At 63.8% G+C, this 57,671-nt stretch carries 38 protein-coding genes and 1 pseudogene (1 of these 39 running past the window's edge); 13 read left to right on the top strand and 26 right to left on the bottom strand.

Translation table 11 applies throughout. The annotated features are described in order from the left end of the window. The 4 genes in view from MF270_RS24690 to ltnD are tightly spaced (each overlapping or abutting the next) and all read right to left on the bottom strand, a layout consistent with a single transcriptional unit that may run on beyond the window. Window positions 1-596 carry the 5' portion of a hydroxypyruvate isomerase family protein gene (locus tag MF270_RS24690; protein ID WP_238368379.1) on the bottom strand. It extends 157 nt beyond the left edge of the window, so only the first 596 of its 753 coding nucleotides appear in the window; the start codon lies at window positions 594-596; its stop codon lies beyond the left edge, outside the window. Beyond that, window positions 593-1,240: a 3-oxo-tetronate 4-phosphate decarboxylase gene (gene otnC, locus MF270_RS24685; protein WP_238368378.1), complete on the bottom strand. Its 648-nt coding sequence runs from the start codon at window positions 1,238-1,240 to the stop codon at window positions 593-595. The genes MF270_RS24690 and otnC overlap by 4 nt, the downstream gene beginning before the upstream one ends. After that, a complete protein-coding gene (otnK, locus tag MF270_RS24680) occupies window positions 1,237-2,499 on the bottom strand; it encodes a 3-oxo-tetronate kinase (protein WP_238368377.1) in 1,263 nt (420 codons plus the stop codon). Before otnK ends, otnC begins: the two co-directional genes overlap by 4 nt. Then, window positions 2,496-3,383: an L-threonate dehydrogenase gene (gene ltnD / locus MF270_RS24675; RefSeq protein ID WP_238368376.1), complete on the bottom strand. Its 888-nt coding sequence runs from the start codon at window positions 3,381-3,383 to the stop codon at window positions 2,496-2,498. Before ltnD ends, otnK begins: the two co-directional genes overlap by 4 nt. A gap of 104 nt (window positions 3,384-3,487) precedes the next feature. Between ltnD and MF270_RS24670 the strand changes: the two genes are divergently transcribed. Next, the gene (locus MF270_RS24670; protein WP_238368375.1) at window positions 3,488-4,492 is read left to right on the top strand and encodes a LacI family DNA-binding transcriptional regulator; all 1,005 of its coding nucleotides are present in this window, start codon (window positions 3,488-3,490) and stop codon (window positions 4,490-4,492) included. A 112-nt stretch (window positions 4,493-4,604) separates the two neighbouring features. On the opposite strand, the gene MF270_RS24665 is transcribed toward MF270_RS24670, so the two are convergent. The 4 genes from MF270_RS24665 to MF270_RS24650 all read right to left on the bottom strand — a co-directional run bounded on the left by MF270_RS24665 (window position 4,605) and on the right by MF270_RS24650 (window position 9,491). Further along, the gene (locus MF270_RS24665; RefSeq protein ID WP_238368374.1) at window positions 4,605-5,198 is read right to left on the bottom strand and encodes a hypothetical protein; all 594 of its coding nucleotides are present in this window, start codon (window positions 5,196-5,198) and stop codon (window positions 4,605-4,607) included. Next, window positions 5,195-7,204 (bottom strand): glycosyltransferase, encoded by a 2,010-nt coding sequence (locus MF270_RS24660; protein WP_238368373.1) that lies wholly within the window; start codon window positions 7,202-7,204, stop codon window positions 5,195-5,197. Before MF270_RS24660 ends, MF270_RS24665 begins: the two co-directional genes overlap by 4 nt. 1 nt (window position 7,205) lies before the next feature. Beyond that, complete coding sequence (locus MF270_RS24655) at window positions 7,206-8,366, bottom strand: HlyD family secretion protein (RefSeq protein ID WP_238368372.1); 1,161 nt, start codon at window positions 8,364-8,366, stop codon at window positions 7,206-7,208. 99 nt (window positions 8,367-8,465) lie between these two features. Then, complete coding sequence (locus tag MF270_RS24650) at window positions 8,466-9,491, bottom strand: family 8 glycosyl hydrolase (RefSeq protein ID WP_238368371.1); 1,026 nt, start codon at window positions 9,489-9,491, stop codon at window positions 8,466-8,468. Window positions 9,492-9,659: 168 nt separating this feature from the next. Between MF270_RS24650 and MF270_RS24645 the strand changes: the two genes are divergently transcribed. Continuing rightward, complete coding sequence (locus MF270_RS24645) at window positions 9,660-10,721, top strand: cache domain-containing protein (RefSeq protein WP_238368370.1); 1,062 nt, start codon at window positions 9,660-9,662, stop codon at window positions 10,719-10,721. A gap of 1,615 nt (window positions 10,722-12,336) precedes the next feature. Here the strand turns inward: MF270_RS24645 and MF270_RS24640 are convergent. Together MF270_RS24640 and MF270_RS24635 are read right to left on the bottom strand one after the other, a co-directional pair. Beyond that, a complete protein-coding gene (locus MF270_RS24640; protein ID WP_238368369.1) occupies window positions 12,337-16,338 on the bottom strand; it encodes an ExeM/NucH family extracellular endonuclease in 4,002 nt (1,333 codons plus the stop codon). A 382-nt stretch (window positions 16,339-16,720) separates the two neighbouring features. Further along, the gene (locus MF270_RS24635; RefSeq protein ID WP_238368368.1) at window positions 16,721-17,776 is read right to left on the bottom strand and encodes a hypothetical protein; all 1,056 of its coding nucleotides are present in this window, start codon (window positions 17,774-17,776) and stop codon (window positions 16,721-16,723) included. A 614-nt stretch (window positions 17,777-18,390) separates the two neighbouring features. Between MF270_RS24635 and MF270_RS24630 the strand changes: the two are divergent. The 8 genes and pseudogenes from MF270_RS24630 to MF270_RS24595 all read left to right on the top strand — a co-directional run bounded on the left by MF270_RS24630 (window position 18,391) and on the right by MF270_RS24595 (window position 27,384). After that, window positions 18,391-19,587: pseudogene (locus MF270_RS24630) on the top strand (IS256 family transposase). 316 nt (window positions 19,588-19,903) lie between these two features. Next, on the top strand, window positions 19,904-22,153 hold the full coding sequence (locus MF270_RS24625) for a tetratricopeptide repeat protein (RefSeq protein WP_238368367.1): 2,250 nt from the start codon (window positions 19,904-19,906) through the stop codon (window positions 22,151-22,153). 304 nt (window positions 22,154-22,457) lie between these two features. After that, complete coding sequence (gene rfbC / locus MF270_RS24620; protein ID WP_238368366.1) at window positions 22,458-23,021, top strand: dTDP-4-dehydrorhamnose 3,5-epimerase; 564 nt, start codon at window positions 22,458-22,460, stop codon at window positions 23,019-23,021. Next, complete coding sequence (gene rfbB, locus MF270_RS24615; RefSeq protein ID WP_238368365.1) at window positions 23,018-24,058, top strand: dTDP-glucose 4,6-dehydratase; 1,041 nt, start codon at window positions 23,018-23,020, stop codon at window positions 24,056-24,058. Before rfbC ends, rfbB begins: the two co-directional genes overlap by 4 nt. Then, window positions 24,055-24,909 carry a dTDP-4-dehydrorhamnose reductase gene (rfbD, locus tag MF270_RS24610; RefSeq protein ID WP_238368364.1) on the top strand — a complete coding sequence of 285 codons (855 nt, stop codon included), beginning with the start codon at window positions 24,055-24,057 and terminating at the stop codon, window positions 24,907-24,909. The genes rfbB and rfbD overlap by 4 nt, the downstream gene beginning before the upstream one ends. Window positions 24,910-24,912: 3 nt before the next feature. Then, the gene (locus tag MF270_RS24605) at window positions 24,913-25,740 is read left to right on the top strand and encodes a sulfotransferase family 2 domain-containing protein (protein ID WP_238368363.1); all 828 of its coding nucleotides are present in this window, start codon (window positions 24,913-24,915) and stop codon (window positions 25,738-25,740) included. Next, window positions 25,737-26,615, top strand: coding sequence for a glucose-1-phosphate thymidylyltransferase RfbA (gene rfbA, locus MF270_RS24600; RefSeq protein WP_238368362.1), 879 nt, complete (start codon window positions 25,737-25,739; stop codon window positions 26,613-26,615). The genes MF270_RS24605 and rfbA overlap by 4 nt, the downstream gene beginning before the upstream one ends. 67 nt (window positions 26,616-26,682) lie before the next feature. Then, window positions 26,683-27,384, top strand: a complete 702-nt coding sequence (locus tag MF270_RS24595) for a sulfotransferase family protein (protein WP_238368361.1) — start codon at window positions 26,683-26,685, stop codon at window positions 27,382-27,384. Window positions 27,385-27,570: 186 nt separating this feature from the next. Here the strand turns inward: MF270_RS24595 and MF270_RS24590 are convergent, their stop codons facing one another. Both MF270_RS24590 and MF270_RS24585 read right to left on the bottom strand, forming a co-directional pair. Beyond that, window positions 27,571-28,584 (bottom strand): hypothetical protein, encoded by a 1,014-nt coding sequence (locus MF270_RS24590; RefSeq protein ID WP_238368360.1) that lies wholly within the window; start codon window positions 28,582-28,584, stop codon window positions 27,571-27,573. A 45-nt stretch (window positions 28,585-28,629) separates the two neighbouring features. Next, window positions 28,630-29,340 (bottom strand): sulfotransferase family protein, encoded by a 711-nt coding sequence (locus MF270_RS24585; RefSeq protein WP_238368359.1) that lies wholly within the window; start codon window positions 29,338-29,340, stop codon window positions 28,630-28,632. A 399-nt stretch (window positions 29,341-29,739) separates the two neighbouring features. Between MF270_RS24585 and MF270_RS24580 the strand changes: the two genes are divergently transcribed. Beyond that, window positions 29,740-33,708: a glycosyltransferase gene (locus tag MF270_RS24580; protein WP_238368358.1), complete on the top strand. Its 3,969-nt coding sequence runs from the start codon at window positions 29,740-29,742 to the stop codon at window positions 33,706-33,708. A 92-nt stretch (window positions 33,709-33,800) separates the two neighbouring features. Here the strand turns inward: MF270_RS24580 and MF270_RS24575 are convergent, their stop codons facing one another. From MF270_RS24575 to MF270_RS24525, 11 genes are all read right to left on the bottom strand, one after another. Next, the gene (locus tag MF270_RS24575) at window positions 33,801-36,884 is read right to left on the bottom strand and encodes a glycosyltransferase (RefSeq protein ID WP_238368357.1); all 3,084 of its coding nucleotides are present in this window, start codon (window positions 36,882-36,884) and stop codon (window positions 33,801-33,803) included. A gap of 118 nt (window positions 36,885-37,002) precedes the next feature. Continuing rightward, window positions 37,003-38,016: a glycosyltransferase family 2 protein gene (locus tag MF270_RS24570; RefSeq protein ID WP_238368356.1), complete on the bottom strand. Its 1,014-nt coding sequence runs from the start codon at window positions 38,014-38,016 to the stop codon at window positions 37,003-37,005. After that, window positions 38,016-39,758: a glycosyltransferase gene (locus tag MF270_RS24565; protein ID WP_238368355.1), complete on the bottom strand. Its 1,743-nt coding sequence runs from the start codon at window positions 39,756-39,758 to the stop codon at window positions 38,016-38,018. The genes MF270_RS24570 and MF270_RS24565 overlap by 1 nt, the downstream gene beginning before the upstream one ends. 685 nt (window positions 39,759-40,443) lie before the next feature. Then, entirely contained in the window at window positions 40,444-41,706 is a 1,263-nt protein-coding gene (locus tag MF270_RS24560; protein ID WP_238368354.1) for a glycosyltransferase, read from the bottom strand. Window positions 41,707-41,715: 9 nt separating this feature from the next. Beyond that, entirely contained in the window at window positions 41,716-43,203 is a 1,488-nt protein-coding gene (locus tag MF270_RS24555; RefSeq protein ID WP_238368353.1) for a glycosyltransferase family 2 protein, read from the bottom strand. Then, entirely contained in the window at window positions 43,200-43,634 is a 435-nt protein-coding gene (locus tag MF270_RS24550) for a hypothetical protein (RefSeq protein WP_238368352.1), read from the bottom strand. The genes MF270_RS24555 and MF270_RS24550 overlap by 4 nt, the downstream gene beginning before the upstream one ends. Before the next feature lie 226 nt (window positions 43,635-43,860). Continuing rightward, a complete protein-coding gene (locus MF270_RS24545) occupies window positions 43,861-45,051 on the bottom strand; it encodes a hypothetical protein (protein ID WP_238368351.1) in 1,191 nt (396 codons plus the stop codon). Window positions 45,052-45,515: 464 nt separating this feature from the next. Beyond that, complete coding sequence (locus MF270_RS24540) at window positions 45,516-46,736, bottom strand: threonine ammonia-lyase (RefSeq protein ID WP_238368350.1); 1,221 nt, start codon at window positions 46,734-46,736, stop codon at window positions 45,516-45,518. A 65-nt stretch (window positions 46,737-46,801) separates the two neighbouring features. Further along, complete coding sequence (locus MF270_RS24535) at window positions 46,802-47,149, bottom strand: type II toxin-antitoxin system RelE/ParE family toxin (protein ID WP_238368349.1); 348 nt, start codon at window positions 47,147-47,149, stop codon at window positions 46,802-46,804. After that, window positions 47,139-47,408 carry a ribbon-helix-helix domain-containing protein gene (locus tag MF270_RS24530; RefSeq protein ID WP_238368348.1) on the bottom strand — a complete coding sequence of 90 codons (270 nt, stop codon included), beginning with the start codon at window positions 47,406-47,408 and terminating at the stop codon, window positions 47,139-47,141. Before MF270_RS24530 ends, MF270_RS24535 begins: the two co-directional genes overlap by 11 nt. A gap of 74 nt (window positions 47,409-47,482) precedes the next feature. Further along, window positions 47,483-48,658 carry a replication initiation protein gene (locus MF270_RS24525; RefSeq protein WP_418887896.1) on the bottom strand — a complete coding sequence of 392 codons (1,176 nt, stop codon included), beginning with the start codon at window positions 48,656-48,658 and terminating at the stop codon, window positions 47,483-47,485. Window positions 48,659-49,209: 551 nt separating this feature from the next. On the opposite strand from MF270_RS24525, the gene MF270_RS24520 reads away from it, so the two are divergent. Continuing rightward, window positions 49,210-50,595 (top strand): AAA family ATPase, encoded by a 1,386-nt coding sequence (locus MF270_RS24520; RefSeq protein WP_238368346.1) that lies wholly within the window; start codon window positions 49,210-49,212, stop codon window positions 50,593-50,595. A 3-nt stretch (window positions 50,596-50,598) separates the two neighbouring features. Further along, window positions 50,599-51,681, top strand: coding sequence for a ParB/RepB/Spo0J family partition protein (locus tag MF270_RS24515; RefSeq protein WP_238368345.1), 1,083 nt, complete (start codon window positions 50,599-50,601; stop codon window positions 51,679-51,681). A 95-nt stretch (window positions 51,682-51,776) separates the two neighbouring features. Here the strand turns inward: MF270_RS24515 and MF270_RS24510 are convergent, their stop codons facing one another. The 3 genes from MF270_RS24510 to MF270_RS24500 all read right to left on the bottom strand — a co-directional run bounded on the left by MF270_RS24510 (window position 51,777) and on the right by MF270_RS24500 (window position 57,498). Next, on the bottom strand, window positions 51,777-54,716 hold the full coding sequence (locus tag MF270_RS24510; protein ID WP_238368344.1) for a Hint domain-containing protein: 2,940 nt from the start codon (window positions 54,714-54,716) through the stop codon (window positions 51,777-51,779). Window positions 54,717-54,848: 132 nt separating this feature from the next. Next, a complete protein-coding gene (locus tag MF270_RS24505; RefSeq protein WP_238368343.1) occupies window positions 54,849-57,035 on the bottom strand; it encodes a xanthine dehydrogenase family protein molybdopterin-binding subunit in 2,187 nt (728 codons plus the stop codon). 1 nt (window position 57,036) lies between these two features. Further along, a complete protein-coding gene (locus tag MF270_RS24500) occupies window positions 57,037-57,498 on the bottom strand; it encodes a (2Fe-2S)-binding protein (protein WP_238368342.1) in 462 nt (153 codons plus the stop codon). Window positions 57,499-57,671 lie beyond the last annotated feature (173 nt).

Raw genomic sequence — 57,671 nt, 5'->3', positions numbered from 1 at the left:
GAGGCGAATTGGACGTGACCGATGATCGGCAGCAGCGCCTTGAGGCGGGTGGTCACGTCGCCCTCGGTCCGGCCGACGTGGTAGCAGTCGAACATCAGCTTGACGCGGGGCAGGGCGAGCGTGTCGATGATCTCGGCCGCCTGGTCGGTGGTTCGGAGGAAGTAGCCCGGCGCGTCGTGGCGATTGAGGGGCTCGATCACGAGGGTGATGCTGTCCGGCGTCTGCGCATGGGCGTAGCGGAGGTTGTCGAGGAAGGTCTCATGCGCCTCTGGCCCCGAGGCGAAGCCGGCCATGACGTGGATCGCCGAAGTCTCCGTCGCGACGGCATAGGCGATGGCCTCGTCGATGATGGCCCGCGCCTCGGCCTCGCGGCCGGGCAGGGCGGCCAGGCCGTTTTCGCCTGGGTTGCCGCGCCGCGTGTTGAGGCCCAGCATGGGCAGGCCGGTCTCGGCCAGCGCGGCCTTGGTGTCGGCGGCGGGAATGTCATAGGGCCAGTGGCATTCGACCGCGTCAAAGCCAGCGGCCTTGGCGGCACGGATGGTGTCGGGCAGGGGGCGGTCGGTCCAGAGGAACCCGAGATTGGCGGAAAATTTCATACGTCCCACTCCACGTCGAACTTGGTGATGACGGCCTGCACCTGCGCCTCGGTCAGGGCGCGGGCGCCCATGCCGCGGGTCATCATGGCCAGGCGGGCGGTGTCCTCGAGCTCTTCGATGGCGTTGCAGGCGGCTTCGACGTCCGCGCCCGCCACCACCGGCCCGTGGTTCGCCAGCATCACGGCCGAGCGCTTGCCGGCAAGGCCGCGCACGGCGTCGCCCATGGCCGGATCGCCGGGCAGGAAGAAGGGCAGCAGCTTGACCCGGCCCAGTTTTATCAGCCCGTAAGGCGTGAGCGGCGGCAGGAAATCGTCGGGGTCGGCATCGGGCATCATCGACAGCGCGACCGCATGGCAGGAATGCAGGTGCACGACCGCCCCGGCCGTGCTGCGCGTGTCGTAAAAGGCGGAATGCAGGGGCATTTCCTTGGTCGGCTTGTCGCCTGCGACGTGGCGGCCTGTCGCGTCGAAGAGGCTGAGCCGTCCCGGATCGAGCCGCCCGAAACTGGTGCCCGTGGGCGAGACCAGCAGCCCGCCATCACCCGTCCGGGCCGAGATGTTGCCGGTGCTGCCATGGGTCAGCCCACGGTCGAACAGGGACTTGGCCAGCAGGCAGATCTGCTCGCGCAGGGCGGTGTCGGTCATAGGGCCTCCAGCGCGTCGGTGAAGAAGCCGGGGGCGCCGAAATTGCCCGATTTCAGCGTGAGCGCCAGGTCGTGGCCGGCGCTGGTGCAATAGGTCCAGGGCACGCCGGGCGCGATCTCGCGCCCGATGTCGAGCCGCGTGACGCCAAGCGCCTGGGTCACGGCGCCGGATGTCTCGCCCCCCGCCACGACGATGCGGCGGGCGCCGAGGTCGCGGGCGCGGGTGGCGCAGGCGGCGAGAGTCTCTTCGACGATCTCGCCGGCGCGGGCGCGGCCCAGCTTGTCCTGCGCGGCGCGGACGGCGTCGGGTTCGGCCGTGGCGTAGATCAGCGGGGCGCGCGCGAGGTCCTGCTGCGCCAGCCAGTCGAGCGCGGGCTGCCCGCCGCGGTCAGCCAGGTCCAGCGGGTCGAGGCGCAGGCCCGGCGCGCCGGTGGCGAGGTATGCGGCGACCTGCCGATTGGTCATGGCCGAGCAGCTGCCCGACAGGATCACGGCGGTCTCGGGCAGGGCGGGCGGGGTAAAGGAGGGGGCGTCGCCGCCAAGGCCCCCCGAGGCACGGTAGAGCGCGGGCAGGGGCATCGCCACCGCACTGCCGCCGGTCATCAGGGGCATGTCGCGGCAGGCCTCGGCGATGGTCGTAAGGTCGGCATTGGCGACCGCATCGACGACCACGTGGGCCACGCCCTCGTTTGCCAGCGCCTTCAGGGCGGCGCGGGTCGCCTCGGCGCCTTCGGCCACGGTCAGCCGGTCGACAAGGCCCACGGGGCGCGTCACCTGCGGTTCCAGCAGCCGCATCAGGTTGCTGTCGCGCATGGGGGTCAGCGGGTGATCTTTCATCGGGCTCTCGGCCAACGGCTGCCGCCCGACAAAGAGGTTGCCCATGAAGATCGCGCGCCCGTTCTCGGGGAAGGCGGGGCAATAGATCGTCTGGTCGGTGCCAAGCGTCTGCATCAGCGCCTCGGCCACGGGGCCGATATTGCCCTCGGGCGTCGAATCGAAGGTCGAGCAGTATTTCCAGAAGAACCGTTCCGCGCCGGCGGCTTGCAGCCAGCGCAGGGCGGCTTGCGTCTCGGCCACCGCCTCGGCCACCGGGGCGGTGCGGCACTTGAGGGCGATGACCTCGAACGGGGCGGTGTCCGCGGGCGGCTTTGTCGGCACGCCCATGCGCAGCGACACCTGGATGCCCGACCGCGCCAGCAGCCCGGCCAGGTCCGTCGCACCGGTGAAATCGTCGGCGATGCAGCCAAGGTAGGTGGTCATTCCGCGTCTCCCGGCAGGGTCAGGCCGACGTTGCGGGCATAGACCTTGGCGATGGCGGCGTCATCCTCGGCCCCCAGCCCCATGCCCACGGCGACCATGTATTGTTGCAGGGCGGTGGCGGTGATCGGGGCGGAAAAGCCGGCCGACTTCGCCACGTCGAGCACGATGCCAAGATCCTTGGGCCAGATGTTGACCTGGCTGCGGGGGGTGTAATCTCCGTCCACGATATGCGGTGCGCGGTTCTCGAGCATCCAGGAGGTGCCGGCGCATTTGCTGATCACCTCGACGAATTGCGCGGGGCTGACCCCTTGCGTCATGCCGAAGGTCAGCGCCTCGGCCATGGCGGCGATATGGACGCCTGCGAGCAACTGGTTGACCGCCTTCATGGCCGATCCGGGGCCGGCTTCGTCGCCCAGTTCGAACACCGTCTCGGCGCAGGCGTCAAGCGCGGGGCGTGCGGCGGCGAAAGCCGCTGTGCTGCCCGAGGCCATGACCGACAACTGGCCCGAAGCCGCCTTGGCCGCCCCGCCCGAGATCGGCGCGTCGAGGTAATGCACCCCGGCCTCGGCACAGCGCGCCGCCATCGCGCGGGCGAAGTCGGGCGCGACGGTGGCGCAAGAGATGACGACCGCGCCGGGCCGCAGCTGCCGGGCTACGCCGCCGTCGCCGAATAGCACGGTTTCGGTCTGCGCGGCGTTCAGCACAACGATCATCGCGGCATCGAGGTCACCGGGCAGGGGGCCGTCCTGCCCACCCTCGACCTTGAGGCGCTGCACGGCGTCCTCGTTGATGTCCTGCCCCCAGACCTCGTGCCCCGCGCGCAGGCAGGATTGCGCCATGCCATAGCCCATGGAGCCCAGCCCGATCACCGCGATCCTGCTCATCCTGTCCCTTTCCGCGCCTTGTTATCGATAACATTCGACAGGGATATGCATGTTTACGTAAACATGAGTCAAGGCATTTGCCGGTCACGGGACAGGACGAGAGCATGCGCGACAGGTCGGATCACCGCCCCACCATGGGCGATATCGCCGAGGCCGCCGGGGTCAGCCAGATGACGGTAAGCCGGGTGCTGCGCGGGTCGGGCTCTGCCTCGGCCGAGGCGCGGGCCCGGGTCGAGCAGGCGGCGCACCAGCTGGGCTATGTGCCCAACCGCCTGGCTACGGCGCTGCGCGACGAGAGCACGCCACTGGTCGCGGTGATCCTGCCGACGCTGGGCAACCGCGTCTTTTCCGAGGTGCTCGCGGGCGTGACCGAGACGCTGGCCGGGCAGGGGATGCAGCCGGTGTTCGGCGTGACCGAATACGACCCGCTGCGCGAAGCGGCGCTGGTGCGCGACCTGCTGTCCTGGCGCCCGCGCGGGATCATCCTGCCGGGGCTCGAACATGCCAAGGGCACGCGCGCCGCGATCCGCGCCTCGGGCGTCCGCGTGGCCGAGGTGATGGACCTTGACGGCGACCCGATCTCGGTCGCCTTCGGGCTGTCGCAGGTCGAGGCGGGCCGGGCCACCGCCCGCCACATGCTGGCCCGCGGCTACCGGCGGTTCGGCTGGATCGGCGCCCAGGGCGGGCGCGACCTGCGGGCGTCCAAGCGGCTGGCGGGTTTCCGCGAGACGGTGCGCGCGGCCGGGGCGCAGATGGTGGCCGAACGGGTGTTCGACGGCCCCTCGGCGATGGTGCAGGGCCGGCGCGGCACGGCCATGCTGCTGGACGGGCTGGCCCGGCCCGATGCGATCTACTTTGCCAATGACGACCTGGCGGCGGGCGGGCTGATGCATTGCCTGGCCGAGGGGCTGACGGTCCCGCGCGACGTGGCGCTGGCGGGGTTCAACGGGCTCGGGTTCCTCGAGGCGCTGCCGGTGCGGCTGACCACCGTGGAAACCCCGCGCCGCGAGATGGGCATCAGCGCCGCGCGGCACGTGATGGGCGACGGGCCGGTGGCCGAAGCCAAGGTCGACCTGGGGTTCCGGCTGGTGGCGGGGGAGACGAGTTGAGCGCTGTGGCGGCGCTGGACACGGGGGGCCCGGCAGATATCGCGGGCGATGCGACGCGTGATGCGGCGGTTATTGCCGCGACTTGTCCTGCCTTCCGCGATGCCGCCCCGGCTCAGAACGTGTTGTAGGACCAGCCCACAAAGGCGACCCCTTCGCGCAGCTTGTAGCCGAGGCGCAGGCTGGCCTTGCTGCCCGCCAGGGGGCGGGTCACGGCGATGGCGCTTTCCTCGAACCCGTCATCGTCGCCCTGATGCGTCAGCTCGACCGAGACGCTGGCGTCGGAGAGGCCGACCTGCACCAGGCCGAAATAGCCCCGGTCGATCGTCGTGACCTCACCCAGCAAAAAAAGGTGCCCGAAGCCGGTCGGCCGGTAGTGCTCGGCCACCAGGCGCAGGCCGTACTTCCAGTCTTCCAGCCGTTCGCGTTGCAGCGCGGGGCCGATCCGCAGGGTGATCGGCAACTCGGGCCCGCCGACCGACAGCTTGTAGCTGGCCGACAGGTTCAGGTCCGCCCCCCCGGCATAGCCGCTGTAGCCGAGCCCATAGGCCATGCGCCCGCGCTCGATGGTCGCGACACCGCCTTCGGTCGTGGGCGACACGTCGACCTGGTAGAATTCCCCATCGGCCCACGCCATGCCGCCGGCAGCGGCGCAGAAAAAGGCCGCCAAGGCCAGTGCCGCGTGTTTGGGCAGAAGGGAATGAGTCACGTCGGATCCTTTCGCTTGTGCGCTTGAGGTCCGGCATGAAACGACAGGCGCCGCGCGAGATCTCGCAACATGCCCGACATGTTGGTTGCGCCAACGCCGGGCTGGTCCCCCTCGAAATAGAACCGCAGCAAGAGCTTGTCACGGGTCGCCGCATCCGGCCTGAGCGCCAGGCGCGCGCCGTCGCCGGTGGTGGTGACGACCTCGGCCGGCACGTCGCCGATGTCGTCGATCGTCAGGATGCCGTGCACATGCGCGTCGAAATGCTTGCCCCGCAGCCGGGCATGGTCGGCGGTGAGGCCGGTCATCCACAGCCGCGTCGCGGTCCCGTCGACGGTGAAGGTTACCCGCTCGGGCTTGTCGGCGACATGCGCCTCGCGGCGTGGCAGCTCGAAACAGGCGATGACCGTGATCGACAACACGATGAGGTTGTAGATCGTCCAGAAAAGGATCACCCACTTGCCGTCCGCCGCGTCCGAAAAGGCGAACCGGTCGGTGAAGATGCCCAGCAGCAGCCCGGTCAGCGTCAGGATCAGCAGGATCGCGAAGGGCGCCATGATCCGCCACTGGATCACGATCCGGCTGCGGTCCCCTCCCTTGGCGGTGACGCTGAACGGGTGGCCATGCGGCTTGATCAGCCCGGTCCAGGCCGAGCGGGTGATCTGGATCGATCCGATCAGCTGGCTGACATCGTTGAGCAGCGGAATGACCGTGCCCGGCGCCATCAGGTTCAGCACCATGATCGTCCAGAGGAAGTAGCAGCCGAAATAGCTGATCACGTCGGGCAGCGCGGCATCCACCACCGTCACGTTGAAGAACCAGTAGAGCAGCGGAAAGATCACCGAGGCAAAGCGGAACGCGAAGGTCGTCAGCCAGTAGAAGACCGAGTCCGCCACGCTCCAGCGATCGCGCAGGCGCAGGTCGTTCTTGGCCAGCGGTCCCATGCTGCCGCGCGCGATCTGCATCAGGCCGAGGCACCAGCGCGCCCGCTGGGTGATGTATTCCTTGAGGCCCTCGGGCGCGAGGCCCTCGGTCAGCGGCTCGTTGAGGTAGACCGTGCGCCAGCCCTTGTTCTGCAGCACCAGCGTGAGCATGAAGTCTTCGGTCACGCTCTCGGTCGGAAAGCCGCCGATGTCCATCAGCGCCGAGAACCGGATCATCGACGAGGTGCCGCAGCAAAAGGCGATGCCCCAGCCGTCGCGCGAGGGCTGCATGTGATCGAAGAAGAACCGCTGCTCGTCGGGGTAGGAGCGCGAGATGCCGAGGTTGTGCTGGATCGGATCGGCGTTGAAGAAATGCTGCGGCGTCTGCACCAGGCCCACGTCGGCGTCGTGGAACAGCGCCAGCGTGCGCGAGATGAACCCGCGATGCGGCACGAAGTCGGCATCCAGCACCGCGACGTAGTCCGGCGGCGTCTCGCGGGCGGCCAGCACGCCCAAAGCGTGGTTGATGTTACCCGCCTTCGAGCCCTTGTTGTCGGGCCGCCGCAGGTACCCGACCCCCTGCTCGGCGCAATAGTCCCGCAGCCAGTCGCGCCGCCCGTCGTCGAGAACCAGCACCTCCTTGGCCTTGTGGGTCAGGGCCTTGGCGCCAAGGATCGTCCGCTCGAGCACCTCGACTTCTTCGTTGTAGGTCGCGATCAGCAGCGACACGCGGGGGGTCTCGCCGCCATGCCACCAGCTAAGGTTGTCGGCCACCTCCTGGCCGCGGTCGCGGTACCGCATCAGGAGGACGAAGGCGCTGAACGAGCCGATCATCGTCGCCATCTCGAGGACCATCAGCGACCAGCTGGCCACGAAATCCACCGTGAAGCCAATGGGCGCGATGGTGTCCGTGATCCGCCACCACGCGTAGCGCAGCGACAGCAGGATCGCGATCCCGAACAGGATGTGGCGATGCACGTTGCTGGTCTTGTCGATGATCGACGGCAGCAGCAGGGCCGCGCCGGCGATCGGCACGAGATGCAGGAGGCTGGATCCCAGAAGACCCAGGTTCAGCAGGTCGAGCATGTCAGTTCCAGAACCTGCGCAGGACGTTCAGAGGCCGGTCATCGAAAAAGACCCGGCCGGTGCGGCCGATGTTGCAGCCCAGGTCGTCCTGTTCCAGCAGGTCCGGCACGACAAGGGTCACGTCGTAGCGCTCGAGGTGCTTGAGGCTGGGGGCCACCGCCATCTCGCGGTAGACCGTGCCCGCCCCGGCCCCGGCAAGGCGCGTGACGCGGCCCTGCATGACCTCGCTGCGGCCCGAGAAGCGGAAGCTGGCCGGATCGCCGACCTTGAGGCCGTTGTAGACCGTTTCGGCCACCGACAGCGACACCACGAGCCCTTCGCAATCGGCGATCCTCAGCACCGGATCGCCGCGCTGCACGTTGATGCCGTCGGTGGCCATCTTTTCCCAGATGAGGCCGGTCACGGGCGAGGTCAGATCGCCGCCATCCAGTGCCACGACGCGCTGCCGTTCGCGCACGATCCGCGCCCGAACGGCGCTCAGCCGCGCCTCGGTCGCGGCCAGGTCGGATTTGCTGGCGGCCAGGGCCAGCTGGGCGTCACGCTTGCGCAGCGCATGGTTCCAGACCGGATTGGCGGTGTCGTCGAGAAAGATGTTGCGGTCAGCCCAGCCGAGCTGAAGGTCGGGCAAAGCGCGGCGCGAAGGCGCAACCTGGAAGGACTCCTCCGCGTCGTCGCGCGCGGTGTCATCCTCGTCCGGGGCGCGCGCCACGATGTCGACCGCCGTGTCCTCTGCATCGTCCGAGAGCTTGTCGGGCTCGACCAGGTTGGGAAGCTGCGCGCGGGTCTGCAATTCCTGAATGCGCCCGGCCCGGTACGACCGCAGGCGCACGGTCATCCAGGACAGGTATTTCTCCTGCTGGCTTGCCCGTTCGCGCAGGCGCCGCGATTCGGCCTGCAGCCAGTCCCGTTCCATCTCGAGATCGTTGAGCCGGACGCGATCGACAAGCGGGTCCCGGATCGTGGCCAGCCAGACGTCTTCGGTCACCACGGACCCCGGCAGCCAGTCCGGCATGGCGACATCGCCTGCAACCGGAGATCGCACGGTGATCACGGGCGCGTTGACAAAGGCATTGGCGCTCGCGGCCACCATCTGCTCGCGAACAATGATGACCAAAGCGCCGACGATCAGGAGGCCGCCGATCACGAGTCGAAGATAGCGCAAAGTCTCGCTCCGGAAACAAAGGAAAGGTTAGCCCCGCATTAACCAATATTATTAGGCAATTATGTGGCCAAGGGAACGAAGTTTCGCCCTTCAGGCGAATTAATTGCTGCAACTGCGAGATTCGCGCCGGGCGACCTGCGCCATCAGCCCAAGTGTGGCCGGATAGTATGGTGAGCGGTCCGGCCCGCCGGTCAATTGGGCCCTGCACAGCACCAGCGCGCGCAACTCTGCGTAGCCGGCATAGGTGCTGCGGTCGCGGATCTCTCCGCCCGCCGACAGCACGGTCGGCACCGGCAGGCCGGCGTCGCGATAAAGCCGTGCCGCCCGCGCGACGGCCGGATGTGCGCGCCGGTCCGACCAGAGCAGGTAGAGCGCCACCCGCATCGCGTCGTACCCGTGGTCCGAGCTGTGCCGCTCTGGCGCGGAAAAGCCGGCCGGCGTGATCCGGGTCCAGTCGGGGACGGGCCCGCGCCGCGCCAGTTCGGCCAGCACCGTTTCGCCGTGGTCGGCGGCCTGCACCAGCCGGGGCAGGGCCGCGAACAGCCCAAGCTCGCGCAGCGCGCGTGGCATGACATAGGACGGGTTGAACAGCACCCCATCCGTCCCGCGGGCGCTTTCGGCCGAGGGCGTCAGCAGCGGCTCGTCCGGGGCGCGCGGATCGGGCGCGAGGCAGAGCGCCGCGATGTCCGCCGCGATGTGCCGGGCCTTTGCGCCATAGCCCGTGCCGTCGGCCCCGGACCAGCCCGAGAACCTGTCGGCGCGCATCAGCGCCCAGGCGCGAAAAAGATCGCCATCCGTCGCGTTGTGCCAGTCTGGGATGCCGTCCTCGGGCCGCCACCGCCACGCCATCAGGCTGTCCTGCCGGATCGCGAGGCTTTGCTCGGCCCAGTGCTCCATCGCCTGGAACGCCGCTTTGTCGCCATGCGCCTGCGCCAGCAGCAGCCCATAGCCCTGGCCTTCGGAATGGCTCGCATCGCCCTGCAACGCGTCGGTCACCCGGCCATCGTCCCGCAGGAAGGCCGTTTTCCAGCGGTGCCAGTCCGCCGTTTCTGCGGCGCCAAGCGGGCCGGCCCCGATATTGAGGGCCGCACCCAGCCCGACAAGAAAGGGGCGCCGTCTGATCATCACGTCCTCCGCCTTACGCTCCGTAAATTTCACAGCATGGTTAAGGTTTTGCCACAGTTGCCGCCTAGAGACTGAAAACCAAGCAAATTAGGTGATGATTTCCTGGGCTTCAGGTGACAAGTGGAGAGTCGAATGGCATTCGTAGGCAGTATCCCTCAGCGGCAAGACATGTATCACGCACCCAAACTCGTCATCTCAATTATCGGCATGGCCTTTGTCTTTGGCCTGCTGGGAATCGTCGGCCTCTGGATGCCGATCGCCAACCATGGCCGGACCGTCGACACGCAGTTGCAGGCAGATCATGCCCTGCGCAGCACGCAGGCGCTGCAAATGGCGGTCAGCCAGTCGGTCGAACGGGAATGGGATTCGATCAACGCGGTCGCCGGCGCCATCAACCCGACGGATCGCCAGGACGTGCAGTCCTTTGCCGATGCGGTCGTCAAGGCATCGCGCCGCGTCGCCTGGGCCGGCTACGTGGACCGGGGCGGCATCGTGCGTGTCGGCTCGCAACGCGCCAACGAAGGCGACGACGTCGGCTCGGCCCGCTGGTTCCGCGAAGGCTTGAAGGGCGGCTATATCGACAACGTCTCGACCTCGGTCGCGGCCAGACGCGGCGAAGATCCGCAGAATGGCGAACGCGTGATCAAGATGGTGACGCCCGTGGTGGGCCGCGCCGGCGACGTCATGGGCGTGTTCGTCTATGCGCTGCGCGTGGACTGGTTGACCGATTACGTGCGCCGGACGGCAAATCAGCTTGGGCTCGACGCCTATATCCTCGACCGGTCGGGCAACGTTCTGCTGGGCGGTGCGATGCCCGACGAATCGCTGTCCCTGATGACCTACCTGTCGCTCAACACCCCGTCCGTTCGCGGCGTCGAATCCCGTGACGGCTTGCAGGATATCTATGCCATCGTGCCCCGGCTGGTGGATGCCGCGCAAATGCCGCCGGTGGACCTGCAACTGGTGACCCGCGTGCCGGCGCAGCTGAACGTCCAGCTGACCCGCGGCATGCCGTTCTCGCTGTGGCTCAGCCTGGGGTGCTTCCTGGCCATTATGGTGTCGGCGGTGGCGATCTTCGCGAACCACTTCATCCGCCCGATCCAGCGGCTGGCCGATATCGCCGACGACATCGCCGAAGGGCGCGAGGTCTATCCCGAAGAGTTCCATTCGAGCCGCGAAAGCGTGACCCTGTCGCAGGCGCTGGCCCGGATCCAGAACCGGATGCGCTAGCGCCGCCCCGGGGGCGTCGGCGTCGTGCGGCACGTGGTGGGCGCGGCGAAGGTCGACCTGGGGTTCCGGCTGGTGTCGGGGAGACGAGTAGAGCCGGGTGGCAAGATTGGACGCAGGCGGATGTCACGAGCGCAGTGTGTTTGGTCCGAAATATCAACAATTGTCAACACTTTTCAATCTTTAGTCAGCGCACAGTAGTTACTCGAGCAATTTTTGGTAGTAATCGTGCCTGGCGCGCAAAACGGAAAAGGGCAAGGATGGGGCGCGAACCTGAGGCTCAATTCCGCGACAATTTTCTCGGCGACCTTAGCAAACCTTAACCATTTTCTATCATAAGTAAGTCTTGACGGGCATGTCGTCGCTTTCTGTGGCTGCTCCGAAAGACCGCGGCGCGCGCTCTGAGTTAGCGGCGGAGAGGGGCGAAGTTCATCATTCTTGCCAAGGGGACGCCTAGGCGAGCGGCCGAGCTTGAAAAGCAATCTAAGGTAGAAATTTGAATTTGGGCGCAGTCCCGCCACCCGTACTTGCCCCCCCACCACCAGGTGCAAGTCTCAGCGCTGTTCCTCGTATCCACACGGTGCCGATATCGTTGGCCAGACGCTTGCCCACGGGCTTATCGCCCGTCCCGCACCTTTCAGTGCAGTCCCCCGAGCGCGAGCCCGGGCGGGTTTAGTTCCGTGTATCTCGCAGGGCCGGGCTGAGCCAAGCATCTGCAGGGCCGGGTGATGTCCCCGAGGAATAGACGGCTTGATTTGTCCGACGGCCGCCAGTCGGTGGCTCCACGTTTTTTGGGTCTTGCAAGCGGGCGGAGAACGGGAGGTCGAAACCACGCGATTGCCGTTTCCGAGGCCCAAGTGGTCAGGCAACGGAAACGAGCCCGGATGGTGACTCCGCGAGAGATTCCAGAGATGGAGTTCGTAGCAGGATGCATGCACCGGGCCTTTTTGCTCGGCCGACTGGCCGAACCGGGGGGCGGGCGCATCCTGCGCACTCAAGATAGTCCATACCAAACCGGGCAAGCCCGGTCGAGGTGGAAGTTGGTGACCTTGGCTCTGAGTCTGTTCAGAAACCCCGATGATCCGGCCGGACATTGCCGCTGTCGCGCGATATGCACGACACGATCGTTGGGACATCCAATGAACCAGAGCTTAAGCGGGGCCGCGGGTCTTTATGGGGCTCGACGTTGAAGGTCTTCATGGCGCTGAATGGGACAGGCGGCTTCGCGACAGGCCGCGGCGATCTTGTCGAGGTCTTCCCCGGTCCCACTTTCACTGCCCAGGCGGTCTGATCGTAAGCTCAGCCCATCCTGGAAAAGGCGCCGGTTTGGCCGGCGCGAGTCATGCCGGCTTGCCACGTGACGCGACCGGCGCATTCGTTAAAGGTCCGATGTTCCTGGCCGGGTCATGATCGGTCGCAAAGCATTCATTGGAATAATCCGGTACCTCTTGGTGACGGACAAGGAGTGCATGATGGTGTGTAGGACTGGACGCGTTGCCCGGGGAGCTTGCCTGCACGATGCATCGTGCAGGCAAGCTCCCCGGGCAACGCGTGTCTCGCATGAAAAAGGGGCCGGGCACCGCCAGGTGCCCGGCCCCTTGATCCGCCGAAAAGGTGATCAGACCACCAGCACATCTCCCTCGATCCGCAGGAATTCCACCGCTTCGAGCGAGAAGGCGAAGTCGTCGGTCACGCCCAGTTCGACCATGTCGAAATCGGCTGTGCCAGGCAGGTCGAAGGCGATGCCATCCGCGCCCGGGGTGATGACGAAGCTGTCGACCAGCGCGCCGTCGTCGTAAAGCGACACCACCGCGTCGCCGGTTCCCCGGGTCTTGCCGAACTCGAAACTCGCGGCCAGCGCGTCGCCAAGGCCGTCGACCTCGTCCAGCGTGAACCGCAACACCTCGTCGCCGTCGATCACCTTGTTGCGGCCGGCAAAGACCGAAGAGCCTCCCAGCACCGCCACCCCGAGCCCCTGGCCCCAGCTGGTGACGAAGGCGTGCTTGGATGCGCCCGAGACCGCCTCGATCGTGACACCGGCGGCACCAAGGTCCACCGACTTGTCCAGCAGCTTGAGCCGCTGGGTCGCGACCAGGTCACCGTCCAGCGTGTAATCGGCATGCTGGCGCGGGAAGCGCCCCTCGAAGTCGAGCCTTGCGACCAGCGCGTCGGGGGCAAGGTCGAGCCCCACGATCATGGGGTCGTGGTCCGAGGAGCGGAAGGCATCGGCGGCGTAGAGGTCGGCGTTGTCGGGCTTGAACTCGGTGTTGTAGTCGATGGTCGAGGGTTCGTCCGCGTTCAGGTGCCAGGCCGCGGCGCCGGTGACCTGCGCGGCCAGGCTGGCCGTGCCGAGCGCATAGTCGAGCGTGCCGTAGCCCTGCACCTGCCCCGCCGTCGACAGGTCGAGCGGGAAGGCATAGGTGTAGGTGACGGGCGCGAGGTTCACCAGGTCGTCGCCCGTGCCCGTGCTGTCATCCGCGCCGGCCAGCAGCGCCTGGATCGGATCCTCCATCGCGTAGCTGTTGAGGTCGCCGATCACCAGCACGTCGCTGTCGCCCGACCCGGTCGGGTCGGTGGCGATCCAGTCGGCCAGCGCCTCGGCCGCGAGGGTCCGCGTGGTATTGGCATTGCCGGCGCCGTCGCCCTGGTCCTCATCGCCGGCCACGCCGTCGACCGGGCTGCCCTTGGACTTCAGGTGGTTGACCACGGCGGTGAAGGTCTCGCCGCTCGCGATCTCCTCGAAGGTCTGGGCGAGGCTGGGGCGCTGGTTGTCGCTGTCGAATCGCGCATCGACGGATTTGTCGAGGATCGCCGAGGCGCCGACCAGCGCCACCGTGCCGGGCTTGTAGAGGAAGCCGACCGCGATCTCGTCGCTGCCGAGGCTCGCCACGCCCGGATCGACATAGGCATAGGTGCCCGCGCCCATCGCGGCGTTCAGCGCATCGACGAGCGAGGGGATGGCCGATTGCGGGCCGTAGCCGTCTTTCTCGATCTCCATCAGCCCGACCACATCGGCGTCGATGGCCGAGAGCGCGGCGACCAGCTTTTCCTGCTGGCGGGCGAATTCCTCGGCCGAGTCGGCGCCGCGCGAGGTGGGGAAGCCGCCGCCCATGCCGTCGCCGTTGAAGTAGTTGAGCACGTTGTAGGACGCGACCTTGAGGCTGCCGCCCACGTCCGGCGGGGTTTCCTGCCGCGGGTTGGTGTCGGTGAAGGTGGGCAGCGCGGTCGGGTTGATGCGGTAATTCTCGTCGCCGAGGCTGCCCGAGCCGCGCGAATAGCGCACGACGCCGGTCACGTCCGACACCGTATCGCCCGAGCTGAGCCCGTCCATCACGCCATAGGACCCGTCGGGGTAGGGCAGGGTAAAGGGGTTCTGCCAGGTCGACCCGTCATCCAGCGTCACCGTGTTGCGCGCGGCCAGGTCGATGTAGTCCTGGAACCCCGTCACGCTGGGCGTGTTGCTCTGGGTGTAGGTCTCGAGCCGGCCATCGGCGTACAGCCCCATCTCGCCGAAGCGGCCGTAGTCGAAGAGGTCCGCGACGGTCATGTCCTGGCCCAGGGTGACCAGCATCCCCTCGTAGGCCTCGAGGTTGGCGATCACCTGGCCGTCGCCGTTTACGATGGTCTCGGCGATGGGGAAGGTGATGGTGGCGGCGGTCGGCAGCGCGTTGCCGCTGCTTTCCACGATGATCTGCGTGGCGTTCAGCTGGGTCTCGCCGAAGAACTCGGTGGCGGTGCCGATCACCGTGACGGTGTCGCCGACGTTGACGTTCCAGCCGGTCGAGACACCGGCGTCAAAGACGAAGATGCCTTCGGAGGTGGTGGCGTCGCCGTCCGCGTCGCCGTCTTCCTCCTGCAGGTAGAAGCCGCCGAAATTGCCGTCGCCTTCCTGGAAATCGCCCACGACCACGGCCGAGACGGCGACTGTCGCGCCGAAGAAGGGCGTGGCATCGGTGCGGCCGAACTGTTCGCCCCAGGTCGCGGCATTGCCCTGGATCTCGCTGATCAGCGTGATCTCGAAGTCGTCGTTGACGATGCGGCCGGCGGCGCTGGCCCCGGCGATGGCGCCGTTTGTCGGGTTCGACAGGGTGACGGTGAAGTCCTCGTCGCCCTCGTCATCGGTGTCGCCGCTGACTTGGATGGTGACGGTGGTCTCGGTCTCTCCGGCCGCGAAACTGGCCGTGCCCGAGGGCAGCGTGCCGCCGAAATCGGCCGCATCCACATCGCCCGAGACGGCCCAGTCGACCGTGCCCGCGCCCGAGGTGTCGCCGCTGCGGGTGACGGTGAAGGTGAAGTCGGTGGCGCCGGCTTCGCCCTCGGGCTTGTCGGCGTCCAGGGCCTCGATGGCATAAATCCCGCCGGTGATCGGGGCCGAAGTGCCGGTGATGCGGATGTCGTCAAAGGCCATGGCTTCGAACGGCATGTCCGCCGTCAGGGTCAGGGTCAGCGTGGCGCCGGTGCCGGTGATCGCGGTCTGGAAGGTGTCCAGCAGGCCGGTGTCCACCGTCGCCTTGTCGAGGAAGGTATCGGCCGCCGTGCTGCCATCCTCGGCGCTGAGCTTGGTGACGGCATTGTCGCCCGACACCGTCAGCAGCCGCCCGCCGCCCGAGGCGGTTCCGGCGTCCATCAGCCGCGTGGTGTGGCCGAAGGTGTTGTCCACTGCATCAAGGTCAAAGGCCGTCTGCGCCGCGGCGCCGTCGATGGACACGATAAAGGTTGCATCGGTCGTGGAGGAAAAGCCGATGAAGCTGGAATCCGAGATCCCGCCCATGGAGATGGACAGCATCAGGTCCTTGTAGCCCGAGATGTCGAAGGTCCAGCTTGCGGTCTGCGCGGCGCCGAATTCGTCCGAATCCGACAGGCCAAAGAAGGCGTCGGCAAGGTCGCGGTTCTGGCCGAAAATGCCTTCGGCATCGGCGGCGAAGACGCCGCCGCCCGAGACATCGGCGACGGTGTCATCGGTCAGGCTGAACGGCACCGAGGATTGCGGCCAGGCGCCGATGCTGCCGACGCCGAACCAGTCGCCCGCGCCGCCGTCGAGGTTGTCGGTTGCGGGGTCGAACCCCGCGACAAGGTTGAGCGCCCCGCCGTCGAAATCCTCGGCCGCGACCAGCACGGGGCCGGGGGCCAGGAGGGTCTGGCCGGTGTTGAGCGTGCCGGGCGTGGCCGTGGCCGGCCCGGTCCAGGCGAAATCGGCATAAAGGCTGCCGGTGCCGGCCAGCTGAAGCGACTGCCCCTCGGGCGTGGCATTCGATTCGGCCACGCCGACATCGACCGAAACCATGCCGGCGGCGGGGCCGCTCAGCGCCTCGAAGCTGCCCTCGTAGCTGAGGAACTGAATGACGGTGCCCAGATTGTCGACCAGCGCCAGCCCGTCCGGCCCGCCGTTCTGCATGTCGGTCGCATCGACGAAGACCGCGCCATAGCCGTCGCCCTCGTCGTCGATGGTCAGCCCGTCGAGGGACAGCGTGTCATAGGGCGCGCGGACGCTGCTGGACCCGTTGTAAAGCACGATGGACCAGCCGGTCAGATCGAAACCCGCGAGGCCCGCGATCTCGATGAACTCGCCCTCGTCCGTGCTGTTGTCGTCGTAGTGAAATTCGTTGATCCAAACGGACATGATCACCCCCTAGGTGGTTTTGAAAGCCGCGCGAGACCAACCGTGATCCTGTCGGGGTCGCCCACGGTTCAGAACCAGCACACCCGGCGCCTCGCGCTATAGTGGTGCGAGTATGAGGGGCGATTGTTTCAGCCGTCAATCAAGCCGTGCGGCATTTCGCCACGTCAGCCGGGCGGGGAGCGTGACAGAGAGGCGGTACTGGTGAGAGCTGACTTCGGTGGCAGTGCTCTGACCCCCGGCGCTAATCCAGCTGAAACCAAAGCCGGAAGGTGACAATTGCCCGATTGCGAGGAGGGAACATGGGATGGAATAGGCGGCGGGGATCTGGTAGCCGAGCGCCGAACGGGGGCAGGTCAGCGCCTAAAGTTCTTGGAAATTGCCCTCATGGCGTCGAAGAGCTTTCCGTTGATCTATTCGCCTTGACCTTCTCAAGTTCATCTTGCAACTCAAACACTTGACGCTGAAGGCTGAACACGGCTTGGAAAAGGATCTGGTCCAGTTCCCAGCTGTCTACTGTTGCTTGCCTGACCGAGACATTCGAGACATCCAACGGCGGCTCACCCTGTTCGACCAAGACTTGATTCACTGCATCGAGATCGTCGGAAACGTTCGTCAAAAGGCTGCGAAGATCTTGCTCGGAAGGGTACAACTCCGCCAGAGGCGGTGTCTTCGGGTGTCCGGTTTCTAGTGGACCCAAAATATCAAGCGCTTTACCTAGCTTGCGAAAAGCAAGTGGCTTAACACTATCATTGCTACGATCATTGTGCACCAACCAGGCTGACAGCAACGCGTTGGACGGCGCAGAGTTGGCCCGGCCGCCTTCGACGCCCACCAAACCCACAATCCGGCAAAAATGGTCGACTACGTCGTCGATCACGTCGAAATTGTACAATTCCACAAGTCCAGGAAAAGCGTCCTGCCATCTCCGCAAGAAAGGCGCCTTAATGGAACGGGGGGCAGCCCAGTCAGCGAACTTCTTGACTCGCCCTGAATAGTCTTTGCCCTTGAGTGCAAACTGAACATAGGCGCTCAGTGCCCATTTATCATGCCGTCGGATGTAGATGATGACCCTCACTCGAACTCCGGCATCGCGAAGGCGTTTGATCAGTGGTATGATCTTGGCATTGCCAAAAAATGCCTCATTGCTCCATATTGCTGTTTGCACGCCTTGCTGGCGCAGCCGCGTCAGAGCCGCAAGAACCACTGCTGCCACCTGCTCTTCGCGCTTTGCAAAATCACCGGCCAGCAATCTTCCCGCATCGCCCGGTTGGCACCACGGATAGGCACGCGCTTCTTGAACATTTTCTAGGGAAATACCCAAGAACGCTGCAGCGTCCTTTGCAAGAGAGTCCGAGCTTTTTCGCAGCGCTACTTGTATTGCGGTGGATCCTGTCTTGGTTGTGCCGATATGCAGGATCAGCTCTGGGAATTCAGTCATCGATAATCCATAAGGTGGGGTCTTCTGAACATGCAGTATCCATGCATCTCAACAACTCGCGATGCCATAAGCGAGGCTGTCAAAATAGCCCGACCATGACCGGACATCCGACGACCGTGGAGACCGTCATTTTGAGGCATCTTGCATGTCGTCTAACCACTCGGGTTGCCGGACGCAAAGAACGTCAAGATCTGCGAATGAGAGTGCTTCATAGCTAAGCCAATTGGTCGCTTCTGTGGGCGGTGGCGAAGCGGTCAGTACACAGTTTTGTATCCGTCCGTCACGCAAGGATCTTATGGCCCGCTGTAAAGTTCAAATGCAACCATTCTGTGTAGTCTCGGGGAGCGGTCCGGTGTTTGTGGCACATTTTCGGGCGCGAAGTGGACGTAGCCGCTGTGCAATCGCCAGGCTGGCCTGCAAGCAGGCTGGTCGTGTGCGCTGTGAGATGCGGTAAGCCGGTGCATCGCTCACTAGTGGCTCCTCGCGCAGGTGGATAGTGCCCCGGGGCGTGGTGTAGGAAGCCGCGAGCGGCGCCACAGGCGGCGCTGGCGGTCACCGTCGATCTTCGAAGAAGGTTTGGGTTGCGAGACCTGAAACCTGAAACGGAGATAACGATGACCGACGACAGAATGGCGCTGATGGAGCTGGTTGAGAAGCAGGCTGATGGCGACCTCGTGCGCGAGATGCTGGCCTTTGCCGCCGAGCGCATCATGGAGGCCGAGATCGAAGCGCGGACTGGCGCAGCCAAGGGCACGCGCTCGCCGATGCGCGAGGCCCAGCGGAACGGATACCGGGAGCGTGAGTGGGATACGCGAGCCGGCCGGATCGCACTGGAGATCCCGAAGCTGCGCAAGGGCAGCTATTTCCCCAGCTTCCTGGAGCCCCGACGGACGGCGGAGAAGGCTTTGGTGGCGGTGATCCAGGAGGCCTACGTTCATGGCATTTCCACGCGGTCGGTCGATGACCTGGTCAAGGCCATTGGGGCTGGTGGCATGTCCAAGAGCCAGGTCAGTCGGCTGTGCATGGAAATCGACGAGCGGGTCGACGCCTTCTTGGCCCGCCCCTTGGAAGGCGCGTGGCCCTATCTCTGGCTCGACGCCACATATCTCAAGGTCAGGGAAGGCGGACGGATCATAAGCAAGGCGGTGATACTCGCTGTGGCCGTGAACGAGGACGGCAAGCGCGAGGTGCTGGGCGTGGCCACCGGCCCGTCCGAAGCTGAAACCTTCTGGACGGATTTTCTGCGCAGCCTTGCCGACCGGGGCCTGCGAGGGGTGAAGTTGGTGATCGCCGATGACCACAAGGGCCTGCGAGCGGCTGCACGGCGTGTATTCAACGCGACCCAGCAGCGCTGCCGTATCCACTGGATGCGCAATGCCCTGGCGCACGCTCCGACGAAACAGCGCACTGCAGTGGCGGCGATGCTGAAGACGATCTTCGCCCAGGAGAGCAAGGTCGATGCCGAGGCCCAGTGGACCATCGTGGCGGATGCGCTTCGTGAAAAACAACCCAAGCTCGGCGCGCTACTGGATGCCTCACGGGACGATGTCCTCGCGTACATGTCTTTCCCCCGCGAACACTGGACCTAGATCGCATCCACAAATCCGCTGGAGCGGGTGAACCGAGAGGTGAAACGACGCGCCGATGTCATCGGGATCTTCCCAAACGATGCCGCCATCGTGCGCCTCGTCGGCGCGCTGATGCTCGAGACCAATGACGAGTGGGCGGTGGCGCGGCGGTATATGTCGCTTGAAACCCTGGCTCGTGTCACCGACAATCCCACCGTCAGGTTGCCCGCGGTGGCATCCTGATCAGACCCGGACCTCTCCGAAGGTCGGCGCTCCTACACCACGCCGCGGGGCACTATCGGCAGGTGTTTTTGATCATCCTTCGGTAAGGCCTAGCCCGTGCATCATCTGGACTTCGGCCTCAGACAGCATCATCCTGACCCCGAACGGGCAAATACTCGCCAGGCGCTCGGCAGCAGGGCTCACGCACGCGGCCTTGTGTTGCTAACGATGCGAAAGAGGCAGCAATTTTGGATCGTGGCCAGATGACCAGACGAAATAGAGAGGCGGCGCAAAGCCCGCGCTACTCACCGCACCCTGGGAAGCGGTGGGTCTGACAATGGACAGCGCGCCCCAGAAAGCAGCCGAGTTGCAGATCCAAGAACTTCTCGACCTGGCGGGCCGCGGCGACCCGGCAGGTGTTCTCGAGGCTGCGGCTGCAATCCCGAATGACCTGCTGGGAGAGGAGGCCCTGCTCGCCATCGCGACAGCCCATGTGGCGCTGGGTCAGACCGCAAAGAGCCGAACCTACCTGGAGGCCGCGGTCGATCGTGCCGAGACGCCTTGGAAGAAGGCGGGCATCATTCAGCAGGCGCAAGAGTTGGTTTCTCCACAGTATGCATTGTACCTGGTTCAGCAGCAGCTAAAGACACTGGTCGACAGCCCTCGCCTGAGAATGGTGCGGAGCCGCATCTTGTTTTCCATGGGGCGCGCTGACGAAGCCGAAGCCTTCTTGGAAGAGGCAATCACCCCTTTGACTGAAGTCGTTCTGCAACTGGCACAGATGAAGGTGACCAGAGGCGCGGCGCGCGACGCTCTGGACCTTCTGAACAGCTATGCCGTGCCGGACGTGCATCGCGCATGGCACAGTGTTCTGGGCGCCCGGGCCAGCGGCGCTTTGGGTGAGTTCAAGGCGATGCTGTCGTTTGCCAAGGCCGGTCTCCTTGCCAAGCCCGATCATCTCCATCTGCAAACGCTCAAGTGGCAAGCCATGATGGCCTTGGAACTGCGGGAGGAGATTGTCCTTGAGTGCAAGTCGATCGTGACGACACCGGGATCTCAGCTTGGCCTGCTACTGCTTGCCGCGCACAATCTCAATCTTTGTGGCGAGCTCGACGCCTGTGACGAAGCGATGCGAGCCTGCCGTCAATTGGCGCCCGACAATGCAGGTGTCCTTCTCCAACAGGCCAGAATTCACATGCAGCGAAAGGAGGGTACCGCGGCCGTCGCGCTCCTGTCTTCCATCGCCCCGTCCTCGCGCACATCTGAGCAGACGAGCCTCCTTGCCCTGGGGCAACGGCGGCTAGGTGATTTGACTGCGGCCATAGAAACCCTGGAAAATTACCTTGGTGCTAACCCCGGCGATGTCCCGATCATCCTTCAGCTTGCGAACGACCATCTACAGATGGGAGATCTCGAGAAAGCTCAGTGGCTCCTTGCTTCCATTCCGGATGACGGAACGAGAAACGACATCCAGAAAGGCCGGGTTCAAAGTGAAATCGCGTTCGAGAAGGGTGACTTCGCGGATGCCGTCAAGAGCCTGAAAGAGCTGGCCGAACGAGACCCGTCCAATCTGCTCGTTTGGGAACTGCGCGCGAGAATCGAAACGCTTCTTGGGCAACTGGAAGACGCGGCCCGCAGCATGGCGCACCGCAACAGACTGAGAAAATTGAGAGATGCCAGCGGCCTGGTCAGCGACAAGATCCTGACGTCCTTGCCTGGACAGATCTTGAACGAGTACCGACTTTTCTGCAGCCCGGAAGATCTGGCCCATTGCGCAGCGACGTCCGACCAAAACTCGGCACTCTTGCACTTCCTGTCCAAGCTCGATCAGGAGCCGACGAATACGCCGGCGGCGATCAGCGCGATGGCCGCCTTGAATCGGCTCGGGCGCATCGGAGCGACGTCGCGCAATGTTCGCCGTGATCCTGAACGTCCCACCATACCGCCACAGGTCTTCCAGTTCTGGGATACAACCGACCTGCCGCAGGATGTGGCGGATCTGGTCATGTGGAACCGGAGCCTGAATCCGGGGTATGACTTTGACCTTTTTGACGACGTCCGGGCGGTCCGGTACTTGCGAGACAAAGGGGAAGACGCAGCCCTTCGAGGCTTTCGGCTGGCCCCGCATCCAGCGGGAAGGTCCGACATTCTGCGCCTGGCACTGCTTTGGCACGAAGGTGGTATCTACTTGGATGCGGACGACAGATGTGTCGGCCGGCTGTCGGAAGTCGTGGATCCGGAGCTGAGATTTGTGGGCTACCAGGAAAACGTCATGAGCGTGGGCAACAATTTCATCGCGGTTGCGCCCAAGGACCCGATCATTCGCGCCGCGCTTGATGACGCGGCACATGCATTCCATTCAACCAGCGGCGAGAGCTTGTGGCTTGCGACCGGGCCAGGGGCATTGACTCGCGCTTTTGCCCGCATTGCCATCATGCCGGATGGGCAACTGGCCGAAGGCATTCAGATCTATCCCGCACGTCAGTTGTCGCGAACGATCTGCTTTCATACCATGTTGTCTTACAAGGCAACCAGGTCGCATTGGTCAAACGCGCCTGTTGAGGCCGCGACACACAGACACCAATAGCGCCAGACCAACAAGCCCATGTGATCTCGGTGACGAGCCTCAGGCGAACCCGGACAAAACGTTTCCTGGCAATCCACGTCTGCGCGCTCTGTCGCAATTTCGGCTGCCTTGGAAAGTCCAAGCACCCGCGTTTGAGAGTACTTCACGAGCGCCATTATGATTTGAACCGATGCGATGCGCTTACTGATCACGCGCAAAGGGTTGTGCACCCCTAAAGAGGGTGAATTGGTTCAAGGCTGCCCTTGACACTGCCAGCACGATCATCGACCCAAGAAGCCAACTCAACAGCGTATTTGAGACTTACATGCAAATTACGGAAACCATTCTCCCCGGCGTCTATCTCCTGGAACCGCGCCGGTTCGGAGATGCGCGTGGATGGTTCAGCGAAAGCTGGAACGTCAAGACCCTGAGGTCGGCTGGTCTCGACCTGCCCGAGTTCGTGCAGGACAACCATTCGCTCAGCGTCGATGTCGGCACGGTGCGCGGGCTGCACTACCAGTCGCCGCCCCATGCGCAGGGCAAGCTGGTGCGTTGCGGCCGGGGGCGGCTGCTGGATGTCGCGGTCGATGCGCGCAAGGGCTCGCCGACCTACGGCAACTGGGTGGCCGAAGAGCTGAGCGCCGAGAATGGCCGTCAGCTGTGGATTCCCGCCGGTTTCCTTCATGGCTTTGTTACGCGCGAGCCCGATACCGAGATCGTGTACAAGTGCACCGATCACTACGCGCCCGAATGCGACGGGGCCGTGCATTTCGCCTCTCTCGGGATCGACTGGGGCGTGGATAAAGGCAAGGCGTTGCTGTCGGACAAGGATGCCAAGGCGCCCGCTTTCGCAGACTGGGTGTCGCCCTTCACCTGGGAGGAAGCATGAAGATCCTCGTCACCGGCGGCGCCGGGTTCATCGGCTCGGCCGTGGTGCGGCAGGCCGTGGCCGGGGGCTACGATGTGGTCAACCTCGACGTGCTGACCTATGCCGCCTGCCTCGAGAATGTCGCCGGCGTGGCGGACAGCCCGCTTTATGCCTTCGAGCAGGTCGATATCTGCGACGGGCCCAAGCTGGCGCGGGTCTTCGCCCAGCACAAGCCCGACGCGGTCATGCACCTGGCGGCCGAAAGCCATGTGGACCGGTCCATCGACGGGCCCGGCGCCTTCATCAAGACCAATGTCGAAGGCACCTACACCCTGCTCGAAGCCGCCCGGACGTATTGGCAGGACGCAGGCAAGCCGGACAGCTTCCGCTTTCACCATATCTCGACCGACGAGGTTTTCGGCTCGCTCGGACCGACCGGGCAGTTCACCGAGACCACGCCCTACGATCCGCGCAGTCCCTATTCCGCCTCCAAGGCCGCCAGCGACCATCTCGTTCGGGCCTGGCACGAGACCTACGGGCTGCCGGTGGTGCTGACGAATTGCTCGAACAATTACGGCCCGTATCACTTCCCCGAAAAGCTGATCCCGGTGGTGATCCTGAACGCGCTGCATGGCCGGCCGCTGCCGATCTATGGCGACGGGTCGAACGTGCGCGACTGGCTCTATGTCGAGGATCATGCCGACGCGCTGCTGACGGTGATCGAAAAGGGCGAGCTGGGCCGCAGCTACAACATCGGCGGCGAGAACGAACGGACCAACCTGCAGCTGGTGCAGACGATCTGCGAGATCCTCGACCGGCTGAAACCGGGCGAGACCCCCTATTCCGACCTGATCACCTTCGTCACGGACCGCCCCGGCCATGACGCGCGCTATGCCATCGACCCGAGCCGCATCCGGGCCGAGCTGGGATGGCGGCCGAGCGTCACGGTCGAGCAGGGGCTGGAAAAGACCGTCGCCTGGTATCTCGCGAACGAGGCCTGGTGGCGCCCGTTGCTTGAGCGCACGGGCGTGGGTCAGCGGCTGGGGACGAAGGCATGAGTATTCTCGTCTTCGGCAAGACCGGCCAGGTGGCCACGGAATTGCAGGCCCTGGCGCCGGACGCCGTGTTCCTGGGCCGCGAGGCAGCCGACCTGACCGACCCCGCGGCCTGCGCGGCGGCGATCGAGGCGGCATCGCCCACCGCCGTCATCAACGCGGCCGCCTGGACGGCCGTCGACAAGGCCGAATCCGAGGAAGAGACCGCCGCGCTGGTCAACGGCGCCGCCCCCGGCGCGATGGCCGAGGCTTGCGCTCGGCTGGGCATCCCGTTTGTCCATATCTCGACCGATTACGTGTTCGAGGGCGGCGGCACGGACCCCTGGACGCCCACCGACCCCACCGGCCCGCTGGGCGCCTACGGCCGCACGAAACTGGCGGGCGAAGAGGCGGTGCGCGGGGCAGTGGGCACCCATGCGATCCTGCGGACCTCCTGGGTCTTCTCGGCCCATGGCGCGAATTTCGTGAAGACCATGCTGCGGCTGAGCGAGACTCGCGATGCCCTGTCCATCGTCGATGACCAGATCGGCGGGCCGACCCCGGCCGATGCCATCGCCGCTGCCTGCCTCGAGATTGCCCGGCAGCTGCTGGAGGACCCGTCCAAGAGCGGCACCTACCATTTCGGCGGCACGCCCGAGGTCAGCTGGAAGGACTTCGCCAGCGAGATCTTTGCCAAGGCGGGCCGCACCGTCGCCGTCTCGGGCATCGCGACCAAGGATTACCCGACGCCCGCGACCCGCCCGCTGAACTCGCAGATGGATTGCAGTGCGACCGAGGCGGTCTTTGGGATCCCCCGGCCGGATTGGCGCGAGGGGCTCGACCGTGCGATGACCGCGCTCGGGGCCAAGGCGTAACCCATGGCCGACCGCCTGCTGAGATACGCGCGCCAAAGCCTCAAGCCACTGGGCCAGAACGCGGCCCATGGCTTTGCGGCGCGTCATGCGCTTTGCGTCTATCCTTCGGGGGCGGTCTATTCCTTCATCCCCAAGAACGCCTGTTCGACCATGCGCGTGAGCCTCGCCATGGCCAATCGCTGCATCGACAGCCTCGAGGACTGGACCTGGATCCACAACAACAACCAGACCTTCTGCGCCTCGCTGCGCGAGCTGGTGACGGCGCCGTTCACCTTCACGATCCTGCGCTGCCCGCATGCCCGGCTGGCCTCGGTGTTTCTGGACAAGCTGGTGGGGCGCCGGCCCGAATTCTGGATGCTGCATGGGGTGACGCGCGACGGGATCGACCCGGACATGTTCACCTTTCGGGAGTTCGTGGGACTGCTGGAAAAGAAAGGGATCCTCAAGTTCGATCTGCATTGGCGCCCCCAGGTCGATTTCCTCGTCTACGAGGACTACGATCTCTGGGTGCCGCTTGAACAGTTCGGCGGATCCATCAAGGACATCGAGGCCGGCGCCGGGATGACCATTCAGGACGCCCGCAAGCTGACCAACCACGGCACCGACGGGCTGAGCCCGGTCGAAGGGGATTTCTCTGACACGCCGCTGTACCAGCTGGCCGAGATGCGGCGCGCCGGCCAGGTGCCGACACACGCCAGCCTGTACGACACCACGCTGGCCGACCAGGTCGGCCGCATTTATGACCGCGACGGCCAGCTTTACCGCGAGCTGTTCGGCCCGAGCGACCTGCTTTTCCCGGAAACATTCAAGACATCGGACGACATCACATGACACAGCGCAAGGGCATCATCCTCGCCGGCGGCTCTGGCACCCGGCTCTACCCGATCACCATCGGCGTTTCGAAGCAGCTGATGCCGATCTACGACAAGCCGATGATCTACTACCCGCTGAGCGTGTTGATGCTGGCCGGCATCCGCGAGATCGCGATCATCACCACGCCCCACGACCAGGACCAGTTCAAGCGCGTTCTGGGGGACGGGTCTCAATGGGGCATCAGCCTGACCTATATCGTCCAGCCCTCGCCGGACGGTCTGGCGCAGGCCTTTATCCTGGCCGAGGATTTCCTGGCCGGCGGGCCGTCGGTTCTGGTTCTTGGCGACAACATCTTCTTTGGCCACGGGCTGCCCGAGCTGCTGAAGGACGCGGATAAGCGCGAAACCGGTGGCACGGTCTTCGGCTACCGCGTCTCGGACCCCGAGCGCTACGGCGTCGTCGCCATGACGCCCGAAGGCCGGGTCACCGAGATCGTCGAAAAACCCGCCGTGCCGCCGTCGAACTTCGCGGTGACGGGGCTCTATTTCGTCGATGGAACGGCCTCCGAGCGGGCCCGGGCAATCAAGCCGTCCCCGCGCGGCGAGGTCGAGATCGTGGACCTGCTGCAAAGCTACCTCGACGAAGGCGCACTGGACGTCAAACGCATGGGCCGCGGCTATGCCTGGCTGGATACGGGAACGCATGGCAGCCTGCTGGACGCGGGCAACTTCGTGCGGACGCTGCAAAAGCGGCAGGGGCTGCAGACCGGCTGTCCCGAAGAGATTGCGTTTGAAGCCGGGTGGATTTCGTCCGAGAAACTCGAAGAGGTCGTGAAGCCGCTGGCCAAGAACGACTATGGCAAGTACCTTCAGGGTTTGCTGCGCAGCAAGTGACAGCCGCCCGTCGCCGCCACCGGGCGCAGATCCCTGCGGACTGAACGGAATCGGTTGAGACGGACACATGCTGTACCACGAAGACGCGCTTTTCATCCATGTGCCGAAGACGGCCGGCATGTCGGTCGTCCGGTTCCTGGTCAACGCTCTGGATGGCCCGGTGACGGTCTTCGCGCCGGCCCGGGCGAAAGAGCACACCTTTTCCCTGCCGGCGACGGATGAGGCGCGCACCAAGATGCGGTTCGTGGCCGGGCGTCGCCATGGGACCTGCGACGCCGCGATGAAAGAGATCGAGGCAGCGGGGCTCGCGCCGCCGGCCTGCGCATTCGCCATAGCGCGCGATCCGGTGTCGCTGATGGTGTCCTACTACAAGCACATGCAGAAACCTGCAGTCTGGAAGTGGCGTGGCCAATCCGAAAGCAAGTTGTCTGGCGCGCCGAGGCTGGCAGTCGAGGGCACGTTCGATGAGTTCGTGCGCGGCGCCGACTTCTACAACATGACCGACGACGAGATCGCCGATTATTACCGGCCGCATGGGTTCGCGCGGCTGGATATCGTCGCGCTGGACCATCTGAACAACTACCTGCAGCACAGGTTCGGACATCACGCGGCCTTCGACCTGTCGAAGATGGAACATCGGAACACCTCTCGGCACATCAAGGAAAAGGTCATCGTCAGCGACGAGACGCGCGCCTTTCTCGCCGAAAAGTATCCGCGCCTTACTGCGACTTACGCCGAGGCCTTGGAGCGCGGCTGGCAGAAGTTCTGACTACAACCTTGAGGTTCTCTAGTTAGAGCTCGGGCCGGAGGGTCGCAGGACCAGGCAGACTTATCCCGATCTGAACAGTGCTCGCGCTGCTGTTGCCGCCGGACTGCTGGCAATCGAACCCGGCTGGCACTGAAACAGGCGGCAGGTCATGCTGCGCTTGCGGGCTTGGCGGCGAGACGAGATGCGCTACGAAGCAGATGTGGTCTTTTTCTGGTTCAGATCCAGGATGTAGCCAATCAGCTGCGACAGGTTCTCCGACCCGGTCACGTCGAGTCGGTCCATATTCGACGGCTTGTCGTACTTCGCCCACTCAGGATCGAGGTCACCAGACTCCAAGCCGGCAAAGCTCTCGATCAGCGCGGCATTGGCGTCGTCGAACTGTGCCTGGAACGCGCGCGCCAGCTCCGGCCCGGGCTGGAGGCGCTGGAAGCAGGGGGTGTCCAGAAGCGCCTTGCGCGTGGGGCCGGGCAGGGCGTCCGGGGTGTCGCGCAACAGGTTGAGCGTGGCGATGACGCGGATGTCCAGCGCCTCGTTCTCGCGCAGGGGCGCGGTGAAACCGGGGGCGCCCGACAGGCCCAACCGCCCCTTGATCACGTCGATGCAGTCAGGGAACCGCTTGAAGGGGACGAGGGTCACCGCTTCCTTGCCGTAAGCGGTCGACCAGAACGCGGCGAGCCGGGTGAAGTCGAAGTAGTGGCGCAGCTGCGCGGCGCTCTCGAAATAGGCGCGGTCGATGCGGAAACCCGCGCGGGCGGCGGTCGAGCAGCGCGAGACGGCCATGTCAACCTGCGGGCGCACGCTGCACAGGATCTCGATCTCGTCGAAGATCGGCCCGACGATCTCGGCCGAGCGGTCCACCTCTGCCTGCGTGTTCAGCTGCGAATGGCAATGCTCGTTCGACAGGACAAAGGTATGGCAACCGGCCGCCTCTGCCTGGGCCTTTTCGGCGGCCAATTCACGAGTGACCTGGTCCCGGAACGCATTGCGGGACGTGACATCGCCTAGGCCCAGCCGCCGGAACGCGGGGTGATCCCGGGTCGGGCCGAGGCTGGCCTGGTAGATCTTCAGATGGTTCCGATGTCCAAGCGCCTTGCTGTAGAAAACGCCTTGCGCTTTCAACGCCTTGCGGTTCGCGGCGCACCAGTTCTGCAGGCTGGTCGTGCCGGTCTTTTCGGCACCGATGTGAAACAGCAGCTTCATCGGCGATCCATCACGGGGCCCGGGCCGCAGCAGCTGCGCCGCACGTCAGGACGGCACGGCGATGAGGGGACGGGCTTCGGCGACCAATTCCAGGTCGTCGGCATTGGCCGCGCGCACCAAGGTTTCGAACTCGGCGCTCCAATCGGTGCCCGACTTGCCGGAGACGTTCTTCCTGACCCGGCTGGCCCGGAACCAGGGCGCAATCTCGGCCATGCGTTGGTTCAGCGCCTCGAGGGACTCGCCGAAATTCTCGACCAGGCCGAGCACGCCCTTTTCATGCAGCATCGACATCGCGCGACGGGCGCGGTCCAGTTCGCTGTCCGGGCCGGGTAGGAAGGCGGCGAGCCGGTTGGTCTGGAAGTTCCGGCATTGCCGGTCGCCCTTACGGTCAAGACGCGCCCGTACGTAGCCCTCGAGATCGTTCTCACGGGCGAGTTGGGTGCCAAGCGTGTCGACCGCCTGCTTGCGTTCGAAATTGTAGGCCGAGATGATACGGGCAATCGGGTCGCGCAGGAACAGGACGGGAATGACCCGGACGCCTGGGATCTCGGGCAAGGGCCCGATCGCCGTGTGCGATGAGAAGACCACGGCATCAGGCGTGCTTTGGATCCATTGCGCGACCAGGTCGGAATTGTCCCCTCCGTTGGCCAGAAACTCGGCCGTGACCCAGGCATCCGCAAAGTGATCCTTGAAGATGCTGTCGATCGACGTGCCTGCATTCTTGAACAGGTGGTAGTGTAAAACGATCGTGCGCAAGTCAGCCCGCTCTTGGTCGTGAAGAGGTTAGGTAATGCTGGTAGCAAGTCTCCTTAATGGTCTCCAGAAGAAAGTGCAATTCTCCTTATGGTAGATCGATCTTAAGTTGCTGAAACATAATAACAAAGCGCCTTTTCAGCAACCGCTGGATGAGTAAGATTCCGCCTGCGGTGAGCCGCGACTCCCGTGGCATGAACCTTTGGGCACCCAAGTCTGCGCCGGATGCGTCCAATATTCCGGCGGCGCGGCAGGTTCGGCGCGATGATTTCCGGCACCGCGTCGAGGCAGGCTTGTGCCCGGTCACGAAGCCATTAAGGTGCAGGCTGCTATCGGTGGTGGTTCGCGTTTCAACCGCCGTTTCGCATCGAAGATCGACAAGTCAGGACGCCGCCCGGCCCCATGCCTTCCAAGCCAATCCACGCAGTGATCATCAGTTGGGATGGCTTCCAGACGCAGGCGCGGGCCATGGCCGAGGGCCTGCACGGTGCGGTCGACAAGCTCTCGGTCATCTACTCGAACGCGCAGGACCGCGAAGAGACGGGCCCCGGGTCCTGGCATAAGGTGCCGCAAAGCTGGTTCTTCGGGCGCAAGTTCCAGGTCTCTCTGACCCTGAACCCGCATGACGCGGTGATGCTGCAGATCAATGCCGATGCCCAGTTCGACGACTGGCCGGCCGTGGTCCGGCAACTGCGCAATGCGGTGGACGAGGTGCCTGACCTCGGGATCTGGGCGCCAGACCTCGACTGGACGCCCTGGCTGACTTCGGTCGTGCAGAAGGACACCCAACGCCCGGACGGCTTGATCGACGTGGTGCAGACCGATGGCGTCTGCTGGGCGCTGACCCCGGCCGTGCTGTCCTGGCTGCAAAAGCTGGACTACAGCTCGAACAACATCGGCTGGGGCATCGACTGGGCATCGAGCGCCCATTGCCATGCGGCCGGTCTTGCCGTTGTGCGTGACCCCTCGCTGCTGATCCGTCACCCCGAGGGCCGGGGCTATGACGGAGAGGAAGCCGACCGCCAATCGCTCGTCTTTCTCGCCCAGCTCGACGCGCAGATGCGAAGCTGGATCTCCCAGACGCGCCAGGGTGCAGAGGCGCGACATCTTGCCCTTTGGGACGCCCACAAGGCACCTTTGTCGATGCCATTGCCCGCAGAAGGCCCTAAGGTCGCCAAGCAGGCGCCGGTCCCGGCGCATCACAGACACCGAACCGGAGTACTAGAGGTGAAGGAAATAATCGAGCCGCCCCATCTGTGCGAGATCGCCTTGATGGATGGCCAGGTCTTCGTTGCCGCCAATGGAAACCTGGAGGGGCGCGACATCTGCATCGATGCGGATGGCGAGGTCTTCACGCTCGAGAAAGTCGATATGGCCAAGGCCGGCCTGCTGCCGCCGGTCACCTTCCCGATCCATCCGGACCCCGAGGGCTGGCCCACCCAGCAGGACGGGTTCGGCGAATGGCAGGTTGCCCATTGGACGACCTACCGGGTCATCGGCGAACGGGTCGAGGGCGTCGCGCGCATCCCGTTGAAGGGCAAGATCGAGATCTTGGCCACGGGCGAGCCCCTGCGGTTCGACGCCAAGCTCTCGGCCCACCGTGGGCGCGGGCGGCTGGTTCTCGAGGTGACCGAGGCCGATGGCAAGCACGCGACCGAGGTCAAGCTGCCCTTTGATCCGCGCTTTCCCGGTGGCAACCGGCCGGACCAGTTCCATCGCGCCAGCGTGCAGTTCACGCCGCGCAAGGGGCCCATCAGCGTGTCGCTGATCCTGGAATACGAGGCGCCCCCGCACGAAAACGACAATTCCGCCGCCTTCTTCATCGCCGAACCGCAACTGGCAGTCGCCAACGAGAAAAGCGCGCAGCTGAACCCGGCCGTGCGGGTCATCGCGCCGACCCAGACCCCGGTCTGGCACCGCTGCGCGCTGCCGGCCTCGCGCCGCGGCGCCAAATCGGTGGTTGCGCTGGTGTCCGAGGGCACGCGGTACGAGCTGTCGGGCGCGTCGAACGTGCATCTGAGCCTCAGCGCCGACTGGGGCCACCTGCTGGAATTCCAAAGCAACATGGCCTTCCGGGGCGTCGTCTATATCGATGACGAGGTCGCCTTCCCCTACGATTTCCAGTCCGGGCACAACGGGTTCCGCATCCCGTCGCGCTTTCTCAACGGCCGGCACCGCAAGATCGAGGTGCGCGACGAGATGGGGTTCCAGACCTATTGGTCCAGCTGGTTCCTCGCCCCGCGCCAGCTGACCCCGTTCGACCACCTGCAGCGCGAAAGCCGCAGCCCCTATCCGGCCGAGATCTTTGCCCAGAGCCCCGCACGCTTCACCAGCCTGCGCGCCCATGCCAAGGCGGGGGTGACCCCAGAGGTGTCGCAGCAACTCTCCATCGCGCTCGACGCGCTCGAGGCGGGCTATGACGGGCTCAAGATCAAGCCACTCGCCTTCCCCGAGGTCGAGGCGCCCGACGTGTCGGTCGTCATCCCGGCCCATAACAAGGTCAAGGTGACCTACGCCTGCATGTGCGCGCTGCTGCTGGCGCACAACAAGGCCACGTTCGAGGTGATCCTGGTCGACGACGGCTCGACCGACGAGACGGCAAAGTGCGAAGAGATCGTGTCGGGCATCACGGTCATCCACAACACGGATGCGCAACGCTTCATCCGCGCCTGCAACACTGGCGCCGCGCAGGCGCGGGGCAAGTACGTCGTCCTGCTGAACAACGACACCGAGCCGACCTCGGGCTGGCTGGACGAGATGATCGACGCCTTCGGCCGTTTCGACAAGGTAGGGCTGGTCGGGTCCAAGCTGCTGTACCCCGACGGGCGGCTGCAAGAGGCCGGCGGCATCATCTGGGGCACCGGCGATCCCTGGAACTACGGTCGGTTGGAAAACCCGGCCGATCCGCGCTTCAGCTATGCCCGCCAGGCCGATTACCTGTCGGGCGCCGCGATGATGACCACCAAGGAGATCTGGGACGAGGTCGGCGGGCTCAGCAGCTACCTCGAGCCGATGTATTTCGAGGACACGGATTTCGCCTTCAAGATCCGCGATCATGGCTACACCACCTGGTTCGTGCCCTCCTCGGTGGTCTACCACTACGAAGGCGTGACGAGCGGCACCGACACGTCTTCGGGCTTCAAGCGGTTCCAGGAAGTCAACCGGCCGAAGTTCAAGCGCCAGTGGGGACAGGCCTACCGCAACTTCAGCGAGGTCGGCCACAAGCCGGACCTAGAGAAGGACCGCGGCATCGTCGGCCGGGTCCTCTTCATCGACTACACCACCCCGACACCCGACCGCGACGCCGGCAGCTACGCCGCGCTGCAGGAAATCAAGCTGGTACAGTCGCTCGGGTACAAGGTGACCTTCCTGCCCGAGAACCTGGCCTACATGGGCGACTACACCCATGCGCTGGAGAAGCAGGGCGTCGAGATGATCGTGGCGCCGTACCACATGCATCCCCATGCGTACCTCGATGAGCACGCGCGAGATTTCGATTGCTTTTACATTACGCGCTATCACGTCGTGAACAATATGGTTGGCAAGATCCGCGAACTGGTTCCCGACGCGAAGATCATCATGAATGGAGCCGATTTCCATTACCTGCGCCTGCTGCGAAAAGGTATAACAGAGAACAGCGAAAAGGGCATCGAGGAAGCCACGGGCGTTCGTGAGGAAGAACTCGCCGCCATGCACAGCGTCGACGTTGTCTTGTCCTACAATGACACGGAAATGGCGATTATCGAGGCCATGTCCGAAGGCAGGGTGAGTGTCCTCAGATGTCCGTGGGTTCTGGACATTCCTGGAATCCCGAAAGATCGTTCCGGGCGAGAGGGCATTTCCTTTCTCGGCAGCTTCCAGCACCACCCGAACATTGAAGGGCTCGAATGGCTCGCCAAGAACGTGATGAGCGTACTTGCGGAGAAGAGACCCGATATCGTGCTCTCCATCTATGGATCTCGCATGGACGAACGGGTCCGAAAACTGGCCTCACCGGTGATAAATCCTGTCGGGTTCGTCGAAGATGTGGCGGATGCCTACGACCCGCACCGGGTCTTTGTCGCTCCGTTGCTCGCGGGCGCTGGTATCAAGGGCAAGGTTCTCAGTGCCTTGGCTGCCGGCATACCAACAGTGCTGAGTCCTGTTGCCGCCGAGGGTATCGGTCTGCGGGACGAAGAAGACTGCCTCATTGCTGAGAAGCCTTCGGATTGGGTGGAAAAGATCACGCGCCTGCACGATGATGAAGCGCTATGGATCAAGATCCAGGAAAACGGCCTGAAAGTCGCCAAGCAGAGATTCAACTTTTCCCGAGCCCGCGAGCAGATGCGTGACGTGTTCGAGGCTGCAGAGATTTTCAAGTCCCTGCGGTAGCCCAAAAGCAAAAGGCCAAATGGCATTCGCGGGCACCTTCTATCTCTTGCACTAATGGCGGCGAACCGAAAGCGCATACGCTGCCACGACAGTCACTCGTTTTCTTGCCAGCCAAGGTCTTGCTGCATGAGAAAAGTCTGGCTGGATCCGGTGACCGAAAGCCCCGCCAGCACGGCAGAACCTTGACGCACATCGTCAGCGTGCAAAGGCGCCTCGTAGTCGAAGGTGAGATTGATCCTCTGAACGCCGGCTTTGAAAGCCACAGGCATTTGAAGAGTGTTGACCTCGCCTGCGATCAAACCAAAGCGTCCAAGCCTCTTTCCCTCGTGGACAACCGTCAGAAACTGTCCTGACATGTCGTCACGAACATAGATGTCGACCCCAAAGGTCACAGCATTGAATGGCAGGAATACGTTCCAGCGGGACTCCCGGCGAAGCCATCCGTCCGCAAAATACCCATCCGGCCGATCCAATGTTCGGGGGTTTGACAAATCGACGACCGGCTTGGGTCCCATGTCCCGCAGCGGGTTGAATTCGAAGCCAAATCGCGCAGGCGGCTGGGATTTCGCGCTCATAATGCCCGAGATGATCTCCCTGACGCCTGCATCGGCCGGCAACACAATTCCATGGTCGAGTTGCTTAAGCCTCTCGGGTGCGGCTCCTACATCCAGAACGACGGGCGTAAGGCCAGCCGCCAGGGCCTCGGTCAGAGTATAGGAATAGGTTTCAGGCCAGGGACTCAGGAACAAAGCCACATCACATCTCGCCTCCGCGATCACCTGCGCGGCTTGCTCGCTTGAATAAGGCCCAGTCATTGAAATATTCTCGTAGCGCGCGATGAGTGCGTCTTCCGAAGAGAACCCTACGAGCACGAACTCGAGATTCTTGGCCCACCTTTCAGCGTGGCGCAGTAAATCCAGCAGGCTAGAAAACCCCTTGTGGGGCCCGATGGCGCCTATGATGGCCACCCGAACCGTCGCGGCATCCGGCTCTGCGGGCGACAAAGCGACCGAACGTATCACACGTTCATGAGGCCAAACCGAAAATGAGACATCCGGAAGCACCCGAGCATAGAGATCCTTGGTGGCTGCGGACGGCGCAAAGATCTTCGCCGCCCCAAGAAGAAAGCCGGCCCACCAGCCTCTCCACATCTCTATGTCATATGCAATGGAGTCATAACTCGGCTCGATGTTCGGATGCTTTCCATCACGGGCCAGACACCTGTTGCAATCCAAGGTGTCAGGAATTCCGCAATAGGTCGCCGCGTCGTCCAGCAGGGTTATCCTTGGGCAAATAAAGAAGTAATCATGCAAGATCACCTGATAGGGTATCCCGCAACGCTGGATCATTTCCGAGGTCTTCTTGGACAGATCCAGAAGGTGGTGGACGGTGATCCATTCCACCTTCAATTCCATCGCGTCGGCAATAACGCCGGCTAATCCCTTCTCCGAAAAAGGATAGGTCAGCCGCCCGCCATCTTCCGAGTGTGATTGAAGCTGATAGACTTCACCCGCCATCGTCCTTTGCCTGGATAGGATCAAGGGCAACACCCCTTCCGCATCAAGCGCGGCAGCCTCATTCTTGACGTGCTTCTCCACACCGCCGCCAACCGACAGGCTGACCAGCACCGCGATACGCTTGTTGCGCCAGAACTCTTTTTGCACGTTGTTCCGGTAGACCGACAAAGGATCGCGTCTGATGAAGTCCATGACCCGGTCGTGGTAGTCCGGGTAACGCCTTTCCAGAACCTTCAAGTTGCTCTTGACGAGATCCGACATGGCCCCGCCAAAGGAGATCGATCCGAGGTGTTGAACGAAGACATCGCATGCTGCAACGTTCCGCCAGCCTCTCGCGGCAGCACGAAGTGAAAAGTCGTTCTCTTCGCCATAGCCTCGGCCAAATGCGTCAGCGTCGAACAGGCCCACGTCCATTATGGCGTCGCGCTTGATGAACATGCAAAAGCCATGGGCGGAGGGCAAGTCGACTATCTCACTGGCATTCACCTTGCGCATGATCGCGTCTAGATCTTGCAGGGAGCTTCCGTAAGGAACCGATGTCGTTCCAGAAATATCTGGCAGACTACAAATCGTCGCATTGTTGGACAATGCCGTAACCGTTCCAATCCGTTCATCGGTGTAGGCCGCGTGATACAGACGATCCAACCATCCGTGAGGCACGACTGTGTCCGAGTTCAGCAAGACCACGTCGTTGTCTTGAGAAAAGGACATGCCTACGTTCACCGACCGGACGAACCCCAGGTTTTCGGGATTATCGACGAACTCCAATTCTCCGGCCTCTGCGAGTTCAAGAATATCATTCTTGAGCAACGGATCAGGCCCATCGTCATAAACGATGACAACTCTGTACTTTATTTGTCCGCGGCCAGTGATGGCGCTCTTTATGCAGTCGAGCGTTTCTTTGCGCCCTTTGTATACCGGAATGATCACGTCAATTTCGGGCGCTCGTTGCAGGCGAGAGCGTTTGGCTATCGACGTCCTGTGCCAGGGCAAGTCTATGGAAACACTTCCGTCTCCCCGTCTGATACCTTCAACCAGAGCAGGCCGAATTATTCGATCGACGAGAGAGCGGTCACCGGCTTCCACATCGGTCTCAATCGCCTCGACGTAGCCATAGGTATCCAAACCGATCAGGAATTTTCCGAACGGACTGAAATCTGTATTCTTGATCTTGATGTCGACGATACGCGTCTTGCCCAAGGTGTTGAAGCCGGAGGTTTCAATTTGAAATCCGTTCAGATACTCGCCCCCACTCGCGTCATCGTGGTTCAGATCCGCTGAAACATAGGCGACGACAACGCCATCGGCCTCGACTGCAAGCTGAACAGGGTATGTCGGATCGGACACGTCAAAGATCCATCCCGACAGGTTTGGCCCGTCATCATCCAACTGGTACCTGTAATCCGAGCGCAGCGTAGCCTCGAAGCACAGGTCTGTGCCGCCTTGCCGCGCCAGAACTTGGACCTCGTGGACAACGCCATCCCGCACGAAGTCAGGCAAGTTCATCACGATCCTTTCGTCATCACGGCTTTGCTCGCAATGGACCTTGGCTCCATCGATCAGAACGCCACTGATAGTAAAGCCTTCATCAGCGCCGACGAACGTGACGCAGTTAGGTCGAAAGCTTGCCGATACCAATGCGCTGTCATCGGGGTCCATGGCTACCACCGGACACCGAACCGGTCATGCAACGGCCTGGACCCAGGAAACACCAAATCGAAACCTGACTTCTGGCGGGTCACGCGAGGCGAGTTGGATTTTGGGCGGTCTTCAGCCATCACTCCTGCAACCCCGCCACATACCCCAACGTCGGCTCCACCCAAGGCGCATATCCATATGCCTTCCCCGCCCACCGTGGATCCAGTGTCTTATGGTACCGCTTGTCCATCCGGCTCACCAGCGCGCGGATGGCCTGGCCGTAGGAGTAGCGGTGCTCGTGCGACACGCTCTCTTCGCACCAGCGCAGCACCTTGAAGGCAGAGGCCAGGACGAGGCCACGCAGGACCACGTCGGGGAAATACTCGGAGTGCGCGAAGAGATGCAAAGCGTTCGCCGCCGTCGACACCGCGTCGTAGCGGGTGATCGACTGGCCGGCCGTGATTTGCGGCCGCCCATAGCGGCGGAAATAGGTGAACGTCGGCAGCGAAGTCACGGCAAAGCTGCCCATGTTCATCAGCAGGCTGTAATGAAAGATCATGTCCTCGAAGAACAACCCCGCCGGGAACCGCTGCAGGTACTCCTCGAGGAAATCGCGGCGCACCATCTTGTTGGCACTTTGCGGCTCGACGCAGGCCAGCTCGTGCAGGGCGTTCAGCCAGGGTTGGCGGGCGGCCTCGCTCTTTTCGAAATGGACCTGGCCGCCAGAGGACAGCCGGTCGAAATGGGCCTGGTCGTAGAAGGGCAGGATCTCCTTGCGCAGCTCGACCAGCACGCCGGGTGAGAACACCACGTCGGGGCGATCCTTGGCCGCCGCCAGCATGACGTCGAAGGCCCAGGGCGGGCGGGTGTCGTCGGCATCGAGGAAACAGATGTAATCGCCCCGCGCCACGCTGATCGCGCGGTTGCGGGCCGAAGAGAGCCCGTCGTTGGCCTGGCGGATATGCACGATGCGCGGATCGTCGAACCGGTGCAGCGTCTCGCGCGTGGAGTCGGAGGCGCCGTCGTCCACGATCAGCAGCTCGAAATCGCCATTGGTCTGGGCCAGCACCGATTCGATCGACACATGGGCCAGGGCGCCCTCGTTGTAGGCGGTCAGGATGCAGGACAGGCGCGGGGGGGAACGGTCGGCCATCAGGTCGCCTTTCGCATCGCTTGCCGCATGCGGACGATGTCCGGGTGGTAAAGCTCGCCTGTGAAATAGGCCCAGAAGGGGCCGGGGGCCACGCGCAGCACCTTTTCCTTTTCCTCGCGGTAGTAATCTTCGAAATCCGGGTGCTCGATCCCGGGCAGCAGGTCTTCGATCACGGCCGGGCCATAGGTCTTGGACACGCCGACGCAGAACCGCGCGCTGGCCCGCAGGAAGCTTTCCACCAGCTCGGTGCGCAACATGCTCGACGACCACGAGATCGAATCCACGATCGATTCCGCGTAGGGCCGGAAGTTCGGCCAGCCTTCGGACAGCGAGCGTTTCACGATCATCTGGAACATGTAGAGCATGTAGAAATGCCGCTCGTCCCGCTGCTTGCTGTGCTGCCGGGGATGTTGCCGGTAATGGTACTTATGTTCAGGAAGCATGAACACATCGCGCGCCGCGGTCAGCGTGAAGATCTGGAACACGTAATCGTCGAAAGCGCGGACGTTCTCGGGGAAATAGATCGCCTTGGCGTCGAGGAAATCGCGCCGGTAGACCTTCCGCCAGATCGTCGGCTGGCCCTTGATGATCTCGTCCGAGAACAGGCGCAACACGTCCTTGTCCTTGAACCGGGTGCGCGGGCTTTCGCGAAAGCGGTCCTCTTCCGCGCTGGGATAGAACGGCTCGTCCAGCGCGGCATCGTGGAAATCATAGCCCGACTGGACCACCTCGCAGCCGGAATAAAGCGCCAGGTCGTAGAGGTCGGCGAACAGGCCCGGGCTGACGAAATCGTCGGCATCGACAAAGGCGATGTGGGTCGCATCCGACACCAGCCGGCCGTAGTTGCGCGCCGAGGCGCAGCCGCCGTTCGGCTTGCGCTCGACCCGTACGCGGGGATCATCGGCGAATTGCCTGGCCAGCGCCTCGCCCGAGCCATCGGTCGAGCCGTCATCGACCACGATCACGCGCACGTCGTCGCGGCCCTCGCACAGCAGGCTCTCGACGCAGTGCGGCAGGAAGTCGCCGGCATTGCAGGCCGCCACCGCGATATCCAGACCATGGCGCCGCGGCATCACGTCGATCGAGGCGCTGTGGTTCAGCGTCCAGCCCGACGGGCAGGTGATCTGCACGTTGGCGCAGGGAAAGACCCGGTTGCCGGGGATGATCTCGTCCGAGGTGGTGAAGATCGACAGGGTCCGGCGCCGCTCGTCGCCCAGGCCGTCCAGCACTTCGCCGAGCAGGTCGAACACCTCTGCGCCTTGAAGCAGCACCGGGCCGGTCTCGTCCTTGAGGACGGCGGCCATCTCCTCGACCGAGCACATCTGCAGGGGCACCAGGTCGTTCGCCCGTGTCACCGCGTCGATCGCCTGCCCTTCGGCCGCCCCGCGCACGAGCTTCAGCAGGCGCACGTTCGGCATCAGCAGTCGCGCGGTCAGCGCCGGGATCGGGTTGTCCAACTCGACGTCGAGGATGGTCAGCGCCTCGCCCGCTTGAACCAGCGGGACCGAAGAGACGAAGGCTAGGTATCGGCCGACACCCGCCTCTGCTTCGGCCTTGATCTGCGCCCGTTGCGCCGCGTCCATCGCGCCCGGCAGGACCAACCGGCGGTAGAGCAGCACGATCTCCTCATCCAGCGCCTGCGGGGTCCCTTGCTCTTCGGGCAGCTCAGCCGGCTCGCGGCTGTCGGTCCAGGTCAGATGCTCCCCGGCGACCCAGAATGCTTGCGGATCATCGAGGGTCATTTGCATGACGTGATGGAAAGCTTCTCGCGCGACAAGCAAAAAAACTGCGGCCCCGTCGACGGAAATCTGTATGGTGGATATCTGGTCAAGGGCTTTCGGAAGCAGAAAGTCGGTTCGCTCTCCCCATTGCCCGTCGATCATGTGATTGATCGAGAATGTATCCCCTGATCTTCTAACGCGGAAGTGGAAGGGACAATTGTCGTCATCAGTCCTGAGTTCGAAGTAGGCGCTTTGCCATGGCCCTGCCATAAGCGTGATGTCAAAGGTGAACGTCATGAACCTTCTGCCCTGCCTTCTTGTTCCCATCTGTCCAATTTTGCCTAGACTGGACAGATGGAACTGCTCTTACTGGCAACAAGCCGTTTTGAGACAGGTGTCTGTCACACGACTTGGTATCCGACTTGTAATTGGCAGAGCGTACCAAGGGCAAGTTCTGTAACCGTCTTCTGACATCTCGGAGAGCGGCCCATAAGCGCATCACATCTGCTATCACCATGCTCGTGAGGATAGGACATTTCCAGCCGGCATCCAGCCAAATACGCCGACGCGATGGCTCGGTCACAGTGTTCCTGCAGCCGATGACATGTCGCCGACTCTGCCTGAACGCCAGTTTTCCCGGATTGCAGCATTGTGCCGGGAACATTACCTCACACTGCTCGAAATCAACGAACCATGCTCGACACTGTCAAACAAGCAGTCGCTCTACGATCTCTTTGTGCCGCCCCCAAGCTTCTGTCAAACTGATCTCGTCTCGGACACCAGCAGACAGCTTTTCCCAAAGCGGCTTGTTCCCTCGGCACTCCTTGATCAAGGTCGACAGCTGCGACATGGATCCTGGCGCGAAGGTGAAACCATTTACTCCATCCGTGGTGCGGTCTAGCAACCCACCTGCTTGCGAGCTCAGAATAGGCCTACGCGCATCCCAGGCCTCGGACACCACAAGGCCAAACGTCTCGGGCCATATCGACGGCATCACCAGCCAGTCAATCGAGCTCATCAGCTGGAACACGTTGTCTCGCGAGTACGATCCCATCTCCTTGATCGTCAGGTTCTTGGGCGCGTTGTCAAGGATAGCATCGATTCGCTTGGTGTAGTCTTCGCTGGCATAGGCCTTGTTACCGCCAAAGATCCTGATCTCGATCTCTTCGCTTTCGTCCATGTCCGCGGCGGCCTGGCTCGCTGCCGCGAGCAGTACGTCGATTCCCTTCGCGTCCACGAACTGCCCAAAGAATCCGAAAACGTTCACATTGGCGCTATGCCGTGGAATCCAGTTGGCAGGCCGCATACTGGCGTGCCCGTTGGCAATCACCGAGATATCATCCTCCGGCAAGCCCCACTGGATAAAGCGCTGTCGGAGATACTCCGACGGCGAAACGAAATGATCGACGAACTTGAAGGCGCGCTTGAACACCCGACGGCGCAGGATGAAGTCATCTGCGGTCTTGTCGGGAAAACACTTCACACATTGATCCGGCGATGTGTCCTGACAGATGCCGTTCTCGTGATACCTGAACAGCTGACCGCGAGAATAACAGATCGGAAGATACTCGTGCAGGGTGTAGATGATCTTCACATTGGGGAGAACCTGCTTGGCGATTTCCAGAATCTCGAGACCAACCCAAAGAGAATGGTGAACATGGATCACATCCGGCTTGTGATCTGAGAAGAAGCGCTGCAGCGCCTTCGTGCGCCGCTGATCGTATACGGTATGATAGAATTCATTGAAGGTCTGACCAGGAAGAATGAACTCGCGCGAACTGTCGGGCAAGGCGGTGATCGAGGACCCTACCTTTCCATACTGTGGGAACATGTGGCCATCGATGCCGGCGAGCAGAACCGCCTCGACATCGGGATCCGCGTCGGCCGCATCGTGCAGATCCTTGGCAACATATTGAGCCCCACCCTTCATCACGCGAGGATGGTACAAGGAGATCGTCATATATTTCATGTGTGAGTCCTAGAGAAGCTTGAGATCCTCGGAGGTGTCGACCACCAAAGGAGACGCTTCGAACTTTTGCGAGTAAAGGGCTCGATTCAACCACATGAAGGTTCGTACCGAGGGCGGCAAAGCTTTTCCCACGCCTTCCATATGGATCCAGCGTGACGAGCTGTCAAGTTTCACTTCATTGCCGGCTGAGCGCCAACGCAGGCAGAAATCTGAATCTTCATAGTAGGCAAAGATATATTCCGTGGATAATCCGCCGATCTCCTCGAACTTGGCTTTCGAAACCTTCCACAACGCAGCCGACACCAAGAGAATATCGTCTTTGATGGATACCAATGCTGCGTCCAACTTCTGCTGGGAATCGTCAACCCGATGAGACAGCCCCTTGCCGAAGTGCTCGACCCGCAAAAGATTATGCGTAACTCCTGACTTGGGGTCGAAAACCAGGTCGCGAACGGAATACATTCCGGAATGCATCAGCATTCCGTCACCGTAATAAAGCATGGCGCCGTGCAACGCGGTCCCAGGGTCCGAAGAAAGAAAATCCAGCGCCTGAGCCTCGTCCCCTTCGGGCGGGAATATGTCAGGGTTCATGAAAATCAGAGTTTCGCCCCGAGCCATTTCGGCGCCAAAATTGTTTCCCGCTGAGAATCCTGAATTTCCAGAGCAAAGGAAAATTCTAATGGCGACATCATGGAGCTGGCAAAAAGCCGTCACTCGCGCAAGCATTTCCTCAGGCGCGGTCAGATCATTGCCGACAACAATGACTTCGGCTTCATGCGATGAAAGGAAACCTGACAACTCGGCAAGTTGAACCAGCAACATATCGAACCCCCGATAGAGGGTGATGATTATGCTCTGCTTGCAGGTCTCTATCCGGCGGCTTTCGAAAATCTGCGTGAATGAAAGGCTCGCCAGGTAGTCCTTCCAGATACCGTCAAACGCCGGGGTCAGTTTCCGCGCGTGTTCAACAGTCGTGCCGGCGGGCCGATCAGCGAGTGTCGCAGTAGCCGCCAAGGCTTCGTTCAGGAACCGATCCACGGACATGAAGCGCATGACCGGCTCTGCCCTGATCTTCTGCCTGCAGATGAATACCTCGACTTCCGGCGCCACAAGAAAGTCTTCCTTGGGGACCTTGAGGATCGCGATATAGCCAGACGGACGGGAAAAATCGCCCAGTACAGCGCTGACATCGTCGCGATGGTACCAGCAGGGTTCGATTTCGCCAAATTCGTACTGCATGTACCCGACCCTGATCGTCACATCCAGCGTCGAAAATACGCGGCGGTCACACCAGCCGCTGATATAAATATGTCCGTCGTCCGAGCAAAGGAGGCCCTCGACAGTCACGAAGATCGTCGTCTCCGGCACACCGCGCATTTCGCGGTAGCCGTACTGGTCGTAATGGTTCTTTAATTGGGCCTCATTGACCCCGCCAAAGTGTTCGGCGAGGTCTGGATTGTCTTCGGAATACTTTCTGTAGTTGAAGCGGCTTTTCATTTGCTAGCGATTTTGGCTTTTCCAACGGCTGCTTCGGTAGTCTCAAGCTGAAACCGCCGCCCCTCAGCATACCCAAGACTGCGGAAATGATGTGCAGCCGTCGGGAAAACGCCGTCCTTCACGGCCTCGTCGACATCCTCATGTTCGGACAAATAGTCATCAACGTCCAATTTCATGTCAAACGGGAAACGGCCTTCGTATATTCCAGACTCGACATAGTGCGACAAGGCAGAAGTCACAACCCCGTCGGAAACAGCTTTCTTCACGTCTGGATAGGTCTTCAGATACCATTCCTCGGAGAACACATCCTGAAATGACAGTTGGAGCATCTTTCTGAGAAGACCGACGGAAATGGTAACACCCTCTTTGGGCGGCGGCCCTGCCATCGTGATCCGTTGCGCTATCTCAAGGGCGGTTTGTTCTTTTGTCATCTCGGATCCATTTCCATGCGACTTTTTGTATGTTTGAGGTTACGGCTGCCACCGCAGGTAGCGAACAATCTGTTCGAGCCACTACTGTGCCACTCCCGGTCAAATTTCAAGAGTATCATGGCAACTCGTCGCCCTTATGACTCCGGCGTGTGAAAAATCACGGATTGCCCTGCTGAAATTGCAGGCGATGCCCGATGTCGGCCCGGCATTGCAGCAAGCCACGGTGCTACATCGGGCCTATCAACTCCAGCCGTGCCTCAACCGCCTGGCGCTGTGGAAAAAGCGTGCTGCTTTTGGGCACCTGAAGCAGATGTTGTCGCGCCGTTCTCAGAAACTCATCGCGCGCATCTTCATTTCGTTGCGCTCTGGCCCTCTCTGCAGAGGCCGCCATTTCCTGCGCCCGGGCAAGCGACAAGAGCTGTGTATAGATCGACACCAACTCGGCCAGTTGCTCGGTGAAACTGCAGGGCTGGTCCAGCACGTCCAGGTTGCTTGGATGGTCGTAACGACTCCAGTCCGGCTCCAGATCCACTGCGCGAATGCTCTTCCATTGACGCGCCAGCTTGGCGTTGATCGGGGTAAACCGGGATTGAACCTTCTTGGCCAGCTCAAGGCCGGGATGCAACTTTTGATCGCGACGCATCAGGTCCAGAACCATCGGCATGTTGCCTTTCGGCTGATCCTCCGGTCCATTGCGCTGGCCCCGGCTGATGGCGTTCGACAATGCCATCGCCCGAATATCCAGCGCCTCGTTGATCCGGGCGGGTTGCTGCAGCGACTTGCCTGGCAATCCCAGCCGCTTGACCAAATAGGCGGCCATGTCCGGCCTTCGGCGGAAGGGTAGCAAGGTGAGGTTCTCGGCGCCGAAGGCCCCGACCCAGCGATCCACCAGATCCTGATAATTGTAGTACTTGTCCTGTACGTCGATCTTCTCGAAGAACTGTTGACCGACGTTCAGGCCCACGCGCGCCGCAGTAGACGTCAAAGACACGGCGACATCAATCTGGGGACGCAAGCTGCACAGGATCTCTATCTCGTCGAAGTGAGGCGACACGAACCCCTTGAGCCGCTCGAGATCCTCGGCTGTCTTCAATCGCGAATGACAATGTTCGTTCGATATCAAGAAAGTATGGCATCCCTTGTCTCGCGCCGCCTGGACCTCTTGCGCAAACTGGGTCGGCAGCGTCGTTCGAAAGATCCGCTGCTCGCCAGGCGACCCCAGGCCGACCTGCGCGAAGCCGTCGTCGGCAACACCCGGGGCCAGTGCCCAAAGGTAGATCTTCAGATGATTCTCGCGGCCAAGCAATTGGCTGTAGAAAACCCCCGACTGGACCAAAGCTTCGTGGTTCATACCCCCCCATTTCTGGAAACTGGTGCTGCCAGTTTTTTCTGTTCCGATGTGGAGGATCAACTTCATGGTCTAGTCCATTATTGCTTGGTATCTCCCGCGCGAGCGGGTTTGCCTGTCATACGGTCGTGCAGGAAGCACAATGTCAATCGGCCGCTACGCGTCGCAGCAAGAGGTGCTGCCAGCTATGGTCCGTTTCACGCACTTCACGAGTGCGCCCATCAGTGCTTGGCCTCCCCACCCCGTCGATTAAGATTGTTAATGAAACAAGATCAGAGTGGCAAACGACACGAGGGCAGAACATGAAGATTTCGCTAGATGTGCCGTGACCAGCCGCGCGCAGTTGATTGAGAGGACTTACTTCCTGCCGCCAGAGTGGGCCAGCCGTGTACTTCATTCGGAAGGATTTTGCAGTAAGCCCGAAGCAGAATACCCGGATCCGGTTTGGTGAACGGAAGACACCAGATCAGGGCAAAATCGGTCTCTTAACTATGATTTAGATACGATTTCAATGCCTTACCTGTCCGACTTACTCACCCCTCGCCCGCCAGCCGCACTGTCAGCCCCTCGGCCCGCAGCGTCGCGACGATCTCCTGGACGTGGTGCATGTCCCGCGCCTCGATCACGATGTCCAGCTCGGCCTGCTTCAGCGCGACGCTCTGGAACATGCGCTGGTGGATCACCTCGATCACGTTGGCCCCCGCCTCGCCGATCAACCGCGAGATGCGCGACAGCTGACCCGGCGTGTCGTCGATGCGGAAGGTCAGGCGAGAGATCCGCCCGTCGCGCACCAGCCCGCGCAGGATCAGCGTCGACAAGAGCCGGCTGTCGATATTGCCGCCGCAGACCACGAGGCCCACCGCCTTGCCCTGAAGACCCGGCGCCAGCTTTTCCACCACCGCCATGCCAGCGCCGGCGGCACCCTCGGTCACGATCTTTTCCAGCGACAGAAGGTCGAATATCGCGTCCTCGATCTCGCTCTCGGTCACGCTTTCGACCCGGTCCACGCAGCGTCGGATGATCTCGACATTGCGCGGCGACGGCGCCTTGACCGAGATGCCTTCGGCGATGCTCGCCCCGTCGAAATGCGGATCTGTCCCCTCGAGCTGCGACTTGACCGCGTCGAACAGCAGCGCCTGCGCGCCGATCACCTCGATCCCCGGCTTGATCGCCTTGGCGGCCGTGGCCATGCCCGCGATCAGCCCGCCGCCGCCGATCGGCACCACGATCACGTCGAGCTCGGGGCGTTGCTCCAGCATTTCGATGGCGACGGTCCCCTGCCCCGCCACCACGTCCGGGTCGTCGAAGGGGTGGATCAGCGTCAGCCCCTCGCGGGCGGCCATGTCCTCGGTAAACGCCACGCTGTCGTCGAACCCCTTGCCGTGCAGCACCACCTCGGCGCCGAAATCGCGGGTGCGCTGCACCTTGTTGAAGGGCGTGCCCTCGGGCATCACGATCACCGCGCGGATGCCGAGCCGCTGCGCGTGGTAGGCCACGCCCTGCGCATGGTTCCCGGCGCTGCAGGCGATCACCCCGGCGGCCTGCTGGTCCGGGCTCAGCGTCAGCAACCGCGACAGCGCCCCCCGCGCCTTGAACGCATTGGTGTGCTGCAGGTTTTCCAGCTTGAGATAGAGGTCGAACCCCAGCTTCATCGACAGCCGCGTCGCGCGCACGGTCGGCGTGCGCAGCGTGTCGTCCTTGATCCGCGCATGGGCGGCCAGGATATCGTCGTAGGTCAGGGTCGGTTGCGTCATGGGGCGATCCTTCGGGGGGCGTCCGGCCCCGCTTTGCCCGGACCTAGGCGCTTTGCCCCGGTGCGTCAACGCGGGCGGATGCGGTCCAGAACGTGGCGCTTATGGTCCTGCCCGCCGAAGAAGACGGCGAGGACATGGACGGCCTCCCGGTCGTCATCGACCAGGAAATAATAGATCGCCCGGTCGATGGTGACCCAGCGCAGGCCGGTCATCACCTCGGGCCAGAGCGTACCGCGATGGGGCGCGCGGCCGAGGCTGGCCATGTCGTCCTCGATCCGGCTCAGCCGCGTTTCGGCCCGGTCGAACGCCTCGGCCATATCCGCGCCCAGCTCGAGATGCGCGGCGACAAGGTGGTCGAAGATCCGCTCAAGGTCGTTCCGGCAGGCGCGCGAGCGCCGGACCTCATAGCCCATGCGCGGCGCGCTTGGCGGCGATCATCTCGCGCGTGGCCTGCCGCGCCTCGGCGTCGCCCTCTGCCGGCCCGTCGCGCCGCTCTTCGAAGAAGGCGCGCAGCGCGGCCAGCTCGGCCGCCTCGCGCTCCGTCTGCTCGCGCAACAGCTCGAGCCCCCGCTGCACCACGGCGCTGGCGCTGGCAAAGCGCCCCTCGCGGACCAGCGCCCGCATGAAGGCGTCCTGCTGGTCCGACACGGACACGGATGCTTTGACACTCATGGGACCCTCCGGGCAATACTACCCAGTAGTATGGACGGAAGGGCGCCGCGTTTCAAGATCACGGACCCCCTACCCTATTCCGGCTCGAACCCCTCGGGCGACAGGTCCACCCAGAAGGCGACGATGGCCTCGGCGTTCAGCGCGCTCATCCAGCCGTGGCGTTCGAAATCCTCGCGGGCCGCGCCGTCCAGCCGCGACAGGAACATGCGCTTGTCGGCATCGCGCTGGGTGGGCGAGCGCGCATCGACCTGCGCCTTGACCCAGGCCAGGCGTTTGGCGCGCTCGCTGGTCACCGGAGCTTCGGGCTGGGCCTCCCCTGCCCCGCCGTAATCGGCCTTGAGCGCGGCAGTTAGGTAGCTGACCGTGTTGCGCACCCCCGCCTGGCCGGCGACGTAATTGACCTTCTGCGCCACGTAGTCTTCGCCATGGTTGGCGATCCATTGCCGCGCCAGCCGGTCGCTGACGCCAAGCGCCCTGAGACGCGCATAGACCGGGCCGGTGCGGATCCCCTCTCCGTCGTCGAGGTCGAGGATCGCCAGCTGCGGGTTCTCTTCGATCAGGAACCGGATGTCCGTCACCTGCCGCCCCATCTTGCGCACCTCGGGCGTCACGATGATGTTCGAGGTCTTGTTCACCTCGGCCACCGCCGGCTTGATGATCTTGGCGTTCAGGTGCTTGTAACTTTCGTAATAGGCGCTGTCCGCGACCCCCATCAGCCGCCGGAACAGGTCAAGCGACCACCACCCCGTGCTGCCCGTCCGCACGAAGCGATAGCAGTTCTCGTAAAGCGCCAGCGCATGCCCGCTGGTGAACCGCCGCTGGATGTTCAGGTTGATGAGCGCAAAGACCTTGGGGTCGTGCAGCTTTTCGGCCAGCGCGTCGGAATAGGCATATTCGCAGACCCCACCCTTGAGCTTGGCGTAACTCAAGAGGCTCGACACGCCCCATTCAGGGCGTCCCTCCTCATCCAGCATGTCCCATTCGGCCGTGGTCTCGACCAGGCCCCTTAAGCTGTCTTTGAGCGTGTCTGAATCGTTTGAATTGTAACCGATCATCATGCAGAGAGTGCGCGCGTCGATCTGGTGCCGCCGGCTGGTCGTCAGCGTGTCATAGGCATTGAGCAAGAGCACGTTCGAGAGCTTCCGCTGCAGCAGTGTCAGCTTGCCTGAGACGTGGATCGCCGCCACGTGCTTCTTAACCGCCCCACGTCTGAGCGATCCCGTCAGCCGCTCCCTGTCCATCTGTGCCATGTCGTCCCGCCCGATTTTTCGGTCCCGTTTACCGGAACTGCTCATGTTCCCAGTATGACTTGGAAAGGCACCCGCGATCAAGCCGGGTTCTGGCACCTTTCGACGCGTCCCGACGCGTCCCGTAGATGGGTACCATTGACGTCGCGGAATGTCGCGAGGGAACCCATCTACGGGATGCCCCTGCCGCACCTTCACATGAGGGAGTCGAAAACAGACCCTAACTTGGCCGAAACCCCTTGATTTGCGACTCATCCGGCCCGCTTTCCCGCGAATCGAAGCCCTTCGTCCCGTATCCGGGTCCCCTTTGCCCTGCTCCCGGGTGCTCCTGCCCCTGTATCTTGGTCCCGAAGTATTGTTAACATATTGATTTATAACATTTTACTTGGGTCAAACCTAATAAAGTACTTATAGTATTCTAAACCATCGTCGACGTGGGTTTGTGAATCTCATTGATTCTGCAGGGAGGCTGGTCTCCGAGATTCCCTTGGGGCGAAACATGTGCGATAGTTTCGACGATATCGCTAAAAATAGCGAACATGCAGAGGCAGGACATGGCACCCAAGACGCCCGGCAAGCAGGATCTCCCCCCCTATTTCAATATTGACCCGAAACAGGCGGCCAGTCGCCTCTCGGACCCTATCGAAACCGCGCGATTCGCGAAAGCCGCCGCCTTTGCGGGCCGGGGCCGCGATGACCTCGCCCGCCGCGGCTATGCGCCCGACGGCACCAAGCGGCTGCGAAAGTTCTCGATCTGGGAGATCTGCCGCTACCTGATCCCCGTCGCCGCCGCCCATCTGCGCCGGGTGCTCAAGGCCAATCCCGACCTGCCCCAGGGCGAGGGCGAGGCCGGCGCCAAGTGGTTCACCCTCGAAGAGGTGCTGGCGATCCGCGACCACTTTGCCACCGAGGGCTCGGCCGGCAAGGCCTACAAGTCCTGGCGGCCCGAGGGGCTGCCGGCCAAGGTCGTGGCCGTGGCCAATTTCAAAGGCGGCGTCGGCAAAACGTCTACCGCCGCGCATCTGGCCATGTCCGCCGCGCTCGACGGCTACAAGGTGCTGGTGATCGACCTCGATTCCCAGGGCTCCATGACCTCGATCATGGGCGGCAAGGTCGAGGACGAATGGCAGACCGCCTTCCCCCTCATCGCCCGCGACTTCGCCAAGTCCCTGACGGCTGAGAACGCGGTGCGCGAGGCCGCCGGCCAGCCGCCCCACCCTTTCGACGAAACCCTGACCGAGGCGCTGGAGGTTTCGCCACGAAACCTCGTGCAGAAGACCCATTGGCCGAACATCGACCTGATCGGCGCGCAGTTGAACCTTTATTGGGCCGAGTTCCAGGTGCCGGTCTGGCGCATGCAGCACCGCTCCTGGCCGCTTTGGGACGCGCTGCAGAACGCGCTGGACGGGGACGGGCTGCTCGACGCCTATGACATCGTGATCCTCGATACCCCCCCTGCCCTCGGCTACCTGACGATCAACGCCCTGGCCGCGGCCGACATTCTGCTGGTCCCGCTCGGCGCGTCTTTCCTGGAATTCGACAGTACCGGGCGCTTCTTCGACATGATCTACTCCACCTTCGCCTCGATCGAGGATGGCGAGAACCGCATCCGCCGCCGCGATGGCCTGCCCGAGGTGCGCTTCGAATGGGACGCGGTGCGGGCCATCATCACCCGGTTCGACGCCGCCCAGCAGACCGACCTGGCCAACGTGATCCAGGCCTATTTCGGCGACTTCATGACCGCCTACCGGCAGGAAATGACCGCGATGGTCGGCCAGGCCGGCGAGCAGGTCTCGGGCATCTACGAGACTGATTACCGTGACTTCAACCGCGAGACCTACGTGCGCGGGCGCGAGACCTTCGATGGCACCTGGGCCGAGGTGAAATCGCTGATCCTCGGCTCCTGGTGGCGCGACATGCAGATGGCACAGGAGGCGTAACAAATGGCAAAACGTCGCAAGCTCGAGGCCCCCAGCGCCGCCGACATGACCCGGCTGGAGGAGGAGTTCCGCCAGGTCCCCGGCGCGCGCGGTCCCATGTCCGCCCCCATCGCCCAGGTGGCCGCCGACAGCGCCCAGGCGGGCGATCTGCGCTCGGCCGAGGAACGGGCCCGGGCGCGGCGCGACCGGGATGATGCCGACCGGCTGCGCATGGCCGAGGACCAGGGCCTTCTGATCACCGAGATCCCGCTGGACGAAATCGACCCCGGCGCGCTGATCCGTGACCGTATCTCGCTCGACGCCGAGGAGATGGAGGAGCTGAAACGCTCCATCGTGGCCCATGGGCTGCGCCTGCCGATCGAGGTCTTCGAGCGCGCCGATCCCGAGGGCGGCAAGCGCTACGGGCTCCTGTCGGGCTACCGGCGCTTCCAGGCCGTCTGGGACCTGCGCGAGATGTGGGACGACATGCGCTACGTGTCGATCAAGGCGGTGATCCGCGACCCGGACGAGATGGGCGGCCCCTTCGTCGCCATGGTCGAGGAAAACGAGGTCCGCGCCAATCTCAGCCATTTCGAACGCGGCCGCATCGCCGTGCTGGCCGCCAAGGAGGGCGCCTTCGTCAACACCGAGGCGGCGGTGGATGCGCTCTTCGCCACGGCCTCCAAGGCCAAGCGGTCCAAGATTCGCTCCTTCGCGATGATCTTCGAGGAATTGGGGGACATGCTGGTCTACCCCGAATCCTTGCGGGAAAAGGACGGGTTGACCTTGGCCACTGCCCTGCGCGGCGGGGCCGAGAGCCGGTTGCGCCAGGCGCTGGCCGAGGTGACGCCGGAAAGCGCCGAGGAGGAATGGGCGATCCTGTTGGCCGCCATCGAGCGGCTGAACGTGGCCCCGCGCGATCCCTCCCGCGGCGGGCGTCCCAAGCGTGAGACCGCCGGACGGACGCGGTACGCTGACAGCGGTGTCGAGATCGCGGTGGAGCAGGAGGGGCGCGACTGGCTGCTGCGCATGCGCGGTGATCGGCTGGATGCGCAGATGGTGCGGCAACTGGCCAGCGAGCTCGAGGCGCTGCTGTCGCGCGGCTGAGGTTTCGTCACGAAACCCGATGATGACCCGTCCACCTTGGGCGGGTCTTTTACGTTCTGATTAAGGGCAGGGGTTTCGTGGCGAAACCGCTTGGCTCAGGGCCCGGCCATCTCGCGGCAGAGGCGGGACCAGGCGACGCAATCCGCCCGATCCAGCTGCGTTTTGCGGACCACCCGGCGGACCTGCGGGCCATAGCTGGCCTCGACCGAGGCAAAGCCCAGCAGTCCCCGCGCAAGGTCCGGTCGCTCAAGCAGGATCGACCGGCGATGCGCATCGTCCAGCGCGGCAAAGCCCATCGGGCCGGGCCAGAAGGATTCGACCCAGGCGCCCTCGACCCGGATCAGCGCATGGGCGTCGAGGAGCACATGGTGGTAGGTGCAGCCCCGCTTGCCGCGCATGATCCGGGCGCCGCCCCAGCCGGTGAGGGCCAGATGGCGGGCGCGGACCAGGGCGCCGACATGGGCCAATTGGGACAGCGAGGCGAGGGCGGCCGAGGTCCCGACTGGCCCGTGCAAGGGGCCCGGTGACGCCGGAGACGCCGGGGCAGGGGCCTCGGACGGGACCCACAGGCAATGCTGGCCCGACAGCAGCAGCGGCCCCGGATTGCCAAGGGCACCGGGGCGGATCTCGATCGGGCAAAGACGGCGATTGGCGCGCATCTCGTCATGGGTGACCGTGCGGTGGCCGGTCCAGAGGACCTGGCGCGGGGGGCCGTCGCGGGTGCGTACGAAGGCGCCGGCGCGCAGCTCTTCGACCGCGACGGGGCCTTCGGTCGTGTCCACGCGCATGCCCGAGACGATGCAGGGGATGCCCATGGCGTACATCTGCGGCGCGGTCGAGACCTGCGCCGGGGAGACGCCCAGCAGGGTGACGCTTTCGCCGCCGGGGAAGGTCAGGACCGCGTTGCCGCTGCCGTCATCCGTGACCGTGACGTCCCAGGAATAGACCGGCCCGCCGCTGCCATCGGTCAGGTCCGACACGTCCAACTGGTCGATGGTGAAACCCGACCCGTCGTCGGTCATGTCGAAATCGGTGACGATGTCGCTGCCGCCGCCGGGGTCGAGATCGAGCGTGTCGACCCCGGTGCCCGTGGTGATCGAATCGTCGCCTGTGCCGCCGGCGATCAGGTCGTCTCCGCCGCCTGCGTCGATGGTATCCGCACCGGCCCCGCCGTCGATCGTATCGGCCCCGGAGCCGCTGGTGATCACGTCGGCACCATCCCCGCCCGAGATCGTGTTTGCCCCGTCGCCAGCGGTGATCGTGTCGTCCCCGGCCCCACCCGAGATGCTGTCGGCCCCGCTGCCGGTGGTGATGACGTCGGCATGGGCCGAGCCGATGACCGTGTCATTGCCGCCCTGGCCCGAGATGACGACCCCGGTCGGCGCGGCAGAGGCATCGAACACATCGCTAGATGTGGTGGCTACTACCTGCTCCACCTCCCAGAAGTTGTGGAAGGTGACGCCGTCGAAGGTGATCGTCCCCATCTCCCACCCGGTCCAGGTGACGGTGACCGACCCGCCCGAGAGGCTGATCGTGTCCCAGTCGGCGCCGCCTTCGCCGCCGTAGATGTTGGTCGCCCCGTCCGTGTTGCTCAGCAGGAAGGTGTCGGCATCGTCATTGCCGATCAGCGTGTTCTGGCCGGTCCCGCCCGACAGGGTGTCGGCGCCCGATCCGCCCTGCACCGTGTCGTTTCCGGCCCCGCCCGAGAGGAGGTCATCGCCCGCCCCGCCGAAGATCGTGTCATTCCCGGCACCGCCGAACACGGTGTCCGCGCCCGACCCGCCGCCGAAGGTGTCCGCCCCGTCGCCCATGTCGGCCCAGACCCCGACCGTGTCGCCCGAGGCGTCGATGGAATCGCTCTGAGCCGAGCCGCGCACCGCCTCAATATCGTCGAAGACCGCGGTGTTCGTGGTCTGGGTGACCGTCCCGCCGCCGGTGGTGGCAAAGGTGACGACCAGACCGCCGGCAGTGTGGTAGGTGAAGTTCAGCGTGTCCCAGTCGAGCCCGGTGGTGACGGTGGCGCCGCCGTAGATCGTGTCGGCGCCCCAGCCGTCGTTGAAATAGAACGAGTCGGCATCCGCCTCGCCATGGAGCACGTCATTGCCGATGTCGCCGAACAGGTCATCGGTGCCGTCTCCGCCGTGCAAGGTGTCGTTGCCCGACCCTCCCATCAGCGTGTCGCTTCCCGCGTCGCCGTAGATCAGGTCGTTGCCGTCATCGCCCTGCAGCGTGTCGTTGCCGTCGCCGCCATGGATGGTGTCCTGGTCGCCTTCGCCCGCGACGAAATCGTTGCCGGTGCCGCCATAGACCAGGTCGTTGCCCGCGCCGGCATAGATCTGGTCATTCCCGGCCCCGCCGTCGAGCGTGTCGTTGTAGACCCAGCTGTTGATACCGGCGACGTCGTCGATGGTGTCGTCGCCATCTCCGCCCATGACGCTCGACCCCTTGGTGGAATCCGCGCCGCCCTGGCCGTAGTGGATCAGGTCGTTGCCCGAGCCACCGTCGATGGTATCCGCGCCCGCCCCGGATTCGATCGTGTCGCTGCCTTCACCGGCCTTGAAGGAATCGGCGTTGGACCCGCCCTGGAGGTAATCGGAATTGTCCGGATCGTAGACGTTCGAATGCAGGTTGGCGTAGGGCACCGAGACGGTGTTGGACGAGCCTGTCCAGGTCATCACCGCGCCGGGCGGCAGGAAGGCGGTGCCGATGTAGCCCAGCACCGGCCCGCCCGCGATCTGCACGGAATAGACCGTCTGCACGACGCCGTTCGAGTCGGTATAGGTATAGCCGTCCTCGAGATAGCCCGTACCGCTGGCAACCACGGTGCCCGAGGCATCGCGCACCACCAGCGTCTGGTTGCCGTCGTTGCCGACATTGTTGGCGGCGCTGTCGCCATCGGCATTGGCGTCGTCGTCGGTGAATTCGAAGCTGTAGCCATCCACCGTCGAATCCCAGTCGGGATCGAGCATGTAGTTCGAGCCACCCATCCAGACGATCGCGCTGGGGGCAAAGCCGATGAAGCTGTAGGTTGCCATCTTTGACCGGCCTGGAATCTCGCCCTTACGCAGGGCGCTTTGCCCCGACAATCGCCGAGAGGGTTGAAGGGCCGGTTAATGCCGCCATGGCTGGCCCCGCGCGAAGCGATCCGCGCGGGGCAGGAGGGTCAGTCAGGCAAAGCTGAGCCCGTTCGCCTCGAGCGGCAGGGCCGAGAGCGCGGCATCGGGCGTGAGCGCCGCGATGGCATTGGCCAGCGCCGGGCCCGAGGGCGGCACGGCCGGCTCGCCCACGCCGGTGGGTGCCTCGGTCGAAGGCACGATCACCACCTCGATGGCGCCGATGTCAGAGATGCGCAGCGGCTCGTAATCGGGGAAGTTGGACTGCGCCACCTCGCCCCCGTCGAAGGTGATCGCGTCGCGCATCACGTGGCCCAGGCCGTAGCCGATGCCGCTTTCCATCTGCGCCTTGATCACGTCCGGGTTCACCGCCACGCCGCAATCGACGGCGCAGGTGACCTTTTCGACCTTGATGCCCGAGCCCGAGCGCGACACCTCGACCACCTCGGCGACATAGGTGTTGAAGGACTTGTGCACCGCGACGCCGCGGGCGCGGCCTTCGGCCACGGGGGTGTCCCAGCCCGAAGCCTCGGCCACCGCCTTTAGCACACCCGACAGGCGCCGCTGGTCTGGGCCGTCGCCGGCCAGGTGCTTGAGGCGGAACGCGACCGGGTCCTGGCCCACCGCGCGGGCGGCCTTGTCGATCATCGTCTCCATCGCGTAGGCGGTGTGGCTGTGCCCGACCGAGCGCCACCAGAGGATCTTGGACAGCGGCTTTTCATCGGTCAGCCCGACGAACATGTCGCCCACCGCATAGCCGGTGTCGCGCACCCCTTCGACCGAAAGCGCATCGACCCCGTTCTGGACGATCGCTGCTTCGAAGGGCGTGCCCTTGGCGATGGATTGCCCGGCCAGCTGGTGATCCCAGGCGATGATGGTGCCGGTCCCGTCCAGCCCGAGGCGGGCCTTGTGGGCAAAGGCGGGGCGATAGTAGCCGCCCTTGATGTCATCTTCGCGCGAATGGACCATCTTGACCGGCCGGGTGCCGTCCGAAAGCTTGAACGCCTCGGCCGCCTCGACCTGGTAATCGGCGTCGGTATTGGCGCGGCGACCAAAGGACCCGCCCGCGTAATAGGTGCGGATCGCGACCTTCGACGGCTCGAGCCCCAGCGTCATCGCCACCATGGCATGGGCCATGGTCGGGAACTGGCAGCCGTCATGCAGCACCACGCCGCCGTTGCCGTCGGGTTCGACCGTGCAGTTGAGCGGCTCCATCGGGGCATGGGCGAGGGAGGGGAAGAAGTATTCCCCCTCGACGACGGTGGCCGCGCCGTCGATGGCGGCGGCCACCTCGGCCCGAGGCTTGTCGGCGCGGGCTTCGTATTCGGGCGTGGCGGCGACCGTGGCCATCATGTCGGCGCGGATGGCGTCCTGGCTGCGGCCGTCGGTGCCGGACATGTCCCAGTCGGCCGTGATCGCGTCGCGGGCCTGGAAGGCGGCCCAGGTGTTCGTGGCATAGACCACGACGCCCATGCCGTTCTCGCGCGCCTTGGCGTCGATGAAGCCCTTGACGGCAGACGCGCCCGAGGCGTCGAAGCTGGAAAGCTTCGCGCCCATGCGGGGCGGGCGCATGACCACCGCGATGATCTGGCCGGGCAGTTGCACGTCCATGCCGAACTTGGCGCTGCCGTTGATCTTGGCGGGCGTGTCGGTGCGGCGGGCGGCGGGGTTGCCGATCAGGCGGAAGTCGGCGGCGTCCTTGATCCGCGGTTCCGCGGGCAGCTCGAGTTTCGAGGCGGCCGCGACGAAATCGCCGATCAGGCCGGACTGGCCCGCGCCGCTGATCGTGCCATTGTCGAGGCTCAGCTCGGCGGCATCCACGCCCCATTCATTCGCGGCGGCTTGCAGCAGCACGTCGCGGGCGGCGGCGCCGGCCTGGCGATACTGCATGTAGCTGTTGGCCATGGCGGTCGAGCCGCCGGTCAGCTGCGCGCCCAGGAAGAGGTTGTTGTAGGCCGAATCGACGGGCGCGAACTCCACGAGGATCTCGGACAGGTCGGCGTTCAGCTCTTCGGCCACGAGCGTCGGCAGGCCGGTGCTGGTGCCCTGTCCCATCTCGAAATGCTTGACGACCACGGTGATGCGGCCATCCGCGTCGATGCGCACGAAGGGGGTGAAACCGGCCGGACCGGAGGCCGTGTCGGAGGCGAGCGCGCCATCCGGCAGGGCGCCGATCACGAGGGTGCCGGCGGTTGCGGCAGAGGCGGCCAGAAAGCCGCGGCGGGTGAGGTTGGTGGTCATCTCAGGCCTCCATGATGTCAGAGGCGCGCGCGATGGCGGCGCGGATGCGTTGGTAGGTGGCGCAGCGGCAGACGTTGCCCCACATCTCGGCGTCGATATCCTCGGGCGTGGGCTTGGGGTTGTCGGTCAGCAGGCTCACCGCCTGCATGATCTGGCCCGACTGGCAGTAGCCGCATTGCACCACGTCCATCTCGGCCCAGGCCTGCTGCACGGCGGCGCCCGCCTTGCCGCCGACCGCCTCGATCGTGGTGATCTTTGCCTCGCCCACGTCGCCGATCAAGGTCTGGCAGGACCGCACGGCCACGCCGTCAAGATGCACGGTGCAGGCCCCGCAGGAGCCGACGCCGCAGCCGAACTTGGTGCCGGTCAGGCCCAGCGTGTCGCGGATCGCCCAGAGCAGGGGCATGTCGGGGTCGGCATCGACCTCGACCATGGAAGCGTTGATGTTGAGCTTGATCGTCATGAAAGGACTCCTGTCAGGTCAATTGGCGGCGATGATGTGCGCCGGGGGCATGCGCCCCGCAGCGGAGGATCCGGCGGGGTCGTCGGTATGGGTCATCCGCGGCCGCCGGCCGGCGTGGCAATCGCGGGGGTTGCATCGGGGGGCGTGACGGGGGCGGGTGCGCCGCGCGGGTG

It is taken from the genome of Mesobacterium pallidum (assembly GCF_019966535.1).
GTDB lineage: Bacteria > Pseudomonadota > Alphaproteobacteria > Rhodobacterales > Rhodobacteraceae > Mesobacterium > Mesobacterium pallidum.
This window is presented reverse-complemented; position numbering and strand designations above follow the sequence as displayed.

Excerpts from the sequence above, each read along its gene's own strand:
- MF270_RS24565 (WP_238368355.1), bottom strand. The coding sequence starts at position 39,758 with ATGACCCTCGATGATCCGCAAGCATTCTGGGTCGCCGGGGAGCATCTG.
- MF270_RS24590 (WP_238368360.1), bottom strand. The coding sequence starts at position 28,584 with ATGAAGCTGCTGTTTCACATCGGTGCCGAAAAGACCGGCACGACCAGC.
- MF270_RS24570 (WP_238368356.1), bottom strand. The coding sequence starts at position 38,016 with ATGGCCGACCGTTCCCCCCCGCGCCTGTCCTGCATCCTGACCGCCTAC.
- MF270_RS24625 (WP_238368367.1), top strand. The coding sequence starts at position 19,904 with ATGGACAGCGCGCCCCAGAAAGCAGCCGAGTTGCAGATCCAAGAACTT.
- MF270_RS24530 (WP_238368348.1), bottom strand. The coding sequence starts at position 47,408 with ATGAGTGTCAAAGCATCCGTGTCCGTGTCGGACCAGCAGGACGCCTTC.
- MF270_RS24670 (WP_238368375.1), top strand. The coding sequence starts at position 3,488 with ATGCGCGACAGGTCGGATCACCGCCCCACCATGGGCGATATCGCCGAG.
- otnC (WP_238368378.1), bottom strand. The coding sequence starts at position 1,240 with ATGACCGACACCGCCCTGCGCGAGCAGATCTGCCTGCTGGCCAAGTCC.
- MF270_RS24635 (WP_238368368.1), bottom strand. The coding sequence starts at position 17,776 with ATGACTGAATTCCCAGAGCTGATCCTGCATATCGGCACAACCAAGACA.
- MF270_RS24580 (WP_238368358.1), top strand. The coding sequence starts at position 29,740 with ATGCCTTCCAAGCCAATCCACGCAGTGATCATCAGTTGGGATGGCTTC.
- MF270_RS24560 (WP_238368354.1), bottom strand. The coding sequence starts at position 41,706 with ATGAAATATATGACGATCTCCTTGTACCATCCTCGCGTGATGAAGGGT.
- rfbC (WP_238368366.1), top strand. The coding sequence starts at position 22,458 with ATGCAAATTACGGAAACCATTCTCCCCGGCGTCTATCTCCTGGAACCG.
- MF270_RS24575 (WP_238368357.1), bottom strand. The coding sequence starts at position 36,884 with ATGGACCCCGATGACAGCGCATTGGTATCGGCAAGCTTTCGACCTAAC.
- MF270_RS24595 (WP_238368361.1), top strand. The coding sequence starts at position 26,683 with ATGCTGTACCACGAAGACGCGCTTTTCATCCATGTGCCGAAGACGGCC.
- MF270_RS24535 (WP_238368349.1), bottom strand. The coding sequence starts at position 47,149 with ATGGGCTATGAGGTCCGGCGCTCGCGCGCCTGCCGGAACGACCTTGAG.
- MF270_RS24515 (WP_238368345.1), top strand. The coding sequence starts at position 50,599 with ATGGCAAAACGTCGCAAGCTCGAGGCCCCCAGCGCCGCCGACATGACC.
- MF270_RS24520 (WP_238368346.1), top strand. The coding sequence starts at position 49,210 with ATGGCACCCAAGACGCCCGGCAAGCAGGATCTCCCCCCCTATTTCAAT.
- MF270_RS24660 (WP_238368373.1), bottom strand. The coding sequence starts at position 7,204 with ATGCTCGACCTGCTGAACCTGGGTCTTCTGGGATCCAGCCTCCTGCAT.
- ltnD (WP_238368376.1), bottom strand. The coding sequence starts at position 3,383 with ATGAGCAGGATCGCGGTGATCGGGCTGGGCTCCATGGGCTATGGCATG.
- MF270_RS24505 (WP_238368343.1), bottom strand. The coding sequence starts at position 57,035 with ATGACCACCAACCTCACCCGCCGCGGCTTTCTGGCCGCCTCTGCCGCA.
- MF270_RS24650 (WP_238368371.1), bottom strand. The coding sequence starts at position 9,491 with ATGATCAGACGGCGCCCCTTTCTTGTCGGGCTGGGTGCGGCCCTCAAT.
- MF270_RS24555 (WP_238368353.1), bottom strand. The coding sequence starts at position 43,203 with ATGAAAAGCCGCTTCAACTACAGAAAGTATTCCGAAGACAATCCAGAC.
- MF270_RS24545 (WP_238368351.1), bottom strand. The coding sequence starts at position 45,051 with ATGAAGTTGATCCTCCACATCGGAACAGAAAAAACTGGCAGCACCAGT.
- rfbA (WP_238368362.1), top strand. The coding sequence starts at position 25,737 with ATGACACAGCGCAAGGGCATCATCCTCGCCGGCGGCTCTGGCACCCGG.
- MF270_RS24550 (WP_238368352.1), bottom strand. The coding sequence starts at position 43,634 with ATGACAAAAGAACAAACCGCCCTTGAGATAGCGCAACGGATCACGATG.
- MF270_RS24605 (WP_238368363.1), top strand. The coding sequence starts at position 24,913 with ATGGCCGACCGCCTGCTGAGATACGCGCGCCAAAGCCTCAAGCCACTG.
- MF270_RS24500 (WP_238368342.1), bottom strand. The coding sequence starts at position 57,498 with ATGACGATCAAGCTCAACATCAACGCTTCCATGGTCGAGGTCGATGCC.
- MF270_RS24540 (WP_238368350.1), bottom strand. The coding sequence starts at position 46,736 with ATGACGCAACCGACCCTGACCTACGACGATATCCTGGCCGCCCATGCG.
- MF270_RS24645 (WP_238368370.1), top strand. The coding sequence starts at position 9,660 with ATGTATCACGCACCCAAACTCGTCATCTCAATTATCGGCATGGCCTTT.
- rfbD (WP_238368364.1), top strand. The coding sequence starts at position 24,055 with ATGAGTATTCTCGTCTTCGGCAAGACCGGCCAGGTGGCCACGGAATTG.
- rfbB (WP_238368365.1), top strand. The coding sequence starts at position 23,018 with ATGAAGATCCTCGTCACCGGCGGCGCCGGGTTCATCGGCTCGGCCGTG.
- MF270_RS24525 (WP_418887896.1), bottom strand. The coding sequence starts at position 48,658 with ATGGCACAGATGGACAGGGAGCGGCTGACGGGATCGCTCAGACGTGGG.
- otnK (WP_238368377.1), bottom strand. The coding sequence starts at position 2,499 with ATGACCACCTACCTTGGCTGCATCGCCGACGATTTCACCGGTGCGACG.
- MF270_RS24510 (WP_238368344.1), bottom strand. The coding sequence starts at position 54,716 with ATGGCAACCTACAGCTTCATCGGCTTTGCCCCCAGCGCGATCGTCTGG.
- MF270_RS24640 (WP_238368369.1), bottom strand. The coding sequence starts at position 16,338 with ATGTCCGTTTGGATCAACGAATTTCACTACGACGACAACAGCACGGAC.